Source organism: Peribacillus sp. Bi96 (genome assembly GCF_918698115.1).
Classification (GTDB): Bacteria; Bacillota; Bacilli; order Bacillales; family DSM-1321; genus Peribacillus.
This window is the reverse complement of record NZ_CAKKLV010000024.1, coordinates 1-57,671: the sequence shown is the minus strand read 5'-3', so window position 1 is coordinate 57,671 and position 57,671 is coordinate 1. Positions and strand designations below refer to the sequence as shown.

Annotated in this window: 53 protein-coding genes, 6 pseudogenes and 1 other annotated feature; of the genes and pseudogenes, 38 read left to right on the top strand and 21 right to left on the bottom strand. The window is 38.7% G+C overall.

Annotation, left to right across the window (positions count from 1 at the left end; genetic code table 11):
* Nucleotides 1-886: 886 nt before the first annotated feature.
* From LQ203_RS22445 to LQ203_RS22435, 3 genes are all read right to left on the bottom strand, one after another.
* The gene (locus LQ203_RS22445) at nucleotides 887-2,293 is read right to left on the bottom strand and encodes a M20 family metallopeptidase (protein ID WP_230161534.1); all 1,407 of its coding nucleotides are present in this window, start codon (nucleotides 2,291-2,293) and stop codon (nucleotides 887-889) included.
* Between the two features lie 48 nt (nucleotides 2,294-2,341).
* Complete coding sequence (locus LQ203_RS22440; RefSeq protein WP_230161532.1) at nucleotides 2,342-3,601, bottom strand: amidohydrolase; 1,260 nt, start codon at nucleotides 3,599-3,601, stop codon at nucleotides 2,342-2,344.
* A gap of 113 nt (nucleotides 3,602-3,714) precedes the next feature.
* On the bottom strand, nucleotides 3,715-5,244 hold the full coding sequence (locus LQ203_RS22435) for an AbgT family transporter (protein WP_230161563.1): 1,530 nt from the start codon (nucleotides 5,242-5,244) through the stop codon (nucleotides 3,715-3,717).
* A gap of 447 nt (nucleotides 5,245-5,691) precedes the next feature.
* On the opposite strand from LQ203_RS22435, the gene LQ203_RS22430 reads away from it, so the two are divergent.
* From LQ203_RS22430 to LQ203_RS22410, 5 genes and pseudogenes are all read left to right on the top strand, one after another.
* Nucleotides 5,692-6,996 (top strand): hypothetical protein, encoded by a 1,305-nt coding sequence (locus LQ203_RS22430; protein WP_230161530.1) that lies wholly within the window; start codon nucleotides 5,692-5,694, stop codon nucleotides 6,994-6,996.
* Between the two features lie 372 nt (nucleotides 6,997-7,368).
* Nucleotides 7,369-7,986, top strand: coding sequence for a LysE family translocator (locus LQ203_RS22425; protein ID WP_230161528.1), 618 nt, complete (start codon nucleotides 7,369-7,371; stop codon nucleotides 7,984-7,986).
* A gap of 150 nt (nucleotides 7,987-8,136) precedes the next feature.
* Nucleotides 8,137-8,259, top strand: a pseudogene (locus tag LQ203_RS22420) (GNAT family N-acetyltransferase); the annotation flags it as partial.
* A gap of 187 nt (nucleotides 8,260-8,446) precedes the next feature.
* Nucleotides 8,447-9,181: an AzlC family ABC transporter permease gene (locus LQ203_RS22415; RefSeq protein ID WP_230161527.1), complete on the top strand. Its 735-nt coding sequence runs from the start codon at nucleotides 8,447-8,449 to the stop codon at nucleotides 9,179-9,181.
* Nucleotides 9,172-9,498 carry an AzlD domain-containing protein gene (locus LQ203_RS22410; protein ID WP_230161525.1) on the top strand — a complete coding sequence of 109 codons (327 nt, stop codon included), beginning with the start codon at nucleotides 9,172-9,174 and terminating at the stop codon, nucleotides 9,496-9,498. Before LQ203_RS22415 ends, LQ203_RS22410 begins: the two co-directional genes overlap by 10 nt.
* Nucleotides 9,499-9,645: 147 nt before the next feature.
* Here the strand turns inward: LQ203_RS22410 and LQ203_RS22405 are convergent, their stop codons facing one another.
* Together LQ203_RS22405 and LQ203_RS22400 are read right to left on the bottom strand one after the other, a co-directional pair.
* Complete coding sequence (locus LQ203_RS22405) at nucleotides 9,646-10,506, bottom strand: isocitrate lyase/phosphoenolpyruvate mutase family protein (RefSeq protein WP_230161523.1); 861 nt, start codon at nucleotides 10,504-10,506, stop codon at nucleotides 9,646-9,648.
* A gap of 240 nt (nucleotides 10,507-10,746) precedes the next feature.
* A complete protein-coding gene (locus LQ203_RS22400; protein ID WP_230161521.1) occupies nucleotides 10,747-11,109 on the bottom strand; it encodes a helix-turn-helix domain-containing protein in 363 nt (120 codons plus the stop codon).
* A gap of 402 nt (nucleotides 11,110-11,511) precedes the next feature.
* On the opposite strand from LQ203_RS22400, the gene LQ203_RS22395 reads away from it, so the two are divergent.
* Nucleotides 11,512-11,934 carry an SRPBCC family protein gene (locus tag LQ203_RS22395; RefSeq protein ID WP_230161519.1) on the top strand — a complete coding sequence of 141 codons (423 nt, stop codon included), beginning with the start codon at nucleotides 11,512-11,514 and terminating at the stop codon, nucleotides 11,932-11,934.
* Between the two features lie 428 nt (nucleotides 11,935-12,362).
* Nucleotides 12,363-12,917 (top strand): cysteine hydrolase family protein, encoded by a 555-nt coding sequence (locus LQ203_RS22390; protein WP_230161517.1) that lies wholly within the window; start codon nucleotides 12,363-12,365, stop codon nucleotides 12,915-12,917.
* Nucleotides 12,918-13,142: 225 nt separating this feature from the next.
* On the opposite strand, the gene LQ203_RS22385 is transcribed toward LQ203_RS22390, so the two are convergent.
* Nucleotides 13,143-13,919, bottom strand: a complete 777-nt coding sequence (locus LQ203_RS22385) for a 3-hydroxybutyrate dehydrogenase (protein ID WP_230161515.1) — start codon at nucleotides 13,917-13,919, stop codon at nucleotides 13,143-13,145.
* Between the two features lie 252 nt (nucleotides 13,920-14,171).
* Between LQ203_RS22385 and LQ203_RS22380 the strand changes: the two genes are divergently transcribed.
* From LQ203_RS22380 to LQ203_RS22355, 6 genes are all read left to right on the top strand, one after another.
* Nucleotides 14,172-15,119: a 3-hydroxyacyl-CoA dehydrogenase family protein gene (locus tag LQ203_RS22380; RefSeq protein WP_230161513.1), complete on the top strand. Its 948-nt coding sequence runs from the start codon at nucleotides 14,172-14,174 to the stop codon at nucleotides 15,117-15,119.
* Nucleotides 15,116-16,291, top strand: a complete 1,176-nt coding sequence (locus tag LQ203_RS22375; protein ID WP_230161511.1) for an acetyl-CoA C-acetyltransferase — start codon at nucleotides 15,116-15,118, stop codon at nucleotides 16,289-16,291. Before LQ203_RS22380 ends, LQ203_RS22375 begins: the two co-directional genes overlap by 4 nt.
* Before the next feature lie 64 nt (nucleotides 16,292-16,355).
* On the top strand, nucleotides 16,356-18,026 hold the full coding sequence (locus LQ203_RS22370; protein WP_230161509.1) for a sigma 54-interacting transcriptional regulator: 1,671 nt from the start codon (nucleotides 16,356-16,358) through the stop codon (nucleotides 18,024-18,026).
* A gap of 622 nt (nucleotides 18,027-18,648) precedes the next feature.
* Nucleotides 18,649-20,034, top strand: coding sequence for a GntP family permease (locus LQ203_RS22365; protein WP_230161507.1), 1,386 nt, complete (start codon nucleotides 18,649-18,651; stop codon nucleotides 20,032-20,034).
* A gap of 32 nt (nucleotides 20,035-20,066) precedes the next feature.
* The gene (locus LQ203_RS22360) at nucleotides 20,067-20,762 is read left to right on the top strand and encodes a CoA transferase subunit A (protein ID WP_230161505.1); all 696 of its coding nucleotides are present in this window, start codon (nucleotides 20,067-20,069) and stop codon (nucleotides 20,760-20,762) included.
* Between the two features lie 11 nt (nucleotides 20,763-20,773).
* The gene (locus LQ203_RS22355; protein ID WP_290370634.1) at nucleotides 20,774-21,427 is read left to right on the top strand and encodes a 3-oxoacid CoA-transferase subunit B; all 654 of its coding nucleotides are present in this window, start codon (nucleotides 20,774-20,776) and stop codon (nucleotides 21,425-21,427) included.
* A 130-nt stretch (nucleotides 21,428-21,557) separates the two neighbouring features.
* On the opposite strand, the gene LQ203_RS22350 is transcribed toward LQ203_RS22355, so the two are convergent.
* From LQ203_RS22350 to LQ203_RS22340, 3 genes are all read right to left on the bottom strand, one after another.
* A complete protein-coding gene (locus tag LQ203_RS22350) occupies nucleotides 21,558-21,764 on the bottom strand; it encodes a hypothetical protein (RefSeq protein ID WP_230161501.1) in 207 nt (68 codons plus the stop codon).
* A 241-nt stretch (nucleotides 21,765-22,005) separates the two neighbouring features.
* Nucleotides 22,006-22,173, bottom strand: coding sequence for a hypothetical protein (locus tag LQ203_RS22345; protein ID WP_230161499.1), 168 nt, complete (start codon nucleotides 22,171-22,173; stop codon nucleotides 22,006-22,008).
* Between the two features lie 74 nt (nucleotides 22,174-22,247).
* Nucleotides 22,248-23,897, bottom strand: a complete 1,650-nt coding sequence (locus LQ203_RS22340; protein WP_230161497.1) for an FMN-binding glutamate synthase family protein — start codon at nucleotides 23,895-23,897, stop codon at nucleotides 22,248-22,250.
* A 164-nt stretch (nucleotides 23,898-24,061) separates the two neighbouring features.
* Here LQ203_RS22340 and LQ203_RS22335 point away from each other — a divergent pair, with 164 nt between their 5' ends.
* The 4 genes and pseudogenes from LQ203_RS22335 to LQ203_RS22320 form a co-directional block, all read left to right on the top strand.
* Nucleotides 24,062-25,696 (top strand): acetolactate synthase large subunit, encoded by a 1,635-nt coding sequence (locus LQ203_RS22335; protein WP_230161495.1) that lies wholly within the window; start codon nucleotides 24,062-24,064, stop codon nucleotides 25,694-25,696.
* Nucleotides 25,697-25,722: 26 nt separating this feature from the next.
* Nucleotides 25,723-27,156, top strand: a complete 1,434-nt coding sequence (locus LQ203_RS22330; protein WP_230161493.1) for an aldehyde dehydrogenase family protein — start codon at nucleotides 25,723-25,725, stop codon at nucleotides 27,154-27,156.
* A gap of 395 nt (nucleotides 27,157-27,551) precedes the next feature.
* On the top strand, nucleotides 27,552-28,544 hold the full coding sequence (locus LQ203_RS22325; protein WP_230161491.1) for a phosphotransferase: 993 nt from the start codon (nucleotides 27,552-27,554) through the stop codon (nucleotides 28,542-28,544).
* 47 nt (nucleotides 28,545-28,591) lie between these two features.
* Nucleotides 28,592-28,755, top strand: a pseudogene (locus LQ203_RS22320) (GNAT family N-acetyltransferase); the annotation flags it as partial.
* A 139-nt stretch (nucleotides 28,756-28,894) separates the two neighbouring features.
* Here LQ203_RS22320 and LQ203_RS22315 read toward each other — a convergent pair.
* The gene (locus tag LQ203_RS22315; RefSeq protein ID WP_230161489.1) at nucleotides 28,895-29,692 is read right to left on the bottom strand and encodes a peptidoglycan-binding protein; all 798 of its coding nucleotides are present in this window, start codon (nucleotides 29,690-29,692) and stop codon (nucleotides 28,895-28,897) included.
* A gap of 316 nt (nucleotides 29,693-30,008) precedes the next feature.
* On the opposite strand from LQ203_RS22315, the gene LQ203_RS22310 reads away from it, so the two are divergent.
* The 10 genes and pseudogenes from LQ203_RS22310 to LQ203_RS22265 all read left to right on the top strand — a co-directional run bounded on the left by LQ203_RS22310 (nucleotide 30,009) and on the right by LQ203_RS22265 (nucleotide 38,684).
* A complete protein-coding gene (locus tag LQ203_RS22310; RefSeq protein ID WP_230161561.1) occupies nucleotides 30,009-30,659 on the top strand; it encodes an HAD family hydrolase in 651 nt (216 codons plus the stop codon).
* 232 nt (nucleotides 30,660-30,891) lie between these two features.
* Nucleotides 30,892-31,425: pseudogene (locus LQ203_RS27740) on the top strand (cupin domain-containing protein); the annotation flags it as partial.
* An 885-nt stretch (nucleotides 31,426-32,310) separates the two neighbouring features.
* Entirely contained in the window at nucleotides 32,311-32,814 is a 504-nt protein-coding gene (locus LQ203_RS22300) for a GNAT family N-acetyltransferase (RefSeq protein WP_230161486.1), read from the top strand.
* A 46-nt stretch (nucleotides 32,815-32,860) separates the two neighbouring features.
* The gene (locus LQ203_RS22295) at nucleotides 32,861-33,100 is read left to right on the top strand and encodes a hypothetical protein (protein ID WP_230161484.1); all 240 of its coding nucleotides are present in this window, start codon (nucleotides 32,861-32,863) and stop codon (nucleotides 33,098-33,100) included.
* A gap of 222 nt (nucleotides 33,101-33,322) precedes the next feature.
* On the top strand, nucleotides 33,323-33,526 hold the full coding sequence (locus tag LQ203_RS22290) for a hypothetical protein (protein WP_230161482.1): 204 nt from the start codon (nucleotides 33,323-33,325) through the stop codon (nucleotides 33,524-33,526).
* Nucleotides 33,527-33,716: 190 nt separating this feature from the next.
* Complete coding sequence (locus LQ203_RS22285; protein WP_230161480.1) at nucleotides 33,717-34,649, top strand: ATP-binding cassette domain-containing protein; 933 nt, start codon at nucleotides 33,717-33,719, stop codon at nucleotides 34,647-34,649.
* Nucleotides 34,649-35,605: a DUF2705 family protein gene (locus LQ203_RS22280; protein ID WP_230161478.1), complete on the top strand. Its 957-nt coding sequence runs from the start codon at nucleotides 34,649-34,651 to the stop codon at nucleotides 35,603-35,605. The genes LQ203_RS22285 and LQ203_RS22280 overlap by 1 nt, the downstream gene beginning before the upstream one ends.
* Nucleotides 35,606-36,381: 776 nt before the next feature.
* Nucleotides 36,382-36,708 (top strand): hypothetical protein, encoded by a 327-nt coding sequence (locus LQ203_RS22275; protein ID WP_230161476.1) that lies wholly within the window; start codon nucleotides 36,382-36,384, stop codon nucleotides 36,706-36,708.
* A gap of 593 nt (nucleotides 36,709-37,301) precedes the next feature.
* Nucleotides 37,302-37,505: a zinc ribbon domain-containing protein gene (locus LQ203_RS22270; protein WP_230161474.1), complete on the top strand. Its 204-nt coding sequence runs from the start codon at nucleotides 37,302-37,304 to the stop codon at nucleotides 37,503-37,505.
* Nucleotides 37,506-37,787: 282 nt separating this feature from the next.
* Nucleotides 37,788-38,684: a DMT family transporter gene (locus LQ203_RS22265; RefSeq protein ID WP_230161472.1), complete on the top strand. Its 897-nt coding sequence runs from the start codon at nucleotides 37,788-37,790 to the stop codon at nucleotides 38,682-38,684.
* A 34-nt stretch (nucleotides 38,685-38,718) separates the two neighbouring features.
* Here LQ203_RS22265 and LQ203_RS22260 read toward each other — a convergent pair whose 3' ends face one another.
* Nucleotides 38,719-40,017: a LysM peptidoglycan-binding domain-containing protein gene (locus LQ203_RS22260; protein WP_230161470.1), complete on the bottom strand. Its 1,299-nt coding sequence runs from the start codon at nucleotides 40,015-40,017 to the stop codon at nucleotides 38,719-38,721.
* Nucleotides 40,018-40,403: 386 nt separating this feature from the next.
* On the opposite strand from LQ203_RS22260, the pseudogene LQ203_RS22255 reads away from it, so the two are divergent.
* Nucleotides 40,404-40,490: pseudogene (locus LQ203_RS22255) on the top strand (damage-inducible protein DinB); the annotation flags it as partial.
* A 546-nt stretch (nucleotides 40,491-41,036) separates the two neighbouring features.
* On the opposite strand, the gene LQ203_RS22250 reads toward LQ203_RS22255, so the two are convergent.
* From LQ203_RS22250 to LQ203_RS22230, 5 genes are all read right to left on the bottom strand, one after another.
* Complete coding sequence (locus tag LQ203_RS22250; protein ID WP_230161469.1) at nucleotides 41,037-41,552, bottom strand: hypothetical protein; 516 nt, start codon at nucleotides 41,550-41,552, stop codon at nucleotides 41,037-41,039.
* Complete coding sequence (locus tag LQ203_RS22245) at nucleotides 41,545-42,171, bottom strand: ATP-binding cassette domain-containing protein (protein WP_230161466.1); 627 nt, start codon at nucleotides 42,169-42,171, stop codon at nucleotides 41,545-41,547. The genes LQ203_RS22250 and LQ203_RS22245 overlap by 8 nt, the downstream gene beginning before the upstream one ends.
* An 11-nt stretch (nucleotides 42,172-42,182) precedes the next feature.
* Nucleotides 42,183-42,917: a hypothetical protein gene (locus LQ203_RS22240; protein ID WP_230161464.1), complete on the bottom strand. Its 735-nt coding sequence runs from the start codon at nucleotides 42,915-42,917 to the stop codon at nucleotides 42,183-42,185.
* 12 nt (nucleotides 42,918-42,929) lie between these two features.
* The gene (locus tag LQ203_RS22235; protein WP_230161462.1) at nucleotides 42,930-43,745 is read right to left on the bottom strand and encodes a hypothetical protein; all 816 of its coding nucleotides are present in this window, start codon (nucleotides 43,743-43,745) and stop codon (nucleotides 42,930-42,932) included.
* A 101-nt stretch (nucleotides 43,746-43,846) separates the two neighbouring features.
* Nucleotides 43,847-44,245 (bottom strand): hypothetical protein, encoded by a 399-nt coding sequence (locus tag LQ203_RS22230; protein ID WP_230161461.1) that lies wholly within the window; start codon nucleotides 44,243-44,245, stop codon nucleotides 43,847-43,849.
* A 333-nt stretch (nucleotides 44,246-44,578) separates the two neighbouring features.
* On the opposite strand from LQ203_RS22230, the pseudogene LQ203_RS22225 reads away from it, so the two are divergent.
* Nucleotides 44,579-44,837 (top strand): annotated as a pseudogene (locus tag LQ203_RS22225) (DinB family protein); the annotation flags it as partial.
* 80 nt (nucleotides 44,838-44,917) lie between these two features.
* On the opposite strand, the gene LQ203_RS22220 reads toward LQ203_RS22225, so the two are convergent.
* The gene (locus LQ203_RS22220; RefSeq protein WP_230161459.1) at nucleotides 44,918-45,328 is read right to left on the bottom strand and encodes a hypothetical protein; all 411 of its coding nucleotides are present in this window, start codon (nucleotides 45,326-45,328) and stop codon (nucleotides 44,918-44,920) included.
* 379 nt (nucleotides 45,329-45,707) lie between these two features.
* Here LQ203_RS22220 and LQ203_RS22215 point away from each other — a divergent pair, with 379 nt between their 5' ends.
* From LQ203_RS22215 to argS, 3 genes are all read left to right on the top strand, one after another.
* Entirely contained in the window at nucleotides 45,708-46,739 is a 1,032-nt protein-coding gene (locus LQ203_RS22215) for a fatty acid desaturase (RefSeq protein WP_230161457.1), read from the top strand.
* Between the two features lie 87 nt (nucleotides 46,740-46,826).
* Nucleotides 46,827-47,372 carry a response regulator transcription factor gene (locus LQ203_RS22210; protein WP_230161455.1) on the top strand — a complete coding sequence of 182 codons (546 nt, stop codon included), beginning with the start codon at nucleotides 46,827-46,829 and terminating at the stop codon, nucleotides 47,370-47,372.
* An 83-nt stretch (nucleotides 47,373-47,455) separates the two neighbouring features.
* Nucleotides 47,456-47,674 (top strand) — a binding site (T-box leader).
* A 39-nt stretch (nucleotides 47,675-47,713) separates the two neighbouring features.
* The gene (argS, locus tag LQ203_RS22205; RefSeq protein ID WP_290370632.1) at nucleotides 47,714-49,387 is read left to right on the top strand and encodes an arginine--tRNA ligase; all 1,674 of its coding nucleotides are present in this window, start codon (nucleotides 47,714-47,716) and stop codon (nucleotides 49,385-49,387) included.
* 171 nt (nucleotides 49,388-49,558) lie between these two features.
* Here argS and LQ203_RS22200 read toward each other — a convergent pair whose 3' ends face one another.
* From LQ203_RS22200 to LQ203_RS22190, 3 genes and pseudogenes are all read right to left on the bottom strand, one after another.
* The gene (locus LQ203_RS22200) at nucleotides 49,559-49,933 is read right to left on the bottom strand and encodes an SET domain-containing protein (RefSeq protein WP_230161559.1); all 375 of its coding nucleotides are present in this window, start codon (nucleotides 49,931-49,933) and stop codon (nucleotides 49,559-49,561) included.
* A 51-nt stretch (nucleotides 49,934-49,984) separates the two neighbouring features.
* A pseudogene (locus tag LQ203_RS22195) lies at nucleotides 49,985-51,064 on the bottom strand (CotH kinase family protein); the annotation flags it as partial.
* Nucleotides 51,065-51,220: 156 nt separating this feature from the next.
* A complete protein-coding gene (locus LQ203_RS22190) occupies nucleotides 51,221-51,460 on the bottom strand; it encodes a hypothetical protein (RefSeq protein ID WP_230161451.1) in 240 nt (79 codons plus the stop codon).
* A gap of 253 nt (nucleotides 51,461-51,713) precedes the next feature.
* Between LQ203_RS22190 and LQ203_RS22185 the strand changes: the two genes are divergently transcribed.
* The 6 genes from LQ203_RS22185 (at nucleotide 51,714) to hxlB (ending at nucleotide 57,010) form a co-directional block, all read left to right on the top strand.
* Complete coding sequence (locus LQ203_RS22185) at nucleotides 51,714-52,748, top strand: LacI family DNA-binding transcriptional regulator (protein ID WP_230161449.1); 1,035 nt, start codon at nucleotides 51,714-51,716, stop codon at nucleotides 52,746-52,748.
* Between the two features lie 85 nt (nucleotides 52,749-52,833).
* Complete coding sequence (locus LQ203_RS22180) at nucleotides 52,834-53,604, top strand: sugar phosphate isomerase/epimerase (protein ID WP_230161447.1); 771 nt, start codon at nucleotides 52,834-52,836, stop codon at nucleotides 53,602-53,604.
* Entirely contained in the window at nucleotides 53,591-54,547 is a 957-nt protein-coding gene (locus tag LQ203_RS22175) for a sugar kinase (protein ID WP_230161445.1), read from the top strand. Before LQ203_RS22180 ends, LQ203_RS22175 begins: the two co-directional genes overlap by 14 nt.
* On the top strand, nucleotides 54,544-55,833 hold the full coding sequence (locus tag LQ203_RS22170; RefSeq protein ID WP_230161443.1) for an MFS transporter: 1,290 nt from the start codon (nucleotides 54,544-54,546) through the stop codon (nucleotides 55,831-55,833). Before LQ203_RS22175 ends, LQ203_RS22170 begins: the two co-directional genes overlap by 4 nt.
* Nucleotides 55,830-56,462, top strand: a complete 633-nt coding sequence (gene hxlA / locus LQ203_RS22165; protein WP_230161440.1) for a 3-hexulose-6-phosphate synthase — start codon at nucleotides 55,830-55,832, stop codon at nucleotides 56,460-56,462. The genes LQ203_RS22170 and hxlA overlap by 4 nt, the downstream gene beginning before the upstream one ends.
* Nucleotides 56,459-57,010: a 6-phospho-3-hexuloisomerase gene (gene hxlB / locus LQ203_RS22160; RefSeq protein ID WP_230161438.1), complete on the top strand. Its 552-nt coding sequence runs from the start codon at nucleotides 56,459-56,461 to the stop codon at nucleotides 57,008-57,010. Before hxlA ends, hxlB begins: the two co-directional genes overlap by 4 nt.
* Nucleotides 57,011-57,156: 146 nt before the next feature.
* On the opposite strand, the gene LQ203_RS22155 is transcribed toward hxlB, so the two are convergent.
* Nucleotides 57,157-57,671 (bottom strand): FAD-dependent oxidoreductase (locus LQ203_RS22155; protein ID WP_230161437.1); only part of this gene is annotated, 515 nt, incomplete at its 5' end.

Here is a 57,671-nt window from a genome sequence, read left to right as displayed (position 1 = left end):
TAACGAATGGTGCGCTCTTTAATAAGGGGGTGCCTTCTTTATGGAACAAATGAGGAAGAGTTCAATAGCCGAAAATAGAAGGTATGATTAATTTATTTTCTTTCTTTTACGCTAGATAGTTGCATCTTTTGTGACGCATTAGATACAAACTACGAAGTAAACGAGGGTGAAAAGTGTAAAATATCAATCTAGGTAAGGGTGGGTTCATGAAGCGTATTGACGTTGGTTTTCTATCTATGGTTATATTCGTCTCAGTATTACTGTTTATTCTTCTTCAAGGAAAAATATCTAACAACGATCTAGTTTTATTGATTTTTGGGTTTGGCTTAGTTGTTGGTTGGGTTAAGCGTTTTATCCTTAAATATGAAAAGACGCCTTATTAAAGTATGCTGATGACATTCATGCTGTTTGAGTTAATTGAAGAATAAAAATTATAGGGGATTTTCAGGCTTTGTACTGGCTGATTATTCTTATATCATCAACTACATATTAATTTTTTAATACAGTTTTGGAACTTGTTTTAAGATATTCAGGAATTTCCTCGTTTTGAATGGAACTTAAAATAACGCCAATAATTATACGCGTCCAAGGAAGACCCCGCATGCGCAAAGGCGCCGAGGGCGGACCGCCCGCGGAAAGCGAGCGTCTTACGTCCAATAAACCAAAAAAACTTTAGACCCACTCAATTATTATCGAGTGGGTCTAAAGTCTAAAGGGAACTTCCAATGAAGATCCCTTTTTATACGGCTAATTCACTAAAAGCACCCAGGGGGTATTCCGTCCTCCTGGGCGATTTCTTTATCGAAAGAGTACTCAAAAATATATGCTATGAACAATGGTCATCATTTTAATGAAATATTTCCATTACATCCACTCTAACCAAGTCTTATCTTTTAGCTGAGGGCTTTACATCTTGCGGAATAGGGGAGACATAGCTTTTCCCTTTTAATCGTTCTTTTAGCTCTGCTTTTGCCTTGTCTATTAGTTCTGGATTTTGGAGCACTTCCACTGCAGTTGCCGCAATAACCTTGCCAGCATGAAGCATACCTTTATGGGCAATGGATGTTGATCCGAGTGTAACCCACTGCCAGCTATGCAAAGGGGATCCAAGAACAAAACAAGCTGTTGTGCATTGAGCAGTAGGAACAATCCAACTAACATCTCCCACATCCGAGGAACCTGTTAATGGTGATTGACAGCCTTCAATGGGTTCTAGCCAGCTTGCCATAGCATCATCTTGGCTATCTTTAAACGGATTTGTTGTACTATTCCTTTCTTGTTCGGTTAAGGTATCACGCACTTCTTTTGCAAGCTGTTTTTCCTTATCATCGTGTTGTGGAATACCTATTTCTTGAAAGTTCTTATACATGACGGATTCTAACACTGTGTTTTGAATAACATTAGAACAGGCTTTATCGAAAACAATTTCTACTTCAGTTCCTGTCATAAGGGCTGCGCCTCTAGCAATATTACAAACTCTTAAGTAAATATCTTGCACTTGTGAAACTTCTGGAGCTCGTACTAAATATAGAACTTCTGCATCTTGTTGGACAACATTAGGTGATAAACCACCAGAATTCGTTATTGCATAATGGACTCTTGCTTCTTGGATAATATGCTCCCTTAAATAGTTCACGCCAACATTCATAAGTTCTACGGCATCTAAAGCACTCCGTCCCAAATGTGGTGATGCTGCTGCATGAGAGCTTTTGCCTTTAAACTTATAATACACTTGGAAATTCGAAAGCGAATCCATCGACATAATGCCGTTAACATCCAGTGGATGCCAACAAAATGCAAAATCAACATCATCAAACAATCCTTCTCTGACCATGAAGGTTTTGCCTGATCCTCCTTCTTCTCCAGGACATCCATAAAAACGAACTGTCCCATTTAAATGATTCTCTTCCATATAATCTTTCACCGCAACAGCAGCAGCTAAGGATCCCGTACCAAGTAAATTGTGACCACATCCATGGCCGTTTTCACCTTGTACAATTGGCTCTTGTTTAGCTGTAGCTTTTTTTTGACTCATACCTGACAACGCATCAAATTCTCCCATGATTGCCACAACGGGTTTACCAGTACCAAAGCTCCCAATAAATGCCGTCTCTATGTTTCCAACACCTTTTTCAATAGAAAAGCCTTCGCTTTCTAATGTGCTGCATAGTAATTCAGCAGATTGATATTCTTCAAATCGTGTTTCTGCAAAATTCCATATACGGTCACTAACTTCAATGAATTTTTCTTTTTTTTGTTCAATGATTTCTGATAGTCTATTTACATGTGTCATAGTACACTCGTTCCTTCCTATCTATTCATTCGATTAAAAAATGAAATATTATTTTAATAGTCGTCTTGCAATAAGATTCAACAGTTCAACACTTCTCGGTAAAACTTCTTCTTGAATATCAAATTTAGGATGGTGATGTGGTGCAGGAATATCGGTCCCGATAATCATATATGTCCCTTTACCACCATTATCCTGTACTCTCCGAATCATAAAACTTGCATCTTCGCTTCCTGCAGAACCGGATTCCCTACTTGCTTTGATTGTTGAAAAACCATCTACTTTTCTGGCTTCTTCCATAGCTAGCTCGACGAGTTCCTGATCACATTGAATCGTAATTGCTTGTCCTATAATTTCAATTTCATGTTCAAGCTCATGCATACCTGCACTGTGAGCCACAATATTTCGAACGCGTTTCTCTATTTCTGCATTTGTTTCTTCGGTTACAGACCGGGTTTCAATGACCATTTTTGCATGCGCTGGAATAATATTAGCGGCTGTTCCGCCATTGAGAATACCTACATTTATGCGGGTTGAGCCTGAACTAAATCTTGGGATAGCATGAATATTCAATAATGCAGTGGCTGCTCCTAATAATGCATTTTTTCCTTTTTCAGGAGAAGCACCTGCATGAGAAGATACCCCATGAAAATGAGCGGCCATTTTCGTACTTGCTAAAAAGCCTGAAGAACCACCATGAAATTCTCCTAAAGGGACATCTGTGCCAAGGTGCATACAATATATATGATCCACATCATCCAAAATTCCTTTTTGTACAATTGAATAGGCACCGCGCACTCCTTCTTCAGCTGGTTGAAAAATAAGCTTGACCGTTCCTGCGAAGTTCCGGTCCGCTAATTTTTCAGCAAGCCCTAAGCCAATTACGGTATGTCCATCATGAGCACAGGCATGCATATTCCCTTCATATTTGGAGCGAAAACCGTTTGTTTGTGGGAAGTGGTCAGAATCAGTACTTTCCGTAACAGGTAATGCATCCATATCAAACCGGAAGGCTATAGTTGGACCTTCTGTTTTTCCTTTTACTATACCGATAACGGCCGTATATCCACCCTTCATTTCTTGGAGAATTTCTGGATTGGCACCATCTTGCAATGCTCTATTAAATGCTTCTTCTAATACTTCTGTAGGGGGAACTCCACGGCGGGAATCCCCATCTAAAGCATCTCTCCCAAATATCACGTTATATGATAATGAAGTTAGTGCTTCCACTACCTTTGAAGCAGTTCGAAATTCAGTAAAGCCAACTTCTGGGTGTTGATGCAGATCACGTCTTAATGAAATAATATCCAATTCTTTTCACTCCTAATTTTCTTTGATGAAATTCATAAATATTTCGACCTGGCCCAAGCATCACAGCCCCTTAAGTCACTGAAGGGGCTACAAGGCGCATTTGATTTTTCAAATTACGGTAATTTTGGATATACTCCGGGACCAATTGGGAGTCCAAGGAAATACCAAACCACTACCATTAGCGTCCAAATGATAAAGATGATAATCGGATATGGCAATATAAGAGAATAATATGTTCCTAGCTTTGCATCTTTTCTATACTCTTGTAAGAAACTTAAGAATAGTGGGACAAATGGAGATACAGGTGCTAATGGTAGAACAGAAGAATCTGCAACCCTGAACAACATTTGGGCGAAGGCAGGATGATAACCCAATACCATGAACATTGGGACAAAAACCGGTGCTAAAATAGACCAAATGGCGGATCCGCTGGCAATAAACATAGATAGGAGTCCAGATAAGAACATTAACCCAATAAGGACGGGTGCACCATCTATGTTTAGCTGTTCTAAGAGATCTGTTATGGATAATGCTAGAAATTTACCCATATTACTCCAGTTAAAGCAAGCGACAAACTGGGAAAGTGGAAAAACCATAATAATAAATCCGGCCATTCCTTTAATTGGATCTACTAATAATTCTGGAATATCATTTTGTTTCTTAATTGCCCCCACCTTAACTCCATACGTAATAGAAACTGTAAAAAAGAAAAGTAGGATGATCGCGACAATACCAGACATGAATGGGGAGGGAAGAATAGCTCCAGTTTCTGGATTCCGTAATAGTGCTCCTTCCGGAACGACTAGAAGGACCATAACAGCTATAAAAATCAATGCTGAAATACCTGTTGCAAGGAGTGCTTTGTTTTGTTGCTTCGTTAATTGCTCCAATTTTTTATGGTGACCGCTACCTTCATATTTTCCTAAGCGCGGCTCAACAAATTTATCTGTAATCAAGGCAATGACAACCGTAAGTACGAGAACTGAAGTCGCCATAAAGAACCAGTTATCGGTAACATTAACTGTCAAATTTGCTTTCATTCCATTAGCTACTTCCGAACTAATTCCTGATAGCAAGACATCTGTTGTGACGATTAATAAATTGGCAGTGAAACCCGAACCAACCCCGGCAATAGCAGCGAGCAACCCAGCAACAGGGTGACGTCCCACAGCAAGGAAAATTAAAGCTCCAAGAGGAGGCATAATAACAAGCGCAGCATCAGAAGAGACATGGCTAAAAAAGGCAACGAATACAACTAAATAACTCGCGTATTTCCCTGAGACCTTTAACGACATTTTCCGAATCAAAACTTCTAACAAACCGACTTTTTCAGCAAGTCCTACGCCTAGCATAAGGGCTAAAATAGAACCTAGTGGTAGAAAGCCGGAAAAGTTTTTAATCATATTCGGCAGTATCCATTGAATGCCTTCACGGCTTAAGAGGTTTTGAACTTCCACTTTCTCTCCACTAATGGGATCCGATGCCGAAACATGGAAAACGGATAAGAGAGCGGTTACAACAAATAAAAAGGCAATCATATAAATAAATAAAATAAATGGATGGGGGATTTTGTTTCCTATTCGTTCTACTTGATTGAAAAATCCACCTTTTTTATGATTTTGCAGATTAGTTGTATCTTTCATTACTTTTTGTTCCATTACATTCTCCTCCTAAGCCTTCTTCCATTTGTAGTTTGTGCTTTTTTTGTACCAATCATGTTTAAACCTGCTTAAGCCTTCGAGCACTTCATACATACCTTGGATTTCATTTAACGAACACTTAGCGTTATTTTCGTTAAATGTATTATATAATTAAGAATAATCTATTTCAATAGAATTTTCAGATAAAGTATAATCCTTTTTTTTCAAGTTTTAGGAATCTTGCTAAACAAACAATGGGCTTAGGATCCTTGAAATGCATTCGTAACCACGATTGAGAAGTTAACCATATTAAAAAGTAGCACTGTATATTCATGTCAAACGGTGCTTTACATGTTATTAATATTTGGATTTCAATATTATTCCCTGTTGGGGTTAATTGGTTATTTTGATATAATAAATCTACTAGTAGGGTGTAGGGGTGAAGGAAACTTGTATAAAATTGGTGTTGTAGGTCCACTTGCATCTTTAAAGAAAATTCGGGATGTAACTAATGAATTTGAGCATGAAATAGATTTTATTGATTTTCCATATGAAGATGCACGAGAGGTTACGGACATTATAAAAAATCACCAAAGTACAGTAAATGGTTGGTTTTTCTCTGGACCAGTTCCTTATAGAATAGCAAAAGGAATGTTGGATTCAGAGGCCAATTTTACATATTGTCCTCCTGTAGGATCTAGTTTATATAGATGTTTATTACAAATGTCTGCAGATCAAAAACATTTTTTCGATAAGTTATCCATCGATATGATTCGATTGGAAGACTTTTTTTTGCATGAGTCGCTGCAAGAGTTAGGGATTTCCACCGAACATATTTATATAAAAACATTTGATGAACAATATGATTATCAAGAAATTGTTCAATTTCATCTTCAGTTGTGGAAGGAAGGGGAGATACATGGTGTCCTAACCGTTTTACAATCTGTATATGAGGCCTTGAAGAAAGAAAATGTTGCTGTCTACAAAATAAATATGACAAAGATGGAAATTCGGCAAGCGGTCAAGATTTTGATTGAAAAAGCAAAAAGTACCTATTTTAAAGATAGTCAGATAGGTGTAGAGATTATTGAAATTGATCAGTTTGATCAATTTGTGGACGAGGTCAATATTCGTTATCATCTTCAGCATTTGGAGCTGAAAATTAAACAAACATTGCTTTCATTTTGCGAAAAATTAGATGGATCCCTCATAGAAAATGGAAACGGCCGCTATCAAATATTTAGTTCACGGAAGGCAATTGAACGAGAAATTGGTAGTTTGCAAAGTACTGTTCAATTACTGGCCCTTGATATGGGTGTCTCAGTTGCAGTTGGTATTGGTTTTGGTGAGACGGCTGCATCGGCTGAAATCAATGCTCGTAAAGCGATCCGTCATTCGAAAAAGCAAGAAAGTTCAGGGATCGTCGTTATCCAGGAAGATGGTTTAATGATAGAATCTGTAGGTCAAGAAGAACAATTGGCATATACCTCCCGTTCTAATGATAAAGAACTGCTAGATAAATTAAATCAGGCTAACATTAGTGTAAAAACGTATAAAAAAATAGAAGCATTGATTGATCGTATGGGCTGGGATGGCTTCACCTCCTCAGACTTAGCTTCTCATTTATCCATGTCCGTTCGAAATGCCCAGAGAATTATGAGTAGTTTAAGTGAATGTGGTCTAGTGGAGTACAAAGGAGAAGAACTTCAATCGCCTCGGGGAAGACCTCGTAAAATTTATATGTTAAAGAAGTAACACCTCGGAGTTCTTGATACACGCGTAAATGCAAATTAAAATTCGCTGAAAGTTTTGAGGATGTTCCTTAACTATCGTAGAACATTGCCATCAAGATAAAGTTATGTAGTGCCCCCGAACAAAATTTGGGGCTTTCTTTAACAAAGAAGTTCATTTAAACGTTTTGGGGGTTATTTTTGCTTTATGGGTATGCAAAGGGATTCCTAGGTCTAGCTTACGGAAACTACTTCTTTAAACGGCGGTGGCAATCAGCTTTTTTCTATAGCAACAAACGGGATCGGATTATTGAATAAAGCGTCTATTTTACTATGTTAAACGTGTTAATATAAACGATGTATTGGTCGGATTTACAATTGAAGGGAGCGATGTATGATGTTGACTTTCGTGATAGTTGTTTTGATGTTATTTTTAATCCCAGGTCCCGCTGTTTTTTTGACAATAACTCAAACTATAAAAGGTGGAAAAAGGAATGGAATTATCACAGGTTTGGGTATTGCTGTTGGTGATTTAATACATACTCTTGCGGCAGTTGTTGGACTTTCTGCGATATTAATGACATCTACACTTGCATTTGGAGTGGTTAAATATTTAGGTTCAGCATACTTAGTTTATTTAGGGATAAGAGCTTTGGTTGAAAAAACAAAAAAAGTTGAAAAAAAACCTATCACGAAGAAAGTGAACAATAAGCTATCGTTTCGCCAGGCTATGTTAATTGAATTACTAAACCCCAAGACTTCACTATTTTTCTTAGCTTTCTTACCACAATTTGTACGAAGTGATGGTTCACCAGTGACAATTCAGCTTTTGATGCTCGGGTTAACATTTGTACTGATGAGCATATTATATACCACTCTCTTAGTGTTCCTAACAAGTACAATTGGTAATAAGTTAATCGTCAAATCTAACCAGGGTTCAAATTGGTTTGGGAAAGCCATAGGGGTAGTTTACATTGGTTTGGGAATAAAGCTAGCTCTTCAAACAAACGAATAATATGTAAATGATTATCAATTGTTAATCAATTGAAGGTGCTTAGTCTTAGAATCGAAGCTGTCTTTAAGGCAGCTCTTCTTTTTGCGAATAAATGGGCAGTTTGGTTGAAGAGAGAACCACGGTATTAATGTAAGGTAACTTGAGGGGGAATTAACTTATATACATAACTGGGCAAAAGAAAATGGAGTGGCATTGGAATCTGGGATTCAACGAATAAAAGCTCACCGTTTTTATGAAGAGAAATTAGATTATGATAAATGGTTATTCATTTAGAAAAACGTTGTGATTAAACATGGGGGTAATGATGTTCGCAAATATGAAGCAAGAATAGGGTCCTCAGAAAGTGAAAATCTCTGGAAAAACGACCATGATCTGTTTCATGTTGTATTTTGAACGTATTTCAATCACGTTTAGATTTTTATAACTTCCAGAGAAAAAATTAGAGCAAGGAGGGAATAAGATGAGTCTAGAGAACGTCCATGTGGATACACTTGGATCTCAAAGAGAAGAGGATCGTTTTATTAAAGGGGTAAAAGATTGCGTCCCTACGTTGCTTGGTTATTTAAGCATTGGGTTAGCTGCTGGTGTCGTTCAAAAGACAGCGGGACTTAGCATAGCTGAGATAGCCCTGATGAGTTTAATTCTCTATGCTGGATCAGCTCAATTCATTGCTGCAGGGATGATTGCAGCAAGTAGCTCTCCTACTGCCATCATTATTACCATTCTATTCGTTAATCTTCGTCACCTACTACTAAGTGCAGCACTTTCTCCTTATTTTCGACATCTTTCTCCACTTAGGAACATGCTAGTAGGATCTCTGCTCACGGATGAGACATTTGGTGTTGCCATTAACCAGACTGCGCACAAGAAGCGTATCAGCGAAAATTGGATGCATGGTCTCAATATAACTGCCTATTTAAATTGGGTTTTAGCCAATATAGCAGGAGCACTTTTGGCACAATGGATTTCAAATCCTGAAAAATTCGGTCTGGAATTTGCCTTACCAGCCATGTTTATTGGAATTCTCGTCATTTCCATATTAGGTAGAAGTAAAATCAAAATCGATGTTGCTGTCGCCATCATTGCAGTTGTGATTGCAGTGGCAAGTTCTTTCGTGTTTTCCAGCAGTATGGGGATCATTGTTGCTACAATCATTGCCTCAACGATAGGGATGGTGGTGGAAAAATGGAAGTAAGATTGGATGTTTTTTTGATTATTTTAGGAGCAGCTATCGTAACTTTCATTCCAAGGGTTGTTCCACTTATGGTTCTTAGTCGTTTTGAATTACCTGAGTGGGGAATGCGATGGTTAAATTATGTCCCCATTTCGGTTATTGCTGCTTTGATAGGTCAGGAGATATTGATGCATGACGGGAAAATTGCGTCTTTTACGAATAATGTTGAACTTTTAGCAGCTATACCCACTTTTTTTATTGCGATAAAGACACGCAGTTTACTGGCAACTGTAATTGCGGGCGTTATTTTCTTCATGGGTTTACGTTGGTTCATTTAACTTTTTTTTCACTCAATCTGATTCTTAACTCAACGCAAAAGAATCATCGAAGCCGATTCCTTGTATAGGAAATCGGCTTTTTTGAATGATAAAGCGGCATTTTCTTCGTTTTGGGTACAAATTCACTCAAGCTAGATGGGCATGTGGTTAGATCTCATTTTTATCTGTACATGGCTTTAGCAATTCAGCCACATCGTTATAAGTGATCACGTCGTCTATCATTCGCTGGAAATTTCCTTGATTGATAATATCATCACTAATTTTTCTTAATAATGATACCGTGGCTCTAAAAGGTGCAGATCCACTGCTAACTCTCTCAATTCCAAGTTCAGATAGCTGATTCAAAGAAGGTGTATCTGCCCCAGCTAACAAGTTGATTGGACAAGAAATTTCCCGTCTAAGCTTTTCGATGGTATCCATATTTTTTACACCAGGAATAAAAATACAGTCTGCGCCTGCCTGTTGATAAGCTTTTGCCCGATTGATGGCAGACTGAAGACGAGTCGCAGGGTCACCAATATTCAACCAATACAGATCAGTACGTGCATTGATAAATAAAGGCATGTTCAATGATCGAGTCATTTCTTTGATGGCCGTTATTTTTTCAACTTGTAATGAACTATCAAAAATAGGATCCTCCGGATTTCCTGTCCCATCTTCAAGGTTAATTCCAACCACTCCAGTTGAAAGAACCTGTCTAACGTTTTCTACCACTTCTTCAATAGAAGTTCCGTAGCCAAACTCAATATCAGCCGTTACAGGAACATGCACAGAATCGACGATCATTTTGAGAGATTCGATCAATTTTTCAAAGGGTAGGTTTCCACCATCTGAATAACCTAATGAAATGGCCATACCAGCACTTGTTGTACCAATCGCTTTAAATCCACTTTCTTGAAAAGTTCTGGCGCTACTGGCATCCCAAGCGTTTGGCAGTACAAACGTAGATGATTGGCTATGAAGCTGCTTAAATGTATGGAATTTTATAGTTTGCTTCTGATCATTCATAAAAGTATCTCTCCTTTTCCAAGTAACTTTACTGCTTTTGTTTAGTGTAAGCAATAGACATATCAAGGGTCATCGAAATATGGAAAGCACAATGGATGCATGAACTTTGATCCGACTCGTCTAGGACATAAATATTGTTTTCATTTCCCCGATGGGAGCAACCGTGTGAAAAGGGAGTCATATAGAGACTATATCCTATTATTTTTGAGATACAGTCAAAATCCATAAAAAATCATTCTATTATTGGGTGCTCTTGTTCTTTACACTCGTTGTATATTTTTTACCCCATTCTCCCATACTCTCCAGTATCGGTATAAAACTTTCCCCTGCATTGGTTAAAGAGTACTCAACTTTTGGAGGTACTTGTTGATACACTTTTCTGTTTATCATTTGATCTCTTTCTAATTCCCTCAACTGACTAGTCAGTATTCCTTTTGAGATTCCCGGCACCAATCTTTGAAGCTCACCAAATCGCCTTGTCTCTTTCAAATGCCAGAGAATAATGATTTTCCATTTACCTGCAATGACATTTTGTGCTTCTGTGACTGGGCATACCTCTATTTGTTCCTTGGGAATTTCACCCTGAAATGAAGTTCGAGCCATGCTAAATCCCTCTCTTTCCTAATGGTCCTGTTTTTATGACTACGTCCAAATTTGTAACTAACATAATATTATAAGACCATGCTTAAACATACAAGTTACACACAAAAATAATTGGAACCATTGGCGCAAAAGGTAAAAAGAGGCTATTGATAGAGAATAAGAAGTAACAGGAATAGTGGGAAATGCTTTAAATATCTTCAAGCAGATACATGGATTGCAGGAATTAAAAGGCACGTTGCTTTAAAACCATTATTTCCATGTTGCCTAGATTGCTCTTTCTTGATTAAGCGTGTAACCTTGAAGAAGAGCAGTCAACAATCGTGCAATAAGTATCAAACCATCATGCTATCTTGTCACAATGTCTAGTATAAAAATTCCTTGAAGGAGAGTGGAGTTACTAATATGAATAACCTTACGAAATTTCAAATTTCAAAACCAGCTCATGAAGTATTTGAAGCCTTCGTTGATCCTGCGAAAATCGGAAATTTTTGGTTTTCATCGAGTTCAAAAAGGTGGGAACAAGGCAAGACGATTACTTTGAGATATGATGAATACAATGCACAAGCAGATATAACAGTAATCGAAATCGATGAACATAAGAAAATTGTTTTCGAGTGGGGAGAAGGACATATTGTAACTATTACGCTAGAAGAGTTGGATAATTCAAGTACAATCATTGAAGTCAACGAAGAAGGCTTTAAGGAAAATGATGATGAGTTAATCAGTCAAATGATCGATAATAAAGAGGGCTGGGTTTATATGTTGACCTGTTTAAAGGGTTATTTGGAATATGGCATTAATTTGAGAGCGGCATTAGTTAAATAAATGGATGGCTATGAAAAAGCTGCAACATATATAGTAGCAGTCAAAGAATCTTCAACAACAGTTAGCTATAAAGATATATAAGGCTCATCCATATTAGTCAGGCCAAATATGGGTGAGCCTATAATTGTTATACACGCAAAAAGCCGATATCATCTTTATCCTGTTCGCTTTTCTCTTGATGATTATCACCAAGAAATGGTAAGCCAGATATATAACCAGATTTTGAGACCCGACCATGCGATATGTGAATCCATTTAAATTATCAAGTGTCTGTATTCCTGTCACTTCTCCACTGTCAGGAGCCGAGATATCATCCTTTTCCCAAGAAAGTGGGGCAGTTCATGAGGATAAGGATAGGAAAGATCTAATATATAACAAGTCAGAGTTTTGTTATAATGAAAACAAATGAAATAAGGAGGTGTTTACGGTTGGGAAAGAAAGTATTAGTTATCATTGATGTGCAAACGGCCGTCGTGGAACACGGGTATAAACGGGATAAGACAATTGACAACATCAACCGATTAATTCGTTGTGCAAGAGAACAACAGATTCCGATAATGTATATTCAGCACGAACATCCAGAAGGTCCAATGAGAAAAGGCGAACCTGGGTGGCAGCTTCACCCGCGACTTGAGAACCCCCTCCATCAAGAGGTTACCATCCATAAAACCGTACCGAATTCATTTACTCACACACCTTTAAAACAAACACTCGACAAGCTTGGCGCAACGCACCTCTACATTTGTGGTGCACAGACGGAATACTGTGTTGATTCCACATGCCGAGGAGCCTTTGATTTGAATTATGACGTCACCCTTATCACTGACGCCCACACAACGAATGATGCCGATCACCTATCAGCCCCTCGCATTATCGAACATACCCATGGAACGTTAAAGAATTTTTGGAGTCCAAATGCAACGATTACTTTGGAAAAATCATCAGATCTTGACTGGATGAAAAGTGAAATGAACCCTCAATAAGGGATCCAAGTAACCTTTTATTTTTGGTTCTTTTGCAGATGGGCGCGATTCTTAATAAGAATCGCTTTTTTTGTTTATTTTTTACCTGAGCAGGAATGCAACCTGCTATCCCTTGGTTGTAATGTGAAAAAAATTTAGGTCTTGCTCGATATAGAAAAACCCGAATAAAGGACACTTTTTTGGTGTCGTCTATTCGGGTAATCGTCATTTTACAGATGTATCCTTTTATTGAGCTGTATACCCACCATCTAACACAACTGCCTGGCCGGTGATGCCCCGTGCTTTGTCGCTTGCGAGGAAAATGGCGTAGTCGGCAATTTCGCTTACATCGAGCAAGCGGTTTTGTGGGACGAGTGGATAGATGACTTCTTCCAAAACGCTTTCTAGTGGTACTTGTCTTGTTTTTGCTAAATCCTCCAGTTGACCGCGGACGAGAGGTGTGTCCACGTATCCTGGGCAAAGGGCATTTACGGTTATGCCTAAAGAGGCGCTTTCTAAGGCGGCGACTTTCGTTAATCCGATAACACCGTGTTTTGCACTATTGTACGCTGCTTTGTTGGCAAATCCAATTAGACCGTTAATGGAAGAGATGTTGATGATTCTGCCGAAGCCTTGTTCTTTCATGATAGGCAAAACGTTTTTAATCGAAATGAATGGAGCGGTCAGCATGATTTTGATCATCAATTCGAATTTTTCAGTTGGAAACTCCTCGATTGGTGCAACATGCTGAAGGCCTGCATTATTAATGAAAATATCTATTCGTCCATATTTGTCTTTAGTTTGTTTGATTAGTTGGATAATATCCTCTTCACTTGTTACGTCCGCTTTTAATCCAATAACTTCCAAGCCTTTGTTTCTTAGGTCTAAAGCAGCTTTTTCAACTGTGTTTTGATTTAGGTCGGACAAAACGACCTTTGCGCCATTTTCAGCAAATATCTTACCAATCTCAAAGCCAATTCCTCTCGCAGATCCGGTAATTATCGCCACTTTATCTTTAACCATATTACATTCCTCCAAAAAAAATGTAATGGCCTATCTGTCATTTTATGTTAAGTACAGGGAATGTTTCAATTGGGAAGCAAACTTTGAAATATAAAGGGAAGGTTATAAAAATATGGTTTAGGTTAATGAGTAAGAGTCTAACATGATTTTCAACATAACAAAAGAATTTTGTTTTCCTAAGCATTGGCATAGATATTGCATGAATAAAATGTGAGTAAATACAGGTTATTTAAAATGGAAAGGGGAAGCTGGATGATTAAAAAAATTGCCATTATCGGTTCAGGTGTAATGGGAAGTGGAATCGCTTTGTCTTTTGCAGCTGGCGGGTATTTCGTCACCATCAACGATATTAAGGAAGAGTTTCTATCACATGCCCAAGATCGAATTTCTGAGAATCTATCACTGCTCATTGAGGAAGGGGTTTTGACAGAACAGGAAAAGCAAGGTGCATTAGCTAATATTACATATAGTGTTGATTTGGAAAGTGCCGTAAGGGATGCTGATTTTATCATTGAGGCTATTCCGGAAGTAATCGAGTTAAAGTTAAATCTATATGAGCAATTGGAGAAAATAATCAAACCGGATGCAATTGTTGCTTCAAATACATCGACTTTTCCGATTTCTCAATTGATGGAGAAGGCTTCGTTTGCGGAACGAATGGTCATCACGCATTTCTTTAATCCTGGCCATTTGGTTCCATTGGTTGAAATCGTTCAGCATAACGAAACAAAGCCGGAAATCGTCAAGACAACATGTGATTTGATGCGTAAAATCGGTAAGTCTCCGATTCTATTGAAAAAAGAAATAGCAGGATTCATTGCTAATCGTTTGCAGACCGCCTTGATGCGGGAAGCCTTTTATCTATTAAAAGAGGGTGTTGCCAATGCTGAGGATATTGATACAGCGATAACGGCAGGACCAGGGTTTCGATGGGCCTTTACTGGGCCAATCGAGATTGCTGATTTTGGCGGACTGGATACATGGCAGCGTGTTTTTGATAATGTTTCACCAGTATTGGATCAAAGTAAGGAAGCTCCTGTTTTGATTCGTGATTTGGTGGATGAGGGGAAGCTGGGGACGAAGTCGGGAGAAGGGATATTCACGTATGAGGAATCTACCGTTTCTCAGAGAATCAATAAGAGGGACCGTAATTTTATTAAACTGGGAAAATTAAAAATGGAGAAGGAGGAAGAATTATGAGAGAAGTAGTGATTGTAGGGGCAGCAAGGACACCAGTTGGTACGTTTGGGGGTAGTCTTGCCAATGTTTCAGCGGTTGAACTAGGGGTTGTGGCAGCAAAGGAAGCGATTAAGCGGGCAAATATTTCGGCTGACATGATAGATGAGGTATTGATCGGGAATATTCTATCTGCTGGATTAGGACAAAATGTGGCACGTCAGGTTGCGATTCATGCAGGGGTTCCGGAAACAACTCCGGCCATGGCCATTAATAAACTTTGCGGGTCAGGCTTACGTACGGTAATAATGGGGGCCCAATTCATTGCCCTCGGTGATGCCGATGTGATTCTTGCTGGGGGTATTGAGAGCATGAGCAATGCCCCATATTTACTTCCAAATTATCGTTTTGGACAGAAAATGGGTAATGCCGAAGCAGTAGATTCAATGACGTATGACGCCTTAACGGATGTTTTTAATCAATATCATATGGGCGTAACTGCGGAGAATATTGCCGAACAGTGGGAAATCAGCCGAGAAAAGCAGGATGAATTTGCTTTATATAGCCAAATGAAGGCTGAGAAGGCCCAGTTAGAAGGACGATTTGCAGATGAAATCGTACCTGTTGAATATAAACGTAGAGGAAAGACGATTTTGGTTGACCAAGATGAACACCCACGTCATGGGCTGACGATAGAACAACTAACGAAGCTTCGTCCTGCTTTTAAGGAAAATGGTACGGTTACGGCCGGAAATGCTTCTGGAATCAATGATGGGGGTGCAATGCTGGTCCTGATGTCAAAAGAAAAAGCAGACGAGCTGGGTCTGGAGCCGTTAGCAACTATTAAGTCCTATGCAAATGCTGCGCTTGATCCGAAAATCATGGGATACGGTCCAGTGCCTGCGACAAGAAAAGCTTTAGCAAAAGCGGGATTGACAGTAGATGAAATTGATTTGATGGAAGTGAATGAAGCCTTTGCGGCACAGTCCCTTGCCGTGCTTAAGGACCTTGAACTGAAGCCGGAGAAAGTGAATGTAAATGGTGGGGCGATTGCTCTGGGTCATCCGGTAGGTGCTTCTGGTGCCCGCATCTTAGTGACTTTATTGTATGAAATGAAGCGTAGAGATGCAAAAACCGGCCTTGCTACCTTATGTATTGGCGGCGGACAGGGAACTGCGCTGATTGTGGAACGGTAATAACTCGGCCTCATTTTCCTATGATATAATGGGGGAAACTTCAGACGGGTTAAGGAGAATAGGAATGGTCAGAGATAATAAACCTGTTCAATTTGAATTAGTGAAAGCGATATTGGAAGAATTACCTTTTGGTGTTTTGGTAACGAAAAACGAAAAAGAAATCGTTTTATGCAATCGCGTATTATCAGAGGCTTTTGCTGAGAATCAATTTGACATGCAAACAAATTTGATTATTGAAAAAAACCTTAAACCAGCTGTAAATACTCCTATTCGTTTGAACGATAATAATGGGATTGTCAGAAAATCCATCGTTCAAATGGTTGATGAGGAGTATCAGATTTACCTCCTATTGTTTACAAATAATAAAAGTGATTTTCTCAATATCGATAATCATGAAGAACTTTTGTTTAAGGATATAATCGAATTTGCATATGATGGGTTGGTGATGGTCGATACGGAAGGGTATGTCCAAATGCTGAGCCACGCTTATGCAGATTTTCTTGGGGTCGATCAGGAAAGCTCCATAGGGAAACATGTAACGGAGGTCATTGAAAATACCCGTATGCATGTGGTTGCCGAAACTGGCAAGCAAGAGGTAGCTGAATTACAAAAAATTAAAGATAATTATATAATTGCAACCCGCTCCCCAATACGGAAACAAGGTAAATTAATAGGAGCGGTCGGGAAGATTTTATTTAAGAATGTCGGGCAATTTACCGCTCTTTCCAAGCGGATTAACTCACTTGAAGTAGAACTGAAAAAGTACAAAGGCGATTTTCGCGAGAGAAATAAGGCCTCATATACGTTTGATCATTTAATGGGAAGAAGTCCTGCTTTTATGGAAGTAAAAGGTCAAGCCAAAATTGCAGCTAAAAGCGACTCAAATGTGTTGATTTTGGGCGAAAGCGGAACAGGTAAGGAGCTGTTTGCCCATTCCATTCATAATGATAGCAGAAGGTCCATGGGTGTGTTTGTCAAAGTGAACTGTGCCGCCATCCCGGCAGAGCTGCTAGAGTCTGAACTTTTTGGCTATGAAGAGGGTTCTTTCACTGGTGCAAAAAAGGGCGGAAAAGCTGGTAAGTTCGAAGCAGCTGAAGGTGGAACGATTTTTTTGGATGAAATCGGTGAGCTGCCACTGCATATGCAGGTGAAGCTGCTCCGTGTTTTACAAGAAAAAGAAATTGAGAGGGTCGGTTCGACGGGAAGCATTCCGATTGATGTACGGGTAATCGCTGCAACAAACCGTAATCTGGAGGAAATGGTCTCGAAAGGGGAATTCCGACTTGATATGTATTACCGATTAAAGGTCATGCAAATCCAGGTTCCTTCCTTAAGGGAGCGACCAGAGGACATTGAAATACTGGTAAATCATTTTGTTGAAAAGTACCAGAACCTCATGAAAAAACGCGTAACGGGGATGAGTGATCAAGCTTTACGGCTGCTTCGCCTTTATAAATGGCCGGGTAATATTCGAGAGTTGGAAAATATCATAGAACGCGCAATGAATATTGTTGAAGAAGAGGAAATGATACGTTCCAAGCATCTCCCTAAAGAAATAACGGGTCATAAAGAATCAGTCTCAATCCGCACTTTAGCAGAAGTCATGGATGAGACCGAACGGGCAACAATCGTTTCATGTTTGGAAATGACTTCTGGCAATAAATCAGAAACGGCAAAGAGACTCGGAGTGAGCCGAACAACACTATATGAAAAAATGAATAAATATGGTTTATGATTGTAAAAAGTACCCTTTAGCCAAAGGGTACTTTTTATACTTTTTGCACCAACTCATTAGAACAGACAATGGTTTTTTAGCTGGCCAATAAAAGGAAAATATGATGTTTATGAATAGATGATAGCTGTTTATCTTTGAATGTGTTAGGGAATCCGTACATGATAAGAGAGCGAATTGAAATGTTGTAAGGAAAGGTTAACACTTTTTAGAAGTTTATTAGTTGTGTGTATTGAAACCTTGACAGTTTTAAGGGATTTTTGCATTTATAATTTATAAAAAGGGAATAAAGTGTTTGAAAAGTCTATAAAAGATAATATATTTCAATTTAATATAAGTTGGCACAAGAATTGCATAAGTACTATGGCGAATGGTCTATCTGACATTTTATCTAGTGTTTCCACGTGAAATGGAAAGGGATTACGTAACTTCAACAGTTTGTTGAAAGCGTTATCAATAATTGGGGAGTTATAGTTTTTCACTTAGTATGATCATTAAGCTTGACTTGGGGAAGGCAGGCTTGAATGGTGAAAGCGAAATGTGGAATTGGGGAGATTAATGTTACTACGTAAAGGCTTCCGAAATAATTTGGGGGCAAGGGGAGAAAAGAAAAGGGGGAATAGTATTGGTGATTCAAATTTTAGCCATTGTTGTGGCTTTAGGACTTTTAATCTTTTTAGCCTACCGGGGCTATCCGGTCATTATCATAGCACCGCTAGTTACGCTATTGGCTGTCATTTTATCTGGTGGTCATTTGCTGCCGAGTTATACCGAGACATATATGACGTTTGCGGCTAACTATGTAAAAGCATTTTTCCCGATATTCTTATTAGGGGCAGTATTTGGAAAGGTCATGGAAATGAGCGGTGCAGCAGCATCCATTGCCAAGACCATCGTAAAGTCACTAGGTTCAAAGCAGGCTATTCTTGCTGTAGTGCTGGCCTGTTCGGCACTGACATATGGTGGGGTTTCACTGTTTGTAGTGGCATTCGCCGTTTATCCATTTGCAGCAGCAATTTTTAAAGAAGCAGACATTCCAAAGCGATTATTGCCAGGAACGATAGCATTAGGCGCATTCACTTATACGATGGATGCTCTTCCTGGAACACCTCAGATTCAAAATATCATTCCTACTAACTATTTCGGAACAGATACCTATGCAGCTCCATTAATGGGGATTATTGGCGCAATCATGGTATTCACTGGCGGAATGATCTGGTTAGAACGTCGTCGTAAACAAGCGCTGGCAAATGGTGAAGGCTACGGGGAAGGACATATTAATGAACCAGAAAGTGCCGAACAGCAAAACCTGCCTAACTTTTGGCTTTCCATCGTACCACTCATCCTTGTCGTCGCGTTTAATTTTGCATTCAGTCGCAGTGCCATTTCGGTTAAGCACTGGTATGATGCATCGATGTTGAAGGAAACTTTCAACATAGCCGATGTAAGTACAGTCACTTCATCCTGGTCTTTGATTGTTGCACTGACAATCGGTATTATTGCAGCAATGCTTCTGAATGTTGGTCGTATAAAGGTCAAATTGGCAAGTGGATTAACAGCTGCCGCAATGGGATCTTTGCTTGCAATTTTCAATACCGCATCTGAAGTTGGTTTTGGAAATGTTGTGAAAACACTTCCTGGATTCTCGGTGATTCAAAACTGGGTGTTCAATGCAAGCGGTAATCCGCTCGTATCCGAAGCTATTGCCGTCAATGTACTTTCAGGGATTACCGGATCTGCATCTGGTGGACTTTCGATTGCGTTGGAAGTAATGGGAAGTCACTATTTGCAGGTGGCTCAAAGTGTCGGAATCAGCCCGGAAATGCTTCATCGAATTGCATCCATGGCATCTGGCGGAATGGATACGCTTCCACATAACGGTGCTGTTATTACCTTACTAGCTATTACAGGACTGACACATCGTCAATCCTACAAGGATATCTTTGCGATTACGGTTTTGAAAACAGTGACCGTGTTTATCATTGCTTTTGCAACTTCACTGTTTATTTAATAGAATAGTATTAAGAATGGAGATGATGGAAAATGAGTAAATTATTAACATCTTTTGATAGCGCTATTCAACAAATCGAGGATGGAGCAACCATTATCGTTGGCGGGTTCGGATTAAGCGGAATACCAGAAAAACTAATCATTGCTTTGCGTGACAAAGGTGTAAAGGATTTGACGATTGTCAGTAACAATTGTGGTGTCGATGATTGGGGTTTAGGTCTTTTGCTGGAAAATAAACAAATCAAAAAAATGATTGCTTCCTATGTAGGGGAAAATAAGTTATTTGAACAGCAATTTTTAAGTGGCGAGCTGGAAGTCGAGCTAGTTCCACAAGGGACGCTTGCTGAGCGGTTAAGAGCGGGCGGAGCAGGAATTCCTGCCTTTTATACAGCTACAGGAGTAGGAACGGAAGTCGCAAAAGGTAAAGAACATAAAGAGTTTGATGGCCGCACATACATTATGGAAAAAGGAATAGTCGGAGATTTTGCCTTTGTTAAGGCCTGGAAAGCAGATCATTTCGGTAATCTCGTATATCGGAAAACCGCAAGGAATTTTAACCCTGTCGTTGCCACAGCAGGGAAAGTCACGATTGTCGAAGTGGAGGAGCTTGTGGGCACAGGAGAGCTGGATCCGGATGAAATTCATACTTCAGGGGTTTATGTACAAAAAGTGCTTGTAGGAAAAGACTATGAAAAACGAATTGAAAGACTTACAACTGCTAACGCATAAAAAGGAGGAGTATTCGAATGACTAGACAACTAATTTTAGAACGGGCCGTTAAAGAAATCCAAGATGGTATGTGTGTAAATTTAGGCATCGGAATGCCTACCTTAATTGCCAACATGATTCCAAATGACTTTAATGTCATGCTTCAATCGGAAAATGGCTTACTAGGAATCGGACCTTATCCAAAAAAAGTTGAAGTGGACCCGGATTTGATCAATGCCGGAAAAGAGACAGTAACAGCAAAAGCGGGGGCGTCATTTTTTGATAGTGCTGAATCGTTCGCGATGATTCGCGGTGGCCACATCGATCTAGCCATTTTAGGCGGGATGGAAGTTTCGGAAAATGGGGACTTGGCAAACTGGATGATTCCAGGGAAGATGGTAAAAGGAATGGGAGGAGCGATGGACCTCGTCCAAGGAGCGAAACGAATCGTTGTCATTATGGACCATGTGAACAAGCATGGGGAATCCAAAGTGAAAAAGAGCTGTACACTGCCATTGACGGGTGAAAAGGTCGTCCATTGCCTGATTACAGAATTGGCTGTATTTCAGTTTTCAGAAGCGGGTATGGAATTGATTGAATTGCAAAATGGCATAACTCTTGATGAAGTGAAAAGTAAAACAGAGGCTGACTTTACAATAAGCCCCTCTATTGAAATTAAAGCATAAGTTTAAGAGATTACTTGAATTAACCTGACCTATTAAACTGATTATTAGGCTACTTTTATTCGCAAATCCGCGAATGGAAGTAGTCTAATTTTGTTTGCGTTATTTCAGTGCTATAAATATACTGGGATTTTTAGAACTGGATTTTTTTTAGAATTTTAGGTGCCTTCTTGATTCCTTCTGTTCCAATAATACTCGCAAGACTCGCCATTAATAAGCTTGAAGAAATAAATTTGACGGCAAAATAAATTCCTGTTCCAACAACTAGATCTAGGATTAAAAATTTTTTAATTGTTGAGCCCTTTATTACATAAAAAACGATGGAATTATTTTTTTTCATATTTAGCAGTGTCACACCTTCATCTTTTTTTAAAGGGTATGACAAAGAGAGGTTGTCATATTCTTTAGCATCATGTATCGCTCAGCTAATAAAACTGCCTTCGCAACGTCAACAATTACAAGCTATGCTAAATACCCTGCCTCAGTAAAATACCGAGAGCAGGATATTGCATAGGCGCTTTCCGAGAAATTATATAATTTCGGTAACTGTATATTGATTTATCTTCCCTTTTTCTTTGCCGTTAAGGCATCTCGTCATCTTTTTCCCGATTTTTAAAAGCTTCATGTGTAACAATATCCTCAATCTGCTCATACTGTCGACTATGTTCTTTCTCTTCGCTTATTCTATTATCAGGTAAATTTCCAGGATGTCCTTTTTCTTTGTGATTAAAATTTTTACCGCGACCCATACTCAATCTCTCCTTTCTATACTTGCTTGTTTAGTTTTCTCCATCGCCCCAAAATTATGATTTAATTTCACTGTTTACTGTTTGTGCATCGTTCTGTTAAGAAGGAACTTTTGCTTCCTGGGTTCATTTACACCTATTTTCCGCTGGACTTCATGAAGGATGTTTTCGAGTGATGTAACCACGCCTTTATCATCTTTATAACTAATATGTTTCGGTTGAAAATGAACAGGTGAATTTAAACCTGCTGCGGCTGAAATTCGAAAAAGACCTTTTCGAAGTGTCACGAGAAAGTTGACCACACGGTATTTCTTTTCGTCTATCACGAGAGCTTTTTGCAAGTCTGGGTCAGTTGTGGCTACCCCAACTGGACATGCATTGGATTGGCACTTCAATGTTTGGATACATCCTATGGCAATCATGAATCCACGCGCAATATTGACGAGATCGGCTCCCATCGCTAAAGCAATCGCAATCCGGTCAGGGGTGAACAGCTTACCTGAGGCGATAATTTTAACCCGATCGCGCACTCCATATTTTTGAAGGGTCGAGACGACAATGGGCAGGGCTGATTTAATCGGCAATCCGACACTATCAATCAATTCTTGATAGGAAGCCCCTGTACCGCCTTCACCACCATCCACGGTGATAAAATCCGGTCCTTTGCCTGTCTCCTTCATATATTTGGCTAGTTCTTCCACGCTATCATTACCGCCGACAACCATCTTCATTCCAACAGGCTTACCTGTATGGTTACGGATTCTCTCAATGAATTCACACATCGTTGGTACATCACTGAATTGATGAAAACGATTAGGACTGTCAATTGATTTGAATGGTTCCACTTTGCGAATCTCGGCAATTTCTGGAGTGACTTTTTCCGCATCAATATGTCCGCCACGGGTTTTGGCACCTTGAGCGAGTTTAATCTCAAATGCTTTTATTTGAGGAATCTCACTTTTCCGTTTTAACTCATCCCAATCCATTTCGCCAAATTTATCACGCACCCCGAACATGGCCGGACCAATCTGCATAATGATATCGACGCCACCTTTTAAATGATAGGAAGATAGCCCGCCTTCCCCAGTATTCATCCACGTACCTTTCGCTAACGCTAATCCTTCTGATAATGCTGTGATGGCATTATATCCTAATGAACCATAGCTCATCGCCGACATTCCAATCAATCCTTTTAATCTAAATGGATGCTTGGTATTTGGGCCGATGACCACGGCATCATCTTCATGCAATAAGTAAGCAGACGATTCCTCATCCTCCCATTTTTCCTTTCGCTGCGAAAAAAGCGGATCCTTCAATAAGATATACCTTTTGGTTATCACCTTTGTTTCTCTATCGAATTTTTCTTCTTCGGCTAATTTTGGGAACATGGCATTCCGAACAAAAAGGCCTTCTTCATCAAAATCGCGTTTAGAACCAAATCCAACTACATCTCGCATATACTTTGAGCTTTTTACAATATGCTCGTAGTCATCCCTTGAAAACGGCCTTCCTTCATTATCCCCGTTAAAAAAATATTGCCGCAATTCTGGACCGATTTTTTCTAAAAAGTAGCGCATCCTGCCTAGGACGGGGTAATTCCGTAGTATGGCGTGATGCTTCTGATTTCGGTCAAACAGTAATAAATAGATTAGAAAAATGACAAGTGCGATTAAAATAAGTGCAACAAAAATAAACGTGGTAATAATTAAACGACTTGCGATGTCCATTTTATCCCTCCTAGTAATGACCTTACATGAGGTTAATTTACTCGAACCTTCATTACTTTATACAGGAGTGTCGAAATGATTTTTAAAGTACTCAAGTACATAATTTCTCGAAGGCTAAGCCAACATATAGAGAAAGAAATCGAAATGGTCGAGGAGGGAATAGTTTGAAGGCATCAGATTTGTTTATACGATGTTTAGAGAATGAAGGGGTTCAGTATATTTTTGGGATACCGGGTGAGGAAAATACGGATCTTATCGATTCCCTAATAGACTCCGATATTAAATTTATCTTAGTTCACCATGAACAAGCTGCGGCTTTTATGGCAGACATCTATGGCCGGCTAACTGGAAAGCCAGGCGTTTGTTTGGGTACGTTGGGACCGGGTGCAACGAATTTATTGACAGGGATAGGCAGTGCTTACCTGGATTATTCACCTGTTATCGCGATTACAGGTCAGGCCGGCCTTGATCGAATTCATAAGGAGTCGCATCAATATGTGGACATTATTGGAGTTTTTAAAGAAGTAACGAAATGGAATCAACAAATTAAGGTGCCGCATACGATTCCGGAAATTATCCGTAAAGCATTTAAGACGGCAGTCATTGAAAAGCCGGGACCGGTTCATATCGAGCTGCCGGAAGATGTAGCGTTGATGGATACAGAAGGTGAACCACTTCCGGTGACACCAATGCCTAGATCCCGTCCAGCCGAAGAGGAAATAAAAAAAGCCGTGGAATTAATAAATCGTGCTAAAAAGCCTATTATTCTAGCTGGCAATGGCGTAATCCGCGATGAAGCTACGGAGTACTTACGGAAATTTGCAGAAACGAAGCAAATTCCCATTGTGAATTCGTTCATGGCCAAAGGTGTTTTACCCTCGGACCATCCATTGACCCTTTATACAGTTGGGATGCAGGCAAGGGATTATGTTCTATGTGGGTTTGATTTGGCCGACCTCATTATCACTGTCGGCTATGATTTCGTTGAGTATTTACCTAAATATTGGAATGATGAGGCGATGAATCCGATTATTCATATTGATGCTCGACCGGCTGAAATTGATGCGTATTACCCGGTTCAAGCTGAATTGGTGGGGAACGTCACAGACTCGCTGGAAGCCTTGATCACTGATGTAGCGGAAAAAGAGCTTTGGCCAGAAGTGAAAAGGTTAAGGTCTCAAATTATTGAAAAGTTTCATTCCTCAGATGATGTATCAGGAAGCCCTATCATTCCTCAGCGAATTATCGCCGATTTGAAAAAGGCGGAAATGGGGAATGCGATTGTCATTTCGGATGTGGGTGCCCATAAATTATGGATTGCACGGATGTATCAGCCGGAAAAGCCTAATCACACAATCATTTCTAATGGCTTTGCATCGATGGGTATTGCCGTTCCCGGTGCGATTGCGGCAAAACTGGCAAAGCCTGATAAACCTGTCATTGCAGTCACAGGGGATGGCGGATTTCTGATGAATGGGGTTGAATTGGCAACGGCCAAACGTCTAGGTCTTGCCTTCGTCGTCGTCATTTTCCATGATTCAAAATTGGGCCTGATCGAGTGGAAGCAATTGAATAAATTTGATCGTACAAATGCGATTGAATTTACGGACCCAGACTTTATAGAGTTCGCGAAAAGCTTTGGGGTTAAAGGAGTGAAAGTAACCCACTCCGATGAATTGCTCCATGCATTAGAAGAAGCGATTGCAAGCCAGGAAATTGTCCTGATTGATGTGGATGTGGATTATTCGGAAAATGTAGAGCTCTCAAAAACACTAGGTGATTATATTTGTAAATTATAAAGCAAGTATTACTGGAGGGATGATAGATGAAGAAAAAGTGGCAATTGTGGATCGGCGGCAAATGGCGGGAGGCTAAATCGTATGAGCCATTATATAATCCCCATACAAATGAAGAGATTGCACAAATCGGACAGGCTGAACCAGCGGATGCCGTTGAAGCGATTGTTGAAGCAAATGCAGCTTTTCAGAAATACCGCACCTATCCTGCACATGCACGGGCAGAAATTCTGGTGAAAGCTGCAGCCATCATGGAAGAACGCAGTGAAGAGCTTGCGAAAATCATTTCTCTGGAGGCAGCGAAAACGATTCGAAATGCTCGTGAGGAAATGAATCGTACGGTTCAAACCTACCGTTTTGCTGCAGAAGCGTCAAAGAACAATTATGGAGAACAAATTCCGATGGATGCGGCAGAGGGCGGGGTTAACCGTTTTGGCTTCACAGTTCGTACCCCGATTGGCGTCGTGACAGCGATTACCCCATTTAACTTTCCTTTTAATCTTGTCGCCCATAAAGTAGGACCTGCCATTGCAGCAGGAAATTCGATCGTATTAAAACCGGCCGAACAAACTCCTCTGAGTGCGCTGGTGCTTGCCGATATTTTTAAAGAAGCAGGGCTGCCAGAGGGAGTATTGAACATCATTCCAGGCAAAGGGGATGTCTTAAGTGAAGCATTGACGACCCATCCACATGTAAAAAAAGTGACTTTCACTGGCAGTGTGGAGGTCGGACACCTCATCCAGCAGCAGGCAGGTTTCCGTAAGCTTACACTTGAACTCGGATCCAATTCGCCGTTCATCATTGATGAAGGAGTTGATATCGATAAAGTTATTGATCGAAGTGTGATGGGGTCATTTACGAATAATGGGCAGGTGTGTATCTCGATTCAAAGAATTTATGTTCACAAATCCCTGTACCAACGATTTTTGGAGCGATTCGTCAGTACGACCAAACAGCTTGTCATCGGTTCACCGCTGGAGGAAAATACGAATATTACAGCAGTCATTTCGAAAAAATCATTGGAGCGGTTACAAAAATGGATTGAGGAGGCGGCACAGGAAGGAGCAAAAATTGAGTGCGGCGGTACAGTGGAAGGCAATGTACTATTACCTACCGTATTAACCAATGTAAATCGTGACTCCAAAGTATTTCGTTTCGAAGTATTTGGTCCGGTCGTCTGTATTTTCCCATTTGAAACGCTGGATGATGCCATCAAGGATGCAAATGATTCACGCTACGGATTGAACTCAGGAGTGATGACACCGAGTATTGAACGGGCTTTTTATGCGGCGGAACGTTTGGAAACGGGTGGAGTCGTCATTAATGATATCCCGACCTATCGGATTGATAATATGCCTTATGGTGGCTGGAAGGACAGCGGTGTTGGCAGGGAAGGTGTCAAATATGCCATGAATGAAATGATGGAGCAGAAGTTCATTAGCTTTAAAATAAGCGACAAATGATTCGTGGTAAAAAGACGAGTATTAAAAATTGACGGATATGTAAGAGTAAAATACATCGTCTTCACTTGAAGGTATGAGCTGTCATCTAGGCGGCTCCTTTTTTATTTCACAAAACCGGATAATGTTTTGTGACATTTTTCCATACCAAGTGCTGCGTAGCTATTCATTTTCTTAATTGAACAATTGGGCGAAATTAGGAAAATAGAATGATAAAGGATGGAAATTCGATGTCGCTTCAACACTATTCACATATATTTACCGTTGTTATCATAAATTAATATAAAAGAAGAATGATAGACGAATAAAGGGAAATGGTATTTCCCTATCGTATTAAACATATAATAATTCGTTTTTTATTAACATCATAAACAGGAGTGAAGATAATGGAAGCGTCGGTGGAACGGATTTTTACAAAGGAAATAGTAGGAATGGCCGGGCATTTTTTTCAAGTGAATGCAGAGAGTCCAGTTAAACTTGGAGATGCAGAGAACTACGTATTTGAGGTTTACCGGGATGGAATGCCATACATCTTAAGATTGACACATCAATCACATCGTTCAAAAGACCAAGTGCTTGCTGAGTTAATGTGGATTGAGTATTTACAGAATAATGGCAGTGATATTCCGAAGGTTATTCCTTCAATTGAAAATAACTTAGTTGAAATCGTAAAGGGTCTCGATGGTACTGTTTTTTATTGTTGCCTGTTTGAAAAAGCTCCTGGTGTAAGGATGAAAATGACTGATGAAAATTTTAACGAAGATTTATTTTTTGTATGGGGAAAAACAATAGGTCACCTACATAAAGAAACAAAAGGCTACAAACCGGAAACTAAATATAAAAGGTTGTATTGGTTTGAAGAAGAATTATTGAATGTCAAACTCTATAATTCTGATGCTCCAGGGCAAATGATGCACCAACAAGAATTAATCATGAAGAAATTAAATGCTCTTCCAGTACATCAAGATAACTTTGGATTGATTCATTCTGATATTCATCACGGAAATTTCCATTATCATGAAGGTGAAATTCACGTTTTCGACTTTGATGACTGTTCAAATCACTGGTTTGCCAGCGATTTGGCCATTCCTCTCTATTATCTTATGTGGAGCTTGGAACGTGAGGGCGTAAAAGGCCGCGATGGATATGCTGCTAAATTTATGAAGGCATTTATAAAAGGCTATGAGACGGAAAATATACTTGCAGCCGAAGATTACGAAACAATCCCGTTATTTTTAAAATTAAGAGATCTAACATTATATAATTTTTTCCATAAAAAGTATGATTTGAAGAATACGGATAGTCCATTAAACCAAACCGTTCAAAAAATTGAACAAAGAATAATGGAAAGTCGTCCGATCGTTGACTTCGATTATCACGGAATTTATTAAGCTGTTGATTGGGATGTATCTGAACCTTTAAGCGGGGTACTGACAAGGAAGCCAACCCTCTAATTTTAAAGGTGAGCTTAGGAGTTTTTTTAACAAATCATCGGGCATTTCCATGTACAAAAGTATGGGGATTGTTGAAGAATGTCGTAAGATTAAGGAATTTAAGATCAATGAAAGTGATTACGTTGACGACATCATTATGTGCAAATTTTGTTATAATATAAGCCCCAAAAGGAAACTCCCAATCTATCAGAAGCAAATGGAAAGAGCATGTATGGAATCATTCCATACATGCTCTTTCTGTTTAGTTATGTATTTGTTTTATCGTAAAGCGATGGTTTCGTGATGCATCATTTGATTATTTTTACTTTCACTTGCTTTCTTCCCCATGTTAAAGCATCCGATTCTTTTGCGATGAATACATCAATTCTGTTTCCTTTGATCGCGCCGCCCGTGTCTGCAGCGATGGCTTGTCCGTAACCTTCGACTTCAACGATGGAGCCTAGCGGAATCACGTTCGGATCGACTGCTATCAGTTTGGCATCATCATATTTTTTTAGGTCAACGCCCATTCTTGTAGTGCCTGAGCATCCCTCGCAGCTCGCTGTATATGCTGTACTTGTTACCGTAAGTTCTTTAACGGATGAGCTCGCTAAACTTGCCTTTTCTTCCAATTTACTTAAGGTCCGTGCACCGGCTATTCCATCAGCCGATAATCCCTTTTGCTTTTGAAAATTCATAACGGCTTGCTTTGTACTTTGTCCATAAATGCCATCTATTGTTGATGTGTAAACATCCCAGTCTTTCAATAGCCTTTGCAGTTCAGCTACAGGTCTTCCCATATCCCCGCTTTTCAGTACCTGTATTTTCTGATTCGTCTGTGTTCCTGCTATTCCATCTACTTTCAGTCCTGATTTTTCCTGAAACTTCTTAACGGATTCTTTTGTAATCGGGCCGAAGTAGCCTGTTGCTTCATGATAGGGAAAAACCCCTTTTGTCAGTAATAATTCTTGTAATTCTTTTACATCACCATTACTCATTCCAAATGAAAGTGTGCGATCATTCGCTGCGGCTTCGCCTTCAGTTGGCATGCAAACTCCTAGAATGAATACAGAAGCCGTTAGGATCGTTAATAAAATTTTCTTCATGTTTATCCTCCTCGTTGTTTCCTGCAATTAAACAATTCGTTAAACGATCACCCTTTTAGGCGCAGTTAAGGAAAAACACCGCGAAGGCACTAAGTAATTGTTAAAACATGTAACAGAAAGAAAAGAAATGAGGCGGACATCGGGTTACGATATTCTTAGTAATTAGATAATTATGGGAAATGAACAGTCTTCACATTAAACGAACAGAACAGTTTGGTTGAACAAAGGGCGTTCATTCATGTACGTTTATATTAAAAGAAATAACTTGAAGCGTATGTGTATTTCAGGGATAAGTTAGAAGGAGGAAATCAATTTGATTAAAGCAGTTATTTTCGACTTTGATGGATTAATTTTAGACACAGAAACGGCCTGGTATGAAGCTTATAAAGAAACGATGGCTTTTTATAAATCCGATTTGCCTCTCGAACATTTTGTTAAATGTATCGGGACGGATAATACTGAACTTAATCAGTACTTCAAGGATCAGCTGGGGGAAAGTTATAATATTGAAGAAATTGAATCAAGAGCAAAAAACCTGCATCAAGAAAAGATGAAAACACCCCAGGCTCGTGAAGGTGTAAAGGATTATTTAGAAGCAGCAAAAAAAAATGGCTATAAAATCGCCCTCGCTTCCAGTTCAACAAAAGAGTGGGTCACTCATCATTTGGGGGAACTCGGACTGTTACACTATTTTGAAGTGATTATCACAGGGGATGACGTTGATAAAGTAAAACCAGCGCCTGATTTGTATGTATTGGCAATAGAAGTCCTGGGCATTCAGCCCACAGAAGCCGTAGCATTTGAAGATTCGCTAAATGGGCTTCAAGCGGCCCTGACTGCTGGAATAAAGTGTGTGATTGTACCTAATCCCGTCACGGAAGCTTTAGCTTTTGAAAATCATCATTTACGCCTCCGATCGATGATGGATATGAGTTTGACTGATGTTATAAAACTTATGGAGCAATAAGGTGTTTAAGAAAATTACTTATATGATCATCGTAAGGTTTTAGATCAGTACATCTTGAATGGAAAACCATTCAATGGTGGCTTTAGTAAATAACGAAGGAGCCATTTTATCGTGCTTAAACCAACGCCGAAGATGTTAGAGTCTTCGGTTTTCCTTTTTTATCACGGTTCTGTTTCCTTAACATAGGATGAAATTGATGAATATACCCAATTAAAGAATGGAGTTGTTCTAAATGCCAACCTCTTATATGGATTACACAGCACTGAGCACCCAATATTTTGCAGACGTCAATAAAAACCGATTGAATACACGGAATCATGAAAATTACATTAACCGATTGGGAAGGGATGTTTTAAATACACTTGGTGAAGTCTCTCTTCTTGATATCCACTTAAGTCAAGGACGTGTCGTCGAACCGCATTACCATCAAAATGCAGCTGAACTTGTTTATTGCATTTCGGGTTCAGCGACAGTGTCATTGATTAACCCCTTTAACAATCAGGTTATAAATATCCCAATCCAGCCGGGGCAAGTCGCAAATATCCCTCAAGGGTGGTGGCATTGGGAAGAAGCTTCTGAAGATGGGACCCACCTAATAGCAATCTTTGATGCTCCATATCCGGAGTACATCTTGGGGTCTGATATTCTGACGAAAACCCCAATTGAAGTGCTTGCGCATACTTATTGCTTAGATCCTGAAAAATTAAAAGAAACACTAAAACCTTTGCACGGGCAAACCATCGTCATCGGACCAACTGATGAATGCGTAGCTGGAAAAACCCAACAAGCAGGGGTGGATACAGAAAGTTCCAGCATGAATAACCACTATATGAGCAACCAGTATATGACTAATCATTCAATCAGCAAACAGCATATGAACAGCCAACCGATGAGAAATCAATATATGGGTAACCAATATATGAGTAACCAACATATGTACAATCATCCAATGAACGATCAACATATGAGCTATCATCCGTATTCGGATCACCAATATTCCTATCCAGCCGAATCTCCACAGGTAAACTATACAAACCCTTACTACGGATATCGGCCATAACCTTGTTATTTAGGGCAGACAGTCAGCAAAGAGGGACTGTCTTTTTTTTATAGCGAAAAGTTTTGATAACGTGTAAAATCTCCTAAGAAAACACCAGACACAAAGAATATGGCTTTCCAATTACAGACAGCTTGAATGAATGGTATATTTTAGATGAAAGATAAGGAAATTAGTGTCCCCTTAGAAAAGAGAGTGAATAATCCGTGTAGGTATCCTAGTTGAATTCAGTTGAAAATAGGAGAGGAAAAAGTGATGATGGAATTCTTCATGGAAATACTTTCTTCCTTTATTTATTTCGGTGATGACTCATTACATACAAAAAAAATAGATAGAAATATAAAATCATTAAAGCGGAATAAATGGTTTAATGATTTATATGAAGATGAAAATTATCACCGCCTTTTTTTTGTTAATAAAAGGGTAAGAAAGTTTTTACAAAGCAATTTCCGCGTAAAGCGTCTTGTTAAGAGGAAAAAGAATCAGAAGAAATTTCTAATGTTCTTAAATGAACAGCTAAAGAGAAGTGAGCAATCCGGGTGAAGGATCCCTTTATAAAAGATAAAAAAACAATGAAGGAGTGTGCGAGTTTTTATGGGATTCCTTGTGAATGAAGGAGAAGTTCAGCTGCGGGTGGTCAATGAGAGTGATCTTCCAACCTTTTTTGAGCAGCAATTGGATACGTCTGCAAACTATATGGCTGTATTCACACCTAAAGATCCAACAGACAAAGTGGCTTTTTTGACCCACTGGAAGAATACCTTAGCGAACCGGAATATATTGAAAATGACCATACTCTACAACGGGAGTGTTGCGGGCAACATTCTCCAATTTGAACAGTTGGGTAACCCAGAAGTGTGTTACTGGATTGGAAAGGAATATTGGGGTAAAGGTATTGCTACAGAGGCACTGCTCCTTTTTTTGCCGGAAATAAAAGTTCGTCCTCTTTATGCACGGGCTGCCAAGGATCATATTGCATCTATTCGGGTGTTGGAAAAGTGTGGATTTGAAAGATTCGGTGAGGACAAGGGGTATTCCCATGCAAGAGGTCAAGATGTAGAAGAGTTCATTTTGAAACTTGATTCTCTAAAAAAATAAGGGTTAAACAACATCGTTTAATTTGTGAGGAAATGGGTGACATCGAATGGGATTTAAGATTTTTTCCATCATTTTCATCTTATGCGGTCTTTTTGTAATGTGGTTCGCCGTTTTTGGTAAAAAGAAAGAGATCAAAGAGTTCGGTACAGGAATACCAACGAGTATCATCGATTTTATTGTAATGACGATATATATGCTTTTTCCTCCTTTTATTAGAAGGATTATTCTTTTTGCTTTAGGGCTGGCCATTTCTATTGGCTTTACCTATGTGTTGCTTTTCATATGAACGAACCTGATAAGTTACATAAATCATGAAACTTTATCCTTTCAAAGTCGTATAAAAAGGTAACGATAAATAGGAGATGTTGCTGATTAATGAAAAAAGTCATGTCCGGGAAATGGATAATGGGAATGATGGGAGCGGCAAGTTCTTTTCTAGTTATTAAGCAAAGAAGGATTCGACATTAAAGTCAAAAATTAGGCAGATGAAGACATATCAGGATTACATTTGTCCTATCATCATATAAATTCTGATAGTAACATTCCCTCTATCCTGACAGACAAAGAATATAAGCTGAATGTAACGCCAACTGAAGGCTTTACCGAGAGCTCCAAGATATTGCACTATAAGGATAGGGAACGGATGCTACATACAGAATCTATCATTGGCTATTTCGAAAAGAAAGGCGACCATCAGCTTGGAATCGATTGATAAGAATGGTGAAATTCAAATGACAGTCAAGAATGATACTGAAATCTATTGATCTCAGCAGATGTTAAAAACAGTGCAACACCTACGTTATATCTCGAAATGGAAAAATATCAATATAGCATTTTTATGCAAAATATGGTAATCTTGAATTTGTGTGATTTTGGAAAATATATAAAAAGGAAGGTATTATATGTCTGAAACGGTTCTTAAGGTTCAATCCTTAACTAAAAAAATTGGAAAAGCAACCATTGTAGACAATGTTAGCTTTGAAATAAAAAGCAATGAAATATTTGGTTTGCTTGGTCCGAATGGGGCTGGTAAAACCACGATCATTCGGATGATCACAGGTCTTATCAATCGTACGGGAGGTTCTGTCATGATCAATGGTAGTGACCTTGATAAAGACTTTGAGGGTGCGATGAATCAATTGGGGGCCATCGTTGAAAATCCTGAATTTTATAAGTACATGACTGGCAGGAAGAATATCCTCCATTATGCTCGTATGTCATCTAATGAGATAACTAATGAGAGAATAGAAGAGGTCATAAAGCTTGTCAAATTGGATCATGCCATCGATAAGAAGGTTAGGACCTATTCATTGGGCATGCGCCAGCGCCTTGGTGTAGCACAGGCCATTTTACATAAACCTTCTTTATTGATTTTTGATGAACCGACAAATGGCTTGGATCCACAAGGGATTCGTGAGTTTCGTGATTATTTGAAAGTACTTGCAAGTGAAGGCGTCGGGATACTGATTTCATCCCATTTACTATCGGAAATGCAGTTGATGTGTGATAGTTTTGCCGTTATCGAAAAGGGAAAACTCATACATACGAAAGAACATATTGTAGATGAAAAAACCGAGACGATCAATGAGGTTTCATTCACTGTCAGTGATGGGGAGCTAGCTAAAAAAATCCTTCAAGAACAGTTTAAGGATATTTCGATTCTTAAGTTTGATTCGAAGACAATCTCCGTATCAGCAACACGTGAACAAACGGCCCATATAAACAGGATTTTTAATGGCAATCAGTTGGATGTCTATGAAATAGGCATTACTAGAAAATCACTGGAAGATAAATTCTTCGAAATTACTGAGCAGGAAATGAGGGAGTCTGTATGATGTCCTTAGTAAAAAATGAATGGATGAAAATCTTTTCAAAGGTATCAACTTATATATTCATCGCTTTTCTTTTATTGGCAGCTTTAGGGACTGCAGTCATCGATTTGAAACTAAGTCCCGACGAATCGGGTAAAGATTGGAAGCAAGAGTTGAAGGCAGATATACAAGAACAGAAAAAGGCATTGGAAGCTAAGGATATCAGTGACGAGGAAAAAGCGATGATCATGGAAGAGATTGATCTCAATAAGCAACTTTTAGCTGATGATATAAACCCTGACTTAAACACGAATTGGACCTATATGGCGGAATGGACGACATCATTAACATCATTTGTCACATTATTCGTCGTTATTGTTTGCAGCTCGCTCGTTTCCTCGGAATTTTCGGATGGTACCATTAAACAACTGTTGATCAGGCCTTATAAACGTTGGAAGATTCTACTTTCCAAATATATTACTTCCCTGTTATTTGCAGCGTTATTACTTGCAAGCCTATTTATATTCAGTTATCTAATCGGAATCATATTCTTTGGCAATGGCTCGTATTCAGACAAAATAATGGATCCCGCATCTTTCGGTGAATTCAGTCCGGTGGTAGTCGGAGAATATTTCGTAGACATGATTGTTTACTGGATACCAGGATTCTTGGTCATCACGACCATCGCTTTCATGTTAAGCACATTATTTAAAAACCAAGCACTTGCAGTAGGTATATCCATTTTCATCCTATTTGCGTCTTCGACATTAAATATGGTCATTCAATCATTCATCGGTAAATACGAGTGGTTAAAATTCGTCTTATTCCCCCACCTTGATTTAAGGGGCTATATTTCCGGAACCATAGAAATGTTTGATGGAGCTACCCTTGGATTTTCAATGGGCGTACTAGGCATCTACTATCTTATCTTTTTAGCGCTAACTTTCTTCTTCTTCCAGAAAAAAGATATCACTAATTAATAAAAGCAAAAGAAAAACCGAAATCAGTGGCTGATTTCGGTTTTTTTCATGAAATGAATATGTTTAGTTCGGTTAACGTGTTGAAAAATCGGGCTACACGCCGATAATTCGACCTACACGCGGAATAATTCGACCTACACGCCGATAATTCGACCTACACGCGGAATAATTCGACCTACACGCTGATAATTCGACCCCATGCCAAATAGTTCTTCCAGATGAAGTGTCGTTTTTTTTGTTTTCGCAAATTGAAAAAATCATCAGTCTTACTAACGGAGAGGCAGCTCTTTTCTGAGATTACTAATATTAGAAATCGACTGTGTTAGTTATTTGGTAGCACTGTTATTTCGCAGCTTCTTTCCCCTTAAAATCTCCCTCTAAAACTTGTAAAGCGAATCTCCATATTGTTTGAAAACTGAAAAGTTCTTCGGAAATTGTCGTTACTTCAAATTTTATTCCAATAATTTTGAATACCCGATAAGTATATAAATTGAGTTATTTTACCAATAACAGGTATTTTAACCTAATCTCTTATGATTATATAAAATTCATTATTACTTAGCTGCCCTTTTCGTAATGGTTGATAAGTATCTATATTTTGTTTTATTTTGTAAATGTTCTGATATTTTTACTAATTTACTAGATATATTTACCGATGTATAATCAGTCGGAGTCAATTGGAATTGGAGGAAATATTTTGTTTAAATTCAGAAAGTATTCGGGAAAACAAAGAATTACGAGTATATTAAATTCTATTAAGTTGAGGTTAGATGTATATGAATACTTTTTTATTTTATAGTGTCCTAGTTCTTATTGGGATTCTATTAATTGCTAATTCAAGTGATCGTTTTATTAAGAATAGTATTTTTCAAAAAATTGCGTTTGGTGTTATTGTCGTATTAAGCAGTTGTATAATTTTATATGCGATTTTAGGAAAAGATGAAGATTCTATTTGGAATGCAATACATTACTTTTTTGCTATAGGAATGTCAGTAATGTGGCTACTTGTGAGAAAATTTGAAGATGAACCTGATAGTAAAAAGAAAACTGGGCTATATGTAGGTTTTGTAATATTTATGCTATTAACAGTAATTACGAGTTAAATATTGTCAACAGTATTTTAAGTGCAGTTTTATAACTGCTTATCTAAAATTAATCTTATAACAAAAATACCATTTGAACTATCCCCCGGATAAGGGACACATATAAAAAAGTGTCCCTTATCCGGGGTTTTTTATGTTTCGATAGGTGCAATGAGTATGGATGGAGCCACCTTCAGTTTTAACCATCATTTCATTATTCGTTAACGGAATCGTGGAAGCATTGAATTTCATGTAAACGAGCAGGTTGTGGTAATTAGGGAAATGTCCAAGAAATACTACCCTATTCAATTATTATGCAAAATTGCAGATGTATCAAGAAGTGGATACTACAAATGGTTAAAAAGTAAAATATCCCCTAATGAAAAGCAACTGTTGGAAAATCCCCTCCCAGTACGAACCAGATATGCTTTGCCTACGATAAAGCTTAAGGGGGGGCCGATAAATACAACGCCTAATGGGATTTCCAATTTTTTCATAAAGACTGAAACCATTCATTACTTTATCCGTATATTTCATTATGTACGGTGTTGGCTGTTCGCGGTTGCTCCGGTATTTAGAGGCGTTATTATTTATAGATTGGGAGATGAAGGATCATGAATGAAAAAGGATGCATGAAATGTGGAAGCAATGATGCTACTAAGAAGGATGTAGCCATGACAGGAACAGGATTGTCAAAAATGTTCGATGTCCAGAATAATCAATTTACGGTTGTGTATTGCAAGAATTGCGGTTATTCGGAGTTTTATAATAAGCAATCATCGGCAGGCAGTAATCTGCTGGATCTATTCTTTGGATGATCACTGCACGAAAAGAATCCCCTTTTTCATGAAAAGGGGATTCTTGTTTTTTCTTCATTATGTCAGCTCATTACCCGAGGAAATGGTCTTGAACGACTTTTGAAAATTCCTTTGCGACGGGTGAAAGGCCTTTAGACGACTTCATGACAACCTTGCCGCGCGACAGCAGGTGTACATTAATGATTCCAGATCAAATGTGGGCGAATATCATCACTCGTGACGGTATGCCCGAGAAATGATAATATGAATGTAAAAAATGGGAATTCTATGAGGGGAAATTAAATGAATAAAATAGCACTTCTTCAACTGTCTCTAGCCATGACAATCTTTGGTTCTGTCGGTTTCTTTTCAGAACTCTCAGGACTTCCTGCATTGGAATTGGTTTTTGTTCGCTGCATTTGTGCTGCGATATTCTTATGTGCAACATGGATGATTACAGGACATTTCAAGAACGAAATATGGAATTTCAGAGAGGTAATGCTCATCATTTTCTGCGCCGTGTCCAACTTGTTAAACTGGATATTCCTCTTTAAATCTTTCGAACTGATATCCGTGACAATAGCCATTTCACTCTATCATTTAGCCCCGATCATTGTACTCATCTTAGGGAGCTTCATCTTCAGGGAGAAAATGAGTTTATTCTCCATCCTGGCAATTTCACTTTGCTTTATTGGCACATTATTCATTATGGGAACAGATGGATTCCGATCATCAACTCCTGAATGGGAAGGTATCATTTATGGAATCATTGCTGCATTTTTCTACGCGGCAACCATGCTTTTAGGAAAGAGCATTACACAGACCAGTGTATTTGCCACCACTTTTCTGCAAATGTTCATTGGAATTCTATTACTGCTTCCTTTTGTCGATTTTTCAGTATACACAACCCTGCAATCTTTCGAATGGTATTATACGGTTCTTACTGGCATCATCCATACAGGCGTCGTGTATCTGCTGTTTTTTAATAGTATCCGTCACTTACCTACAAATGTAGTATCTTTCATGATTTTTGTTGATCCGGCAGTGGCCATCCTTTTAGATATTCTGCTTTCAGGATTTCAACCGGACAGGATTCAAATCTTGGGTATTTCATTGATATTTATTGGGGTGCTCTATTCACTTAAGACGACAGGACCGATTGAAAATGATGTCATACAAAAAAGGCCGCACACAATGTGAGGCCTTTTTTCTTTATATAATAATAGGTATCAATCTATTGATTAAAATGATAGACATCCCAAATGTCAGGGGTTTCTGATCCAATGTACCAAGCAGATACACCGCCTAGATGATTTTGTTTGACCAGGTCAATACGGAGCTTCATCGATTTTTTATCTTCTATCCATATTTGATGCTTTTCCCCTTTGGAAGTATACTCCACGTAATTTTGTTGAGCCTTTTTATCCCATACCTTTTTAAGTTTATGAGATGAAATGATTTTGTTGACCTCAGCCATGGTACGGTCATGACTTTTCACTTTTTTGGTCGATAAATCGGTTACCCATTCTCTCGTATAAAATGGTACAGCCAATATGATTTTATGGGCAGGTACTTCTTTCATTAAAAGCTGAGTTCCTTCTTTGATCCAAGGTAACGAGGAAACGGACCCGGCTACTGGGCTCCCTCCCCAATGCTCGTCATAACCCATTATGATTATATAATCCGCTATTTTGCCAAGTGCTTTCCTATCTAGACTTTTTGACCAAAAAGGGTCGTCATTTTCTCGGGTGACATCCACAGACACTATAATTCCATGCGGTTTTAGGGCCTTTTTTAATTCGCCTATGAAAAGTACAAAGTCCTTCTTATTTTTTGGATCGATGTTTTCAAAATCTACATTTATTCCATCACTTTTAGTTTTTACAAGCGAATCACGTAAAGCTGAAACTAATTTCTGGCGTTTTTTAGTATTGCCTAGTATAGAACCTGTTAAAACAGGGTCGAATTGATTACCGATAAGTTGCCAAACTTGTTTTCCTTGTTTATGAGCGGATTGAACGTAATTTGTATCTACAGAAGCGGAAACGAAATTACCGGAATCCTTCAGCGTATAGGAACGAGGAGATACTACATTTAAATTAGGTTGTTTAAGGTGTTGGGTGTAGTTTTCTTTCGATCCATTATGCTTCCAGCCCATGACGATAAGGCTTTGCTTCTTTTTTTGAAGTAGAGATTTCTTTATCCATCCCTTTTTACCACCAAGCAGTTGAACCTGGTAGTAATAATCGGGAATCTTCAATTTTTGACCAACCTTAAGGGTAACCGTTCGTAAGTTATTTAATTTCGTCAAATCACTTGTAGTTACCTCATATTTAGAAGAAATCTTCCATAATGTATCTCCTGATACAACCTTATGAATCTTATATTTTTGGGGAATCTTCAGGTTTTGGCCAACAGTAATTTCGGAAGAGGTTAATTTGTTTTCTTTCTGTAACTCACTTACTGAAACTCCATATTGATTTGCTACTTTCCATAATGTGTTTCCAGTCTTTACTTTATGTATAATAGGCATCGCAGAATCCCCAACGACAGAAGAAGTAATGGGAAACTCCTCGCCCTTTTTTAAGGTCTTTAGTATAGTGGAACCTAGTTTAGGAGAACTATAAACTTTTGTAGTGCCCGCTTTAACAGAACCTGTGTATTGGGTATTACTTGATGCTTTACCACTGGTTGGAAAGAGACAAATACAAAGAAGGCAGAACATAATAAGACATCCAAAGAATTTTTTCACTATTATTTTATTCTCCTTAAATATTGTCAATTTTAACTTTACTAGTTTACTATGGAGAATCGCTATAAAATAGAGGTACATTGTGGAAAGGCATTTCTAATCCTCGTGTGGGACGAATTATTCCGTATGAAGGACAATTGAATTGTAAGTAGAAGGGGAGGTTTTATATGTCATATTTTGCCTTACAGTTTTATGATTTTAACATATGGGCAAATAAACAGATTTTCAACCGCTTAAAAGAGCTTCCAAAGGAATAATACGGGTATCTCCTTATATTACCTGTGGATAATGATTTAACAACGGAGATATACGCTAAGACTAGAACTGCCATTGTCTCTATTGAAAAAGGCAACCTTATATGGATTCTACTTGCAGCACTTTACACTAGAGGGTATAAACCAAATCAATTCATTCTATTTTTGGAAAAGGAACCGAGTCGGCATTATCAAAGTTCCCGAAAGCCAAAAGGATAACTATAGACAAGAAGGCCGGAAAAGTTACTTTCACTAAATTGTTTGCAGGGTAAATTTTATGTGTGAAGTGAATAAAACATAATGCTTACGTTTTATATCAATTTCAATTTGTTTGTTTAGGTTTTATTTTCAAATAATTCTTCCTTTGGCATCATCACAATTCATCGAGATATCATATTAAAATCAATTCAGCTTACGGTATTTTTGGGCCTTCACGCCTTAGTCCGAACGTAGCAAAGGGCACAAAAATAAGGCCAAGTGTCGCAACAAAAAAACTCCTAAGTGGAATAGAGGGCATCCATAAGCACTTTACATCGATAGATGCCCCTATTTTGGTATGATAGCCAATTGAATATTTGCACTATTATTAGTTATTTCTATTGAAACATCATCAGTATTCATACCTAGGAAATCATTACCTTTTAAATTATCTATCAACTCGCTTATATCATATGATATTTCTAATGATTGAAAAACTATCTTTAAAAAAGCTGTAAATTCCTCTTCAATATCTGGGAAGTCATCTTTAGATTCATCAACGAATAAAAAAAGGTCGGCTAGATTCTTCTTTTCGTCTGTTGAATCATAAGTAAGTTGGATTGCATTATCTTTGGTATTAAAACCTGATTCTGTTTTGATTAGTACCATTTGATTATCATTGTTGACAATCGATTTTTCAAATTCTGCCACTGTTTTTGAAAAAGTTTTAATATTTTCCATAGCTGCTATTTCTTCAGAAGTGGCATCGTTAGTATCTAAATTAGGGTTTCCCTGAATTCCATAAGGAGAACATGCTGTTATTAATAATGCAGATAAGAGAATACAAACATACATTTTATTCAACTAGTTCGCCCCCATTCAATTCATATACTCGGTCACAAAGATAATTTATTTGTCTATCATCATGGCTTGTTAATAGAATAGTGACCCCATTCGTTTTGTAATCCAATAACAGCTCTTGAATCTCTATAATAGATTTCTTATCCAATCCGTTAAAAGGTTCATCTAAAACTAAAATATTTGGGTTCTCCATAATAGCCTGTGCTATTCTCAAACGTTGTTTCATGCCCAAGGAATACTCCTTCACTTTTTTGTCTTTTGCATCAGCTAGACCCACTTTATATAAGGATTGATGTATATCTTCATTTGTGATTTTTTTTTGTATATTCGCTAATATACTCAAATTTTCCATTCCAGTTAAGTAATTTATGAATGGAGGTTGTTCAATAATAATGCCAGCATTCTCAATATATGTCTTACTAAAAATGATTCGTTTACCATCAACCCATACCTCCCCATCATTAATTTCCGTAAATCCACAAAGTGATTTTAACAACATTGTTTTGCCGGATCCGTTTGGACCAATAAACCCTACACAAATTCCTGTCTTAATTGATAAGGAAACATTTTTTAAAATTGTGTTATGTCTTATGCTCTTATTAATATTTATTACTTTAATCATGTTATGGCTCCCTATACAATTTTATATTTCAAGTTCCGTAGTAATACGTGTGAAAGAATAATTAAAAAAATTCCCACAATCATCCCACCAAAAAAATAAGAATCTTTACTAATAAATACAAGACTAATATTCTTTAGTTGCAAATCCATGATAAATAATGCTGAAATTAATATGAAAACAATCAATAATGCAATAGTTTCTTGGAATCTCAAATATAAGTAAAACATAATGGATGAAAGTCCTAAGGAAATTAAAGTACTTGCAATGATAAAAAATAAAAATTGTCTTATGATTTGCTCAGGATAATCAAATTCTAGTACATCATTTAAAAAAATGAACATAAAAATTGAACCAACGTATATAAGTACAAATAGAGTTACATTAAGAATATATGGCCCCCTAATTATTCTTAAAGCATCTCGTTGCAGTTTGACCCGAGAAAATACTAATTGATGGTATGTTTTTTTAATCATGATGAAAGAAATAGAACCCCAAAAAATCGAAACTAAATAAAAAGTATATGGACTAATGAAATGAAGAACACTATTTCCTTCCATATGTTCATTCTGGTCAAAGTCTTTATTAACAAATATCCGATCCAGAATTGCTTCAGCTGATAACAATTTATTATAGTCACTCATATATATAATGATATTTTGATAGCCTTGTATATAATTAATAAAGGCTAATAAAACGGAAGATATCATGACTGTTAGTAATAATATTAGATTGTTTTTTATCGCCACTTTTTTTGACCTTTAACTTTCAGGATTTTTAACTGTCTTATTTACACCAACTACCAGTAATATAATCGAAATTATAAATAAAATAACTAATGGCAGAAATACTTCTAATGTTGAATATAAGGTATTAAATGCGGTAAAGCTGGAAAATATGTCAAACCAAACACTCTGAGTGTATACACCTAATTTTCCATATAGAAAATATATGATTAAAATCAAAAGAATTACCTTATACTCTCGATCTAGTAATAAAACTAATGCACCAGCTAACAAACTAAAAACAAAGGCTAAACTTAAATAGATGGTACATACCATAAAAACAAAGAAGAGATAAGGATGATTGCTATAAAAATTTTGAGGTAAAATCGAAGCAAATCCTCCTATATTATCAAGGCTACGGTAAACAAAGATTCCTCCTATCGAATAAAAAAATAAATAGGTTAGAACAACAGTTAAAGTTGACAGGAATACATATTGTATTACATCTCTATAAACATTCTTCCTAATTAATGGGTAACGATGTCTTCCTAGAACATATAGACTTCTCTTCTCTGTGAATAGCCCAAGGGTAGGTAATATAAATAGGACTGGAATAAAATTAATTAAGTAAAACATGGAAGAATCGACAAAAATTTCCCATGTTGAAATGGCAGCTAGAAAATTGTGTCTAATTTCTTCTTTAGACCCTACTAAATCAGGGGCATTATAATCCATAGTCATGATTTCAAAATAATAACTAGCAAACACCCATGAAAGGGTCAATCCTCCAAACAACAAAATGAATGTTAACGCCATATATCTAATTCTAATTTTAAATTTACTAAGTAACATTATTTCCTCCGATGTGTCTAATAGCTTTAATTAATTCTTGGATAAAAAGGAATATTGTCCAAGAATAAAATATTGAACAATACTCTATGTTTAATTAACGATTAACCACCACTAGCAGACCAAGAACCTTTAATAGTCACTTTCCCTCCACCAGTATTATTTGTTTTTCTTAACCCTAATTTGTATTTATAACCTACTTGGGCATTCACAGCGGTAAATGTGGCTCTCTTTCCTCTTTGAACAGTTGTTCCACCTCTATAGACATTATCAGAATTTTTCATGTTTGCCGTAATCCATGCAGTACCAGTGTCATTACTTAGATTGACTACCCCTTTATTGTTTGCTTGTCTCTCTGAATAAGGTGCATACTTTTCAGCTCCAGAATAAGTAACTTCATAACCAGTGAAGCTTATTATTTGCTGAGCTTCTGTTTCTGTTCCCGAATAACCCAGAATACCTAATGATATAACTACTGTTAACAAAACTTTTGATTTTTTCAATGTAAATCCCTCCCAATAATTATATATATTGGTTGCAACCAACGTAAGTATATTGAATATTCAGAAATATAGCAATAGAAAATAAGTAAAAAGTCTGAATTTCATCAGTTTTTATTAAAAATATGGATAGTGAACAGGGACTATATATCGACTTAACGTAAGATAATATACAAAAATAACTATTTTTAACGTAAAAGGGTATATGGATTTTTATTCCGTTTGAAATTTTTGTAGGGGTTTTGAAAAAGTTATCAAAAACGTGAAGGATAGTACTAAAATTTAGATCATTTATTTACGAATACCAGCGCTTTTTGAACGCGTTGTGATGAATAATCTGAACAACTGAAGAAACAAACAGAGTCAAAGGAATTAGAGGAAATGGAGGTTATGTTTTTTGAATTGTCTGGGCGGTACAAATCGCTGTTTAGCCAAAAAGAAAATATAGATAAGCCTCTTATAATTGAGAATCCAGCCGCATGTCGTGAATCATGGAACATATCACCGCGGCAATATCACGGCCATGTTGCGCCAAATGGGTTATGCCTCTACTTCGACGGATTATGGTCTTTATTTATTTTTAAAAGGAAAGTAACTAAAGGTTAATGTTGATATTTCACCTGGAAATAGGACTATAAAATTGGTAGTCCTATTTGTGTATGCAATTATTCATTGTTATCTTTTTAGTAAAAATCTTGGAGATGGAAGGACTTCTTGTTCAGCTTCAAAATAAGCGAGTTTATTTGGTATGCAGGATATGATTGATGGCATCCCCATTCCAACAGCTTTTTCTAAGGCGGTTATTAAGGGGAGCACCTTACCATCAATATCTTCATCCCAGGATATTACATAACAAGAATCTTCAGCACCATTCTGTTTTAGTAACTTAGCTATATCTACTGGATCTGAATTAGGTTTTGGAATCTCAATGATATATTCTTCACGAAGAGTTGTTCTGTAAGAATGACAAAGGCGACTTAAGGCATCCTTGCGTTTCTTGGCTGAAGACAATTCGAACAGAATTCTATCTTGGAGCCTTTTGGTGAAAAATGATTTTACAATTATTTTCTCCATTTCCTTATCCAAACTAATCCCCCTTTACAGTTTTTTAACTGGTAAATATTAATAGTCCAAGCCTATCATAAGTAGCTTTATTTTATAATTAACCTCTCTTTAAAATCCCTCGAGATTTACGACAGTTAATTATACGTTTTTCGTTTTTAAGCTTTCTTTGATAAGAAAAAATCCTTCCAAATGAAGATTAATTTGTTGGAACTATACCGTCCTATTCGTATGAACATCTAGCCAGTTTAGGCCTTTTATCATTTTTTGGTGGGGTTTTCCGTTGAAAATACTTGTACATGACATTTGTCATCTTCTAGTCATGACACCTGGTACTAATAATTTCAGGTTGCTTTCTGTATAATATGAAATAACGACAAATATAAGGAAGTGCAATTGACTTATGACCGTGCAAAATACGAAGAACTTGAGAAAACAAATTGCTCCTTTTGAACAATCAACGACAAAGGAAAGTATATGGCAGATCATCAATACCTTGGGGCCGTTCATTATTTTATGGTACCTAGCATATATAAGTCTTTCCGTTTCTTATTGGTTAACTTTAGTTCCAGCTGTGTTGGCTGCTGGTTTCTTGACAAGGATATTCATTATTTTCCATGATTGTACACATCATTCATTTTTCAAAAGCCGCCGTGCGAATAGAGTAGTCGGTACGATCATGGGTGTTTTGACTTTATTCCCGTTTGATCAATGGGGACATGAGCATTCTGTGCATCACGCTACAAGTGGTAATTTGGATAAGCGGGGTACAGGAGATATTTGGACCCAAACGGTGGATGAATATTTGGCTGCACCGCTTAAACTTCGTTTTGCCTACCGTTTTTATCGCAATCCATTGGTGATGTTTGGTTTGGGACCAATTTATGTTTTCCTTCTTAAAAATAGATTTAACCGAAAAGGTGCTAGAAAAAAGGAAAAAATGAATACGTATTTGACGAATGCATTAATCGTTGCTTTAGTGGCATTGCTTTGCTTGGCAGTAGGCTGGCAGTCGTTCCTTCTGGTACAAGGTTCCATTTTCATGATTTCTGGTTCAGTGGGCATTTGGCTGTTTTACGTCCAGCACACATTTGAGGACTCTTATTTCGAGGAAAATGAGGAGTGGGAATATGTGTTAGCAGCAGTGGAAGGAAGTTCTTTTTATAAGCTCCCAAAACTGATGCAGTTTCTTACTGGTAATATCGGTTACCATCATGTTCACCATTTAAGTCCAAGGGTACCTAACTATAAACTGGAAAATGCACATAATCATACAGAGCCTTTAAAGAACGTACCAACGATTACTCTTGCTACAAGCTTACAGTCGCTCCGTTTCCGTTTGTGGGATGAGAAAAACAAGAATTTTGTTGGTTTTAAAGACATAAAGTATTTAACGAAAAAAAGTGTTCCCGTTCAAGTGAAATCTGAACTATAATTCTGCCATTCGGACTCTCTTCATAATCCTAGGATTTGGGGGAGTCTTTGCTTCATATAAGCGACTCGATAAAGGAGAGAACTTAAAATGATTCGAATTGTCATTGCAGAGAATCAGGAAATGCTGTTAGAGGCAATTAGTTCTCTACTCAATCTTGAAGAAGATATAGAAATTGTCGGGAAAGCCAGTAATGGAGACGAAGCAATTGCTCTTATACATCGTTTACAGCCTGATGTTTGTATTATGGATATGGAGATGCCTGTAAGGAGCGGGCTTGAGGCTGCTGAAGCTTTGAAGTCATTTGATTATAAAGTAATCATTTTAACGACTTTTCGAAGGTCTGGTTATTTTCAGCGTGCTTTAAACGCTAATGTTAGGGGCTTTTTATTGAAGGATAGCCCAAGTGACGAGTTAGCCTGCTCGATTCGCGGCATAATGGATGGCAAGCGAATATACTCGCCCGAGCTTATTGATGATACTTCAAACAATAAACAACGGGAAATGGGAGTGTTAGGTCTGTTAGCCGATGGTCAAACCACAATTGAACCATCTGATCAGCCAAGTAAAACGATTGGGACCGTAAGAAAATATTTTTCCACCATCAAGGAAAAAATGAAGTTACCAGCAGGTTAGGGATGAACATTCTTTATAGAAGTTCATCTATATGATGTTGACACGCTTTTTTAAATTGTGTACTATAAATTCAATTATATATTGAAAATTCTGTGATAAAGAGAGTAGTTCATTTTGAAATGGAAAGCGAGTTAGGGATGGTGTGAGCCTAATGCAGGACAAATGAATGAAGCGCACTTTGGAGAAATTTCTTGAAACGTTAAGTAGGGAACATCGGGGAGGCACCTCGTTAACAATGGAAAGTGGTCACAATTTGTGGCAACTAGAGTGGTACCACGGGAATCTATGCTCTCGTCTCTTATTTAGAGACGGGAGCTTTTTTGTTTAGGAGGGAAATGACGATGAATAAACCAATTGCAGCATTAATATCAACTGCATTACACAATGAATTGCCAGCAAGTGAAATAGAAAAATTAATGGAAAAGCCAAAATTCACGGAATTAGGGGATGTAGCATTTCCATGCTTTACACTTGCAAAAAAACTAAGGAAATCGCCTCAAGTGATTGCGACTGAAATAGCCCATCAATTAAACAGTAATTTGATTCAAGAAGTGAACGTAGTGGGCGGTTATGTAAATATCTTCGTCAATCAACAGAGGGTGACGGAAAATGTGCTGCAAACCATATTAAGTGAAAAGGATCAGTATGGTTCAAAGCAGCCTCTACAAGAGAATGTCGTGATTGACTATTCATCCCCGAATATTGCCAAGCCGTTTTCCATGGGGCACTTACGCTCAACAGTCATAGGGAATGCACTGGCTAACATCGCTGAAAAAAATGGCTACAAGGCCGTGCGTATTAATCATTTAGGGGATTGGGGCACGCAATTTGGTAAATTGATTGTCGCTTATAAGCTTTGGGGAGACAAAGAGGCAATCGAAGCTTCCCCGATTCAAGAATTATTGAAAATTTATGTGAAGTTCCATGAAAGAGCAGAAACGGATGAATCGTTGAACGAGCAAGCAAGGGCTAGCTTTAAGTCGCTGGAAGATGGAGATGAAGAAGCACGCGCGTTATGGAAATGGTTCAGGGATGCGTCTCTAAAAGAATTTGAAACGATTTATGATGTATTAGGCATTCGTTTTGATTCCTATGCAGGTGAAGCGTATTACAATGACAAAATGGAAGCGGTTGTCGAGGAACTAAAAGAAAAGGGCTTACTTTCCTTATCTGAAGGAGCCTATGTTGTGGAAATGGAAGATATGCCTCCTTGTTTGATTACAAAAACGGACGGGGCGACACTGTATGCCACACGTGATTTAGCTGCAGCCATGTATCGTAAAAAACATTATGATGCGAAGAAGACATTTTATGTTGTAGGAAACGAACAATCACTGCACTTTAAACAGCTTTTTAATGTCATTGAGAAAATGCAGTATGATTGGTCAAAAGATTTACAACACGTAGCTTTTGGCATGATGTTAAAAGACGGTAAGAAAATGTCGACACGTAAAGGGAAAGTTGTGCTGCTTGCGGATGTATTGGCAGAGGCAATTGAAACAGCGAAGCGCAATATTGAAGAAAAAAATCACGCGCTTGAACAGAAAGAACTGGTTGCGAAGCAGGTCGGTGTCGGAGCGGTAATCTTCAATGATTTAAAAAATTATCGCATGAACGATATTGACTTTTCATTAGAGCAAATGATGAATTTTGAGGGGGAAACAGGTCCATATGTGCAGTACACCTTTGCACGAATTTCATCATTGCTTGAAAAAGGTGAATTTAAGGAACAGGCAATCCAATTTGATGCTTTAGGAGAGTATGCGTGGTCTGTCGTCCAACTGCTTGAGCAGTTCCCGATCATTGTTCAAAAATCATTTGAACAAGCAGATCCATCACAAATTGCGAAATTCAGCTTGCAGTTATCACGTGCATTCAATAAGTATTATGCACATACGAAAGTTTTAGTCGACGATGAGTGGAAACAAATGAAGCTTTCGTTCGCTTTTTGCGTAGCCATTGTATTAAAGGATGCGCTAAGGTTATTAGGAATTTCAGCGCCAAAGAAAATGTAAAGTTAACATGCCCGTGCATACCGAATAGGGGCGATAACGTTTATAAAACTGTATACAAAAATCACAATAAAGAATCCATTTTGATCTTCTTTTTTCAAAATGGATTCTTTTAATTCTATTGAAGCAATTTTTATTACAATGCAGCATTTTTAGATATTTTTAATCAATTCACTATTCGATGACATCAAACCATAAAGCGGATTTATCATCAATTTCACCGTTGTAATTGATCGTGATCTCCTCGCCGGCCTTTATATCTTCATGTGCATAAAAGTCTATTGTTACATCTTCTAAATTATTATCGAATGTCGCATTTGGAGTGTATGAATGATTGAATAGCGAGCCATTCCCTAAGGCAATGGCAGTATCCTCGTCCCCCCAATGAAAACAGTGATAAAAGAGTGATGTTTTCTTTAAATATTTCCATTCGCTTTTCGGTGAAAAGATTACAGGTGATGCCTCAATGAGCTCATCCTTTTTAATATCCCTTGTCGCATATATTCCCCTGCCATATTTCCCCGTATTTTTAATGCAGATTGGTGACACGGCCTCAATTGCTTTTTTCCAGTCTTGCTTGGCTTTCAGTTTTGTTTCATCTAGGTCACCAAGGTGCTTATTTAAGTAATCACTTCGTTTGCGAATGAATTCGAAGATGAATTCCGGCTCTTTGTCGAATAGATCAACCTTATTCTTTTTATATGGATCAAGAAGGATGTGTGGGCGTATGCCCTGGTGCAGTGATAATACTTTATTTTCCATATAATCCACGGTAAATGTGGTTTCCATTGTTTCAACCAAGAGGTCTTTGTAGAACTTACGGTATTCCGGAACCTTCAAAAGCAGATTATTAAGGTGATTTGTCTGTTTTCCTCCGATAGGGACATATGTGTGCTCCATGATCCCGCCACTGACTTTGCGTCCCCAAGTGGCATCGTAATCCCAAGGAATGACTTCAAACAACTTCGTTTCACTATTGCGATATAGTGCATAATTATGGGTAAAACCATCGTTATTCATGGTGCAGACGGCTCCCACCAGCCAGTGTAAGTATTTATGGATATCAAGATGCTGCGAGATTATTTCCGGAAATTTTGCAAGAGGGGTGGTATTGATTTTTTTGATCAATTCAATAAGGAATTCATCGTCGTCAGGTTTACCAAACGCCTGTTTATACCCTGACACAAGGGAGTCTTTAGGTTTCCCATCCCTTTCCAATGAAAAGTTGGCATGATTGTTGACTGCATAATAAATGGGGCCTGCAGGAAGCCCTCTTTTTTCTAAAAAAAACTCATCGACAGAATCCAATTGTAAATAAACGCCTTTACAAGAGCCATTTCGGTATAAATTGATATGTTGGCTATTAGGGGAAAGAACTCCAAGGTCCTGGAAGAAATCGAGTGAGAGTTTATTGCGGATGAGGGAAGGATCTCTGTATTCGGCATTGAGATGGATTTTATGGGCGTCAAAGAATCTTTCTGGCTCGATGAAATCAATCCAATAGGATCTTTTCCGGAATTTACGGGTATAAGAGCCCCGATAGGCAATATCGATATCAAAAATGTCGTTTTCCACTTTCAAATAGGCGGGAATGGGGTCATTACTCCATACGTCCGCACGTAAATCTTCTAGATCATCTTCTTCTATCGTTAAGAAATAAGATGGAATATGATAAGACATACACTCACCTTCCTTCCTTTCTTCTATAAGCTGTTTTATGGCAATCCAAAACGATTTTGAGCAGGGAATTGTTCGTTTGAAATTACATCAGTAATGAATAAAAAATTCAACTTGATCAATCGGAGAATGATCAAGTTGAACCATGTTAAGGTTTAACTATTTATCTTCTTCTTTTTTTCCCACTTCCAGTGGATGTACTTGAAGTAGAAGTAGTAGTAGAAGTTGAAGTTGAAGTGCTACCAGTGGATTTATGTCCAGTGGATTTACTGCCACTATGGCTGCGGCTACTACTGTGGCTGCCACTATGGCTTCCACTGCTGCTGCTGCCAGATGAGCCGCCTTTTCCTTTTTTCCCTTTCGGCATACGGACCCCTCCTTTAATAAGGTTAATTTCATGATATGCAGTATCGTACTTACTTGAGCGTCTGTTAACGACAAACGGGCTAATAAAAATAGCGGAGAGGGGTTTCGGAGGGGGCCTGATGACAAGAGGTTTATAGAATGGAGGAACGGAACGGAAGGAAAGCACTTTTTCCTGCTTTTAAATCAAAAGGCAGGAATATGAATAAAATCGATTGACATTCATTGGTAATGTGTTAATATTTATAAAAATGGAACCGGTTCCAAAATTCGCGAATGGATGAATGAAATGGTAAAACGAGAAAATTCAAAAGTTACAATTTACGATGTCGCTAGAGAAGCGGGGGTTTCCAAGACTTCTGTTTCCCGCTATTTAGGGGGGAGATATAATGAACTCTCTGACAAAACACGTAAGAAAATCGAGTTGGCAATCAACCAAATGGAGTACCGTCCAAACACCATGGCCAGAGGGCTCAAAAGCAATAAGAGTTATTTGATTGGAATCATCGTGGCGGACATCAACAATCCATATACGACGGCCATCCTTCGGGGGGCTGAAGATATATGCAGCCAAAATGGTTATAATCTGATGATTTGCAACTCGGATAATAACCCGGAGAAGGAAAGAGGATATTTCGATATGCTTCTATCCCATCGAATCGACGGGCTTATCATTCATACGACTGGTGGAAATCACGACATGTTAAAACAGATGCAAGACCAAAAGACACCGATCATCCTGCTTGATCGGAAAGTGCCAGATCTTGAAATTGATACGGTAGGATTGGATAATATCCAGGCGACTACACAAGCGGTCAATTATCTGGTTGGCCAAAATTATGAGAAAATTGCGTTTTTCAGCGAACCAGCAAGCAAGGTTAGCACGAGGTATGAACGGCGGCGATCCTTTCAGCAAACATTGATGAGCCACAGTCATCCGAGTTCAAAAGATGTGTATGAGGTAAATGTCGACGATTTACATGATGTCGAGTCAAAGCTCCAGCATTTTTTAGATGATTCTGAAGGTGTATCACGTGTGATATTGACTGCAAATAGCGTGGTGCTATTAAAGTTAATTTTACTTTTACAAGAAAAGAAATTGTCGGTTCCGGAAGATTTAGCGATGATGGGCTTTGATAATCCAGATTGGAGTGCCATTGTTTATTCGGGCATTACAACGATTGAACAGCCTACATACCAAATCGGGGTCGCCGCCATGGAAATGATCTTGCGCCGTATTAATGGACAAGTTTCCCCAGCCCAGACAATGGCGTATCAAGCGAAATTGAATGTAAGACAAACGACGCCTTATATACAGAAATAAGTCTTCTTAGCATGGAAGACTTTATTAATCACAAAAATGGTACCGGTACCATTTTTGTGAGAACACATTCATTAGGAGGAATAATATGAAAGTCTTTGTATGCATGAATTCAATACCGATGGAAAGGGTTCAAACGCTCGGACATCTTGAAATCATAAAAGCAATTGCAAACGCTGGAGCAGATGGAATCGAAATCAGAAAAGAGCTATTGACCCCGGATGATTCGTTAAAAGAATTGGGTACCCTCTGCAGGGAGCTTAACTTAGACATTTATTATTCCGCTCCTGAATTCCTGATCGGATCTAACCTTCAAATGAATGAACTAGGCTTTAAGCAATTGGTTAGGGAAGCTGATGAACTCGGGGCAAAATTGTTAAAGCTGCCTCTAGGACACTACGACTTCACGGAAACGGATATGACTCAAGTAAATGAGATCTTGGAGGAAAATCTGCAAAATGGTGAATTAAAGATCACGATCGAGAATGATCAAACGCTTGCCGGTGGAAACGTAAATACAATCGCTCATTTCCTGAGCCGTACCGAAAAGTTGGATATTCCGATAGAATTGACGTTTGATACGGGCAACTGGCTGTATACAGAAGAGGTACCGATGAAGGCAGCACAAGAGTTAGCGAGTTATGTAACCTATATTCATTTGAAGCAAGTAAAGAGGGTGAAAGGGGAATGGGTGACAAAGCCGGTATCTATGCCGCTTCTGCCTGAGGAATTGGAGTTATTGGAAAGGTTTAGTGATAATTGTCCAGTAGCGATTGAATTCCCAGTAACCTTGGAAAATATAGAAACCTATATTTCACTTTTGAAAATGGAGCAGGAGGTTAGCCATGAACGAGCTTAATGTATTGACGATGGGAGAGGCAATGGCGATGTTCATAGCGGATGAGCCAGGGAGCCTTGAAGACTGCTTACGTTATGAACGTTATGTGGCAGGGGCAGAAACCAATGTAGCCATTGGTCTGTCAAGGTTAGGAATCAGAACGGCATGGATGAGCAAGGTGGGAGATGATTCATTCGGGCGCATGATTTTGAAAACGCTAACAAACGAAGGCTTGGATGTATCCCATGTTTTAGTGGATGCGCTCAATCCAACAGGATTCCAGCTGAAATCGAAGGTCGACAAAGGGGATCCAGTTGTTGAATACTTCAGGAAGAATTCAAGCGCCAGTAAGATTTCCCTGGAGGATTTTCCGCTGGAGAGGCTCCCTATAACTCAGCACCTTCATTTAACGGGGATTCCACCAGCCATTTCCAGCAGTTTCAGAGAGTTGTCGTGGCAAGTCTTGAATCATATGAAACAAACAGGTGTAACCATATCATTCGATCCAAATCTGCGCCCCTCCCTTTGGTCGAATGAAAGGGAGATGATCAGCGTCATCAATCGGTTTGCAGAGGAGGCTGATTGGATGCTTCCAGGAATGCAGGAGGGTGAAATTCTTACGGGGTACAGGAACAAAGAGGATATTGCCAGCTACTATCTCGAACGGGGGGTTAAGCTTGTGGTGATTAAACTCGGGGAAGAAGGTGCATACTTTGCGACAGAAAATGAAAGGAAAGAAGTTCCGGGTTTTGCTGTCACGAAAGTAGTTGATACGGTAGGAGCAGGAGATGGGTTTGCTGTCGGAGTAATCAGTGCATTATTGGAAGGGTCTTCATATGAAGATGCTGTTGTACGGGGAAATGCGATAGGAGCAAAAGCCGTGATGTCTTCTGGAGATCATGAGGGACTTCCTAATAGGGAAGAGCTAGAACACTTTATGAAAAAAGGAGTGCTTCAATCATGAAAACCTCTCAATTACAGGTTGCCTCAAGAAAAAGGTGGATGAGATTAATCCCCTTAGTTTTCATCACATACAGTCTTGCCTATCTCGACCGTGCCAACTATGGGTTTGGCGTAGCGGGAGGGATGGGGGAAGACCTTAATATCACAGCAGGTGTTTCTTCCTTTCTGGCTGCCCTGTTTTTCCTTGGTTATTTCTTTTTCCAAGTTCCTGGAGCACATTATGCAGAAAAGAAAAGTGCAAAGATTCTTATCTTCTGGAGCCTGATTCTCTGGGGGGGGCTTGCTACATTGACAGGTATGGCAACAAGTGTGGCATGGCTCTATCCAATTCGCTTCTTGCTTGGCGTTGTTGAAAGCGCTGTTATGCCTGCGATGCTCGTTTTCCTTAGCCATTGGTTCCTAAAAGAAGAACGTTCCCGGGCCAACACTTTTTTGATTCTGGGGAATCCTGTTACTGTACTATGGATGTCGATCCTTTCCGGTTACTTATTGAAGGCATTCGATTGGAGATGGCTGTTCATCATTGAAGGGCTCCCAGCTGTCCTGTGGGCGTTCATTTGGTATAAGGTCGTGAATGATCGTCCCAAAGATGCCAAGTGGCTCACCGATCAAGAAAAGAAAGATATGGAAGCTGTCCTACAAGAGGAACAGAGAGCATTAAAACCTGTGAAAAATTACAGAGAAGCTTTTAAGTCAAAGCAAGTCATTTTGCTTAGCATCCAATACTTCATGTGGAGCATTGGGGTATATGGATTTGTCATGTGGCTGCCGTCGATCATTAAGCAGGCGTCAAATATGGATATTGTTGCAACGGGCTGGCTTTCTTCCGGACCTTACTTGTTAGCGGTCATTTCGATGCTGGCGTTATCCTATTTTTCGGATAAAACATTAAATCGGAAAACATTCGTTTGGACATCGCTGCTTGTTGGGGCAATCGCATTCTTCGGCTCCTTCTTGATCGGTACATCGAATTTCTGGCTTTCATATGCGCTGTTGGTCATTGCTGGCGGTGCGATGTATGCCCCTTATGGACCTTTCTTTGCCATCATTCCAGAAATCCTTCCACGGAATGTGGCTGGCGGAGCAATGGCCCTGATTAATAGCATGGGGGCACTTGGTTCATTTGTAGGTGCCTATTTCGTCGGATATTTAAATGGATTGACTGGAGGGCCTGGCGCATCCTATGTTTTCATGGCGGGATCTTTATTGATTTCAGCGGTACTCACATTGATGGTTAAAAAGCCAGCGGTTACATCAGTCATGCAAGTGGAGGTGGTTTCGTCATGATAATCCAGCTGGCATTGGACCGAATGAAGATGGAAGAAGCCATTGAAATGGCCCGAACAGTGGAATCCTCGGTTGATTGGATTGAAGTGGGCACTTCCCTAATAAAAGAGTTCGGCATGAATAGCATTAAAGAAATGAGAAATCACTTTCCTAATAAAAAAATCGTTGCAGACATGAAGACGATGGACAATGCGGCTTACGAAATGGACCTTTGCTTTCAAGGCGGAGCAAATGTAGCCACGGTGATGGGGGCTGCAACTGATGTAACCATCCAAAAATGCCTGGAAAAAGCACGTGAATACAAAGGGAGAATCATGATTGACTTATTGAATGTTTCCGATTCCCGGCTTGAACAATTACGGTTTTACAATCAGGCGATATTCTGTGAGCATGTAAGCAAGGATAGCCAGGAGAACAAAGATCAAGTCATGATCAATATGAGAAATCATACTGGATTCATGCGAGCGGCAGCAGGGGGGATCACTCTTTCATCGTTGCCTGAAATGATCAGGAAGGGCACGGATGTCATTATAATTGGTTCGGCAATCACAAAAGCAAAAGATCCAGCAGAAGCTGCCCGTCTTTTTAAGGAAACGATGAATAGGGAGAAAGGTGTGAATGAAGTTTGAAAAAAGAAATCGCGGTTATTTTAGAGGAAGTGAACGGTGTATTTCACAAAATGGATGAAGGGGCAACGGACTTGCTCCTAAAGCATTTACAGTCTGAGACGAGGGTTTTCATTGTAGGTGAGGGAAGGTCGGGCTTCATGGCTAAAGCCTTTGCGATGCGATTGATGCATCTTGGTTTGAATGTTTATGTAGTCGGGGAAACGATTACTCCTTCAATAGCGAAAGGCGATTTAATCATAGCCATTAGCGGGAGCGGCTCGACGAAGAGTGTGATTTCGGTTGCGGAAAAAGGCAGGGAAATTGGATGCAGGGTGTTTTCCATCACTACGAATGATCAATCCGATTTAGCGCATGCTTCTCATGAGATCCTGTTGATTCCGGCAGCAACGAAAAATCGCTTGGGCCATGAAACGAAAAGCATCCAGCCGTTAAGCTCATTGTTTGATCAGTGCGTACATGTTTTGTGTGATTCAGTATGCTTGGATTATTCATTAACCCAGTCCATAAGCCATGAGCTGACTTATTCCAAGCATAGTAATGTAGAGTGAAATATAGGCGGGTTCTCTTCATTGAGTGCCCGCCTTTTTGCGCTTCATTAATTCAATAAAAAAGAGCCCTTTATCCCGGTGAAATCGGGGATAAAGGGCATTTACCGCGGACATGTCAATGCATGCATGTCACATACTACAATAAATTAATAAGCCAAGCTGAATAGGGCTTTGATGTGTGATAAATAGCGAACATTACTTGCTTCTTTCATCAATGTAGCAGGAAGACCTTTTAGGGAAGTGTTATTAGCCCCAACGGTTGCCACTGCATCCTTACGGCCAAGGCTTGCAAGTGTACCTGAGTTTACAGGTGAAAATTCTTCAAGTTTTTTGCCTTCAAAGGCTGCATATAGGTTGTATCCAACAAGCTCACCCATTTGCCATGCGTTTTGGGCAGTTGGTGCGTATGGACGGCCGCCTTCTGGAGGGAAAGCAAGGGCACTATCACCGACAACGAATACGTCATTATGAGATTTGGATTGCAGGTGCTCATTAACGGCTGCTTTGCCGCGATCGACTTCAAGGCCGGATTCGCCAACGATAGGAAGGGCTGCAACTCCGCCTGTCCAAACAAGCGTATTGGCTGTGATCGTTTGTCCATCTTTCAATTCGATTTGATTACCTTTAACACCTGTTACAGGAAGGCCTGTCAAGAATTCAA

Coding starts and splice junctions, on each gene's coding strand:
- LQ203_RS22300 (WP_230161486.1), top strand. CDS start 32,311: ATGGGATTCCTTGTGAATGAAGGAGAAGTTCAGCTGCGGGTGGTCAAT.
- LQ203_RS22370 (WP_230161509.1), top strand. CDS start 16,356: ATGGTCAGAGATAATAAACCTGTTCAATTTGAATTAGTGAAAGCGATA.
- LQ203_RS22400 (WP_230161521.1), bottom strand. CDS start 11,109: ATGGCTCGAACTTCATTTCAGGGTGAAATTCCCAAGGAACAAATAGAG.
- LQ203_RS22445 (WP_230161534.1), bottom strand. CDS start 2,293: ATGACACATGTAAATAGACTATCAGAAATCATTGAACAAAAAAAAGAA.
- LQ203_RS22245 (WP_230161466.1), bottom strand. CDS start 42,171: ATGATTAAAGTAATAAATATTAATAAGAGCATAAGACATAACACAATT.
- hxlA (WP_230161440.1), top strand. CDS start 55,830: ATGATAATCCAGCTGGCATTGGACCGAATGAAGATGGAAGAAGCCATT.
- LQ203_RS22345 (WP_230161499.1), bottom strand. CDS start 22,173: ATGGGTCGCGGTAAAAATTTTAATCACAAAGAAAAAGGACATCCTGGA.
- LQ203_RS22405 (WP_230161523.1), bottom strand. CDS start 10,506: ATGAATGATCAGAAGCAAACTATAAAATTCCATACATTTAAGCAGCTT.
- LQ203_RS22385 (WP_230161515.1), bottom strand. CDS start 13,919: ATGGTTAAAGATAAAGTGGCGATAATTACCGGATCTGCGAGAGGAATT.
- LQ203_RS22340 (WP_230161497.1), bottom strand. CDS start 23,897: ATGGACATCGCAAGTCGTTTAATTATTACCACGTTTATTTTTGTTGCA.
- LQ203_RS22175 (WP_230161445.1), top strand. CDS start 53,591: ATGAACGAGCTTAATGTATTGACGATGGGAGAGGCAATGGCGATGTTC.
- LQ203_RS22280 (WP_230161478.1), top strand. CDS start 34,649: ATGTCCTTAGTAAAAAATGAATGGATGAAAATCTTTTCAAAGGTATCA.
- LQ203_RS22330 (WP_230161493.1), top strand. CDS start 25,723: ATGAAGAAAAAGTGGCAATTGTGGATCGGCGGCAAATGGCGGGAGGCT.
- LQ203_RS22425 (WP_230161528.1), top strand. CDS start 7,369: ATGTTGACTTTCGTGATAGTTGTTTTGATGTTATTTTTAATCCCAGGT.
- LQ203_RS22275 (WP_230161476.1), top strand. CDS start 36,382: ATGAATACTTTTTTATTTTATAGTGTCCTAGTTCTTATTGGGATTCTA.
- argS (WP_290370632.1), top strand. CDS start 47,714: ATGAATAAACCAATTGCAGCATTAATATCAACTGCATTACACAATGAA.
- LQ203_RS22285 (WP_230161480.1), top strand. CDS start 33,717: ATGTCTGAAACGGTTCTTAAGGTTCAATCCTTAACTAAAAAAATTGGA.
- LQ203_RS22215 (WP_230161457.1), top strand. CDS start 45,708: ATGACCGTGCAAAATACGAAGAACTTGAGAAAACAAATTGCTCCTTTT.
- LQ203_RS22170 (WP_230161443.1), top strand. CDS start 54,544: ATGAAAACCTCTCAATTACAGGTTGCCTCAAGAAAAAGGTGGATGAGA.
- LQ203_RS22270 (WP_230161474.1), top strand. CDS start 37,302: ATGAATGAAAAAGGATGCATGAAATGTGGAAGCAATGATGCTACTAAG.
- LQ203_RS22180 (WP_230161447.1), top strand. CDS start 52,834: ATGAAAGTCTTTGTATGCATGAATTCAATACCGATGGAAAGGGTTCAA.
- LQ203_RS22415 (WP_230161527.1), top strand. CDS start 8,447: ATGAGTCTAGAGAACGTCCATGTGGATACACTTGGATCTCAAAGAGAA.
- LQ203_RS22265 (WP_230161472.1), top strand. CDS start 37,788: ATGAATAAAATAGCACTTCTTCAACTGTCTCTAGCCATGACAATCTTT.
- LQ203_RS22375 (WP_230161511.1), top strand. CDS start 15,116: ATGAGAGAAGTAGTGATTGTAGGGGCAGCAAGGACACCAGTTGGTACG.
- LQ203_RS22210 (WP_230161455.1), top strand. CDS start 46,827: ATGATTCGAATTGTCATTGCAGAGAATCAGGAAATGCTGTTAGAGGCA.
- LQ203_RS22395 (WP_230161519.1), top strand. CDS start 11,512: ATGAATAACCTTACGAAATTTCAAATTTCAAAACCAGCTCATGAAGTA.
- LQ203_RS22235 (WP_230161462.1), bottom strand. CDS start 43,745: ATGTTACTTAGTAAATTTAAAATTAGAATTAGATATATGGCGTTAACA.
- LQ203_RS22260 (WP_230161470.1), bottom strand. CDS start 40,017: ATGCCTATTATACATAAAGTAAAGACTGGAAACACATTATGGAAAGTA.
- LQ203_RS22350 (WP_230161501.1), bottom strand. CDS start 21,764: ATGAAAAAAAATAATTCCATCGTTTTTTATGTAATAAAGGGCTCAACA.
- LQ203_RS22315 (WP_230161489.1), bottom strand. CDS start 29,692: ATGAAGAAAATTTTATTAACGATCCTAACGGCTTCTGTATTCATTCTA.
- LQ203_RS22410 (WP_230161525.1), top strand. CDS start 9,172: ATGGAAGTAAGATTGGATGTTTTTTTGATTATTTTAGGAGCAGCTATC.
- LQ203_RS22295 (WP_230161484.1), top strand. CDS start 32,861: ATGGGATTTAAGATTTTTTCCATCATTTTCATCTTATGCGGTCTTTTT.
- LQ203_RS22380 (WP_230161513.1), top strand. CDS start 14,172: ATGATTAAAAAAATTGCCATTATCGGTTCAGGTGTAATGGGAAGTGGA.
- LQ203_RS22360 (WP_230161505.1), top strand. CDS start 20,067: ATGAGTAAATTATTAACATCTTTTGATAGCGCTATTCAACAAATCGAG.
- LQ203_RS22190 (WP_230161451.1), bottom strand. CDS start 51,460: ATGAAATTAACCTTATTAAAGGAGGGGTCCGTATGCCGAAAGGGAAAA.
- LQ203_RS22185 (WP_230161449.1), top strand. CDS start 51,714: ATGGTAAAACGAGAAAATTCAAAAGTTACAATTTACGATGTCGCTAGA.
- LQ203_RS22435 (WP_230161563.1), bottom strand. CDS start 5,244: ATGAAAGATACAACTAATCTGCAAAATCATAAAAAAGGTGGATTTTTC.